Consider the following 57199-nt stretch of genomic DNA (forward strand, 5'->3'; position numbering starts at 1 on the left):
CTTTTCCGGCCTCGTCACTGTGCGTTTCTTCATTTTCACGCCCTTCGTGATCGCCTGCATTCTCGCGGTGCGCCGCTGGCCGAATACCGCGCTTTACGACGTGCTTTCGGTCGCCATCGCCGTGCTCGGCGTCACGCTGCCGATGGCCGTCGCCGTTGAGAGCGAAAGCCCCTATCTCTTCGTCTACCAGAACGGTAATTCCGCCGCCTTCCTGTTCTTCGTCATCGCGCTTCGCCCGCGGTTTCCCGCCATAGTCATCGGCCTCGTGCTGATGTGCGCCTCGCATTTCACCACGACGTCGCTCACCGGCGCCTTCGATGCGGTCACCTATTCCGGCATCGTCACCTTCTATGTGACGCTCTCGATTTTCCTCGCTGTCAGCGCCTATTTCCTCGAGCAGAAGGATCGGCAGAGCTTTCTCAACCAGCTGCGCGGCAGCCTGCTTTACCAGCAGCTGGAGCACAATGCCGACCGTGACGAGCTGAGCGGCCTCCTGAACCGCCGTTCGCTCGCCCGTGTGCGCGATGCGCTCTGGAGCCACGCTTCGCACAGCGTCGCCGCCATCCTGCTCGACATCGACCACTTCAAGCGTTTCAACGATGTGCATGGCCATATCGAGGGCGATGCGTGCATCCGCGCGGTCTCGCAATGCATCCTCGGGAATGCGGAAGAAGGGGCGCATGTGTTCCGCTTCGGCGGTGAGGAAATCCTGGTGCTTTCGGTCGGTCACACGTCGCTGCAGGCGCTGGCACAGGCAGAGCGCATCCGCACCGCCGTCGAAGCGCTCGCCATCCCGCATCGCGGCCTTGAGGATGGCTGCGTGACGGTCAGCCTGGGCGTCGCGCTGGCATTCCCTCCCGTGACGGCGTTGGAACGTCTTTTGCAGGATGTAGACGCCGCGCTTTATGAGGCCAAGCACCGCGGACGCAACACCGTCGCACTGGCGGATGATCTCATCCCATCCAGCCGCGGGGACAGCGCCGCAGCCTGACAATCGGCCACAACCTGCGCATTGCCCGCCGATTTCCGTAAATTCCGTCAAACGGCAGGCGCTTCCGGCGAGGAAGGTCTGATTTCCCGGAAAAATTTTATTACTTTTTAAGTTAAATACCGCAGCGTCAGCACCATTCTACTGCAACCATCGCCGGTATATTGGCGAAACAGGACCGACCTCATGGCTTCAACCTCCGCTGCGCGTCCGAAATCCTCCCGCTCCCTGGCGGTCAAGCTGCTCTCCGTGAGCGCTGTCGCCATTGCCTGCGTTCTGGCGCTGACTTTCCTCATTGTCATCCTTCAAGTGCGAGAGCGCACCGTCGCCATCACGTTGAAGCAGGCGGAAGCCGAGGCCGAGGCGACCGCGCAGGCGATGAGCGGCAAGATCGATGCGCTCTCGGGTGCCACGCGCAGCCTGGCGGGCCTGATCGAGCGGGGCATTGCCGCCGGAAAGCTGGACCGCGCGATGATCACGACCATGCTGCCGGCGCAGGTGGAAAAGTTCGATCTCGTCTTCGGCGCCTGGATCGTCGATACCGAGCAGGGCCTCGACGGCACGCTCGGGCCGAAGGACGATGCAGTACAGGGCACGAATGCCGATGGCGTTTTCACGCCTTACTGGGTTCGCGGCGCGAGCGGTCTGGAACTGATGCGCCCCGCCGTCGATCGCAACGCGGAATATTATCGCCTTGCCGCGACGAGCAAGAAGGGCGCCGCGACCGAGCCGTATGAAGAGCCGTCGGCCAACAATCTCCTGATGATGACCGTCACGCAGCCCGTCATCATCGACGGTCGTCTCGCCGCAGTGACCGGTCTCGATATCGCGCTCGGCTCCCTTGCCGACTCGCTGAAGTCGGAGCGTCCGTTCGGCGAAGGCCGCGTCTATCTGCTGTCGGGCACCGGCAAATGGCTGGCCGCACCGGATGCTTCGCAGGTGATGAAGGAATACGCCGCCGAAGGCAGCGATCAGGTCAAGGCGGCGCTTGGCGACGGCAAGACCGTGACGCTGCACGATGTCGTGGGCAGCGATGGCGGCTCGGTCTATCGTGTCGTCTATCCCTTCGATCTGCCGGGCCTCAATGCCCGCTGGGCCGTGGCGGTCGACGTGCCGGTGGCAGCCGTCTCCTCCGTCGTCAACGAGCAGACGAAGATCCTTGTCATCGGCGGCATGTTCATTCTCGCAGCCGTGATCGGCGCGCTGCTCCTGGCCGTGCGCACCTTCGTGCAGCGGCCGATGGCCTCGCTGCTCGGTGATGTCGGCCGCATGTCACAGGGCCAGCTGGAACAGCCGGTTGCCGGTCAGGAGCGCAGTGACGAGATCGGCAAAGTCGCCGTCGCACTCGAAGCCTTCCGTCATCGTCTTGCCGATGGTCACCGTCTGGAAGCTGCCAGTGCCGAGCAGCGTCAGCAGAGCGAAAACGAGCGTCGGCAGACCGAGACGGAGCGCGCCCGTGCTGCCGAAGAGCAGCGCAAGGTCGTGGAAGCGCTCGGTCGCGGGCTTGCCAACCTTTCGCGCGGCGATCTGACGAGCCGCATCACCGAAAACTTCCCGCCGTCCTATGTGGAACTGCGTGACAATTTCAACGACACGATGGACAGCCTCGAGCGCACCATCCTGCAGCTGAACCAGACCGTGCATTCTCTGAATGCCGGCATCGGCGAGATCAGCCGCAGCTCGGACAACCTCTCGCGCCGTACGGAACAGCAGGCCGCAAGCCTCGAGGAAACCGCCGCGGCGATGAACGAGATCGCCGAGCAGATGCATACCAGCACCCGCAATGCCGGCGATGCCGCCGCCAAGGTCAACGAGGCCTGCTCGGATGCCGACCGTTCCAACGCGGTCGTGCGCAAGGCGATCACCGCCATGGAGGGCATCGAGGATTCTTCGAAGAAGGTCAGCCAGATTATCGGCGTCATCGACGAGATCGCCTTCCAGACCAACCTGCTGGCGCTGAATGCCGGTGTGGAAGCGGCACGCGCTGGCGAGGCCGGCAAGGGCTTTGCGGTCGTCGCGCAGGAAGTGCGGGAGCTTGCCCAGCGTTCGGCTCAGGCGGCCAAGGAAATCAAGGCCTTGATCTCCGCCTCCAGCGCGCAGGTCCAGGAGGGCGTTTCGCTGGTCGGCGAGACCGGCAGTGCGCTGACGCGCATCGGCGAGCAGATCCTCTCGGTCAACAAGCTGATCCAGGACATTTCTGCCTCGGCGCGCGAACAGTCCTCCGGCCTTCAGGAAATCAACGTCGCCGTCAACAACATGGACCAGGTGACACAGCAGAATGCCGCGATGGTGGAAGAAACCACCGCCGCCGCAAACCTGCTGAACGATGAGGCGCATACCCTGCGCGACATGGTGATGCGCTTCTCCGTCAGCAACGCTGGCGAAGCCCCACGCCGCCGCGCCGCCTGAGGCACGACAAGGAACGCCCGCGGTGTCCTCTGATGGGGATCCGCGGGCGATCGTGTTTTTGCGATCCCCGAAACCTTGCTGAAACAGACCCGGCTTACGGCTGAAACCGTTCCCTGGCAGGATAACCTCAGATCAAGGAGAGGATCATCCGATGTTTGCAGCCATTCGCCCTATCTTTGCCAAGGCCCTCGTCATGGGCCTCGTTGCCGGCTTCGCCGTGCCCGCCTTTGCGGCGGAAGGCACAAAACTGTTCAGCTTCGTCAACGAGAACGAGGAAATCGTCGCGGCCCTGACGCCCGAAGATGCGGCACTCGGCGAGGATGCCGGCGCCATCGGCAAGGCGCTGCACGAGCGCGGGACCTTGACGGTCTGGCGCTATGCCGTGCGCAAGGCCAAGGACGGCGAGCTGGAAGGCGCCGCTGAAGCAGATCAGCGTGCAGGCCGAGGGGACTTTGCGCGTCGAGCCCTATGCGACGCCGCTCAGGATCGTGCCGCTGCAATAGAACCTGCCGGTGCCGCTTGTCGGCGTCTCGTGACCTCCAGCACGGCGCTGAAACACAAGCGAAACACTTGGCCGCTAGTCTTCCGCAGCTTACGCCCATTTCGGGCAATTCCGGTCCGGCCGGGATTGCCCGGCTTCCCGGAAGGATCGCGCATGAATACACCGTCGGAGTTTCGCGAACTCGAAGCCTATCACGCGGCGGTGGTTCGAACGGCACTCGACGGCATCGTCGTCATCGACGGCGACGGACTCGTGGTTGATTTCAACCCGGCGGCGGAGGCGATCTTCGGCTATGCGAGGGACGCGGTCATCGGCGAACCCATCGCCGAACTGATCATTCCTCCGGAACACCGGGCCGCGCATGAGCACGGTCTTTCCCGCTATCTCGCGACAGGTGCAGGCCATGTGCTCGGCAAACGGCTCGAACTGCCGGCCATGCTGTCGACGGGCGAATTGATCCCCATCGAACTCACCATCACGGATGTCACGCTCGGCGGACGGGGGCTTTTCGCGGCCCATATTGACCAGCGGGCGCACCGACCGCAGGATCACCGTCGGCATCGAGGCCGACCGGGTGGCGGGTACGGTTTCGCTCACCAGCCGGTGTGCCGGAGGCGATCCGCAGCCGCATCTTCGATCCGTTCTTCACGACCAAACCGCAAGGGGCGGGCACCGGCATCGGCCTGGTCGTGTCCAAGGGGCTGGTGGAAGCACATGGCGGCAGTCTGACGCTCGGTGATGCGCCTGATGGCTGTGCGCGTTTCATCATCCGGCTCACCAATGAAACGGTGCAGGCGAGCGGAGCGGAGGCTGTACGGCCCGCGGCAAAGACGGATCAGCCCGCACCGAACCGGCATTTGCTGGTGGTCGATGACGACGTGGCGGTCGCCGAACTGGTGGCGGAGATCGCTGACCGCCTCGGTTATGCTGTTACCGTCACGCATGGCGGCAACGAGGCGCGGGGCAAGATTACCGCGCGTGACGGCAAGTTTGATGCGATCCTCTGCGATATCCGCATGCCCGCCGGCGATGGCCCCGGCCTCTACGATTGGCTGTGCGAACATCATCCGGCGATACGCTCGGGCTGTCCGATGATCGAAAAACTGTTCACGCTTGGCGATATCGCGGCTTTCCTCGACGATCTGACGCCGCCGCGCTGAAACAGTTGAAACATGAGCGTACGAGGCTGGAAATAGCGAGCGTCTAGGGTGGTTCATCGGACAACCGATGGAGCCACCGACTCGACCGGCTGGGTCGCCCCGCGGCGCAGCACGGCGCGGATGCGCGCCTTCAGCTCGCGCAGATCGAAGGGTTTGGTGACAGAGTCGTCCGCACCATTTCCAGGCCGGCGATGCAGTCCTCCACGTCGGAGGCGCCTATCAGCATGATGGTGGGAACGACGGAGCCGGCCCGGATGCGCCGGGCAATGGAGAAACCGTCCTCGGAAGGCAGGTTGAGATCGATGATCAATAGGTCGGCCGGCCGCTCGGAAAGCGCGGCATCAAGGGCCGCGCCGCTGGCGACGCCGCAGACGGAAAATCCCTGGCCGGCGAGATAGTCGGAGACCATCTCCCGCAGGTCCACGTCGTCATCGGTCACGATGACGTGGGGCAAAATCGCGTGTTCGTTCAAGGGTATGGCCCGACGCAGTCTGTTCTTCCTCTAGTTGAATACAGCGCGAGGAATCCCGTACGGTCCGCTGGACCATCATTCCCGTCCACGCACCGCAGCCCGTTCTTGCCTGCAGCACCTGCGCCGCACCGCAGCGGTTCCGGTCAAGCGACCGGCTCCGGCTCAACGCCAACGGCAAGAAGCTCGATGCTTGGCTCATCTACAAATGCACCCAATGCGACAAGACCTGGAGCCGCCCGCTTTTCGAGCGCCGGGCCATCCGCGAGATCGACCCGCGACCTTGCGGGCGCTGCAATCCAACGATGCGCAATGGGCGCGCCGGCACGCCTTCGATCTCAATGCCTTGCGACGCAAGACATCGCGCATCGAGGTTTTTCCCGAATGCGTGGTGGAGAAGACCATGCTCGGGGCGTGTGCGGGCGAAGGCAATCTGGAGATCGTTTTCTCGGTTCCGCTGCCAAGCCAGCTTCGGCTCGACCGGCTGCTGGCAAGCGAGCTGGCGATCTCCCGCTCCCGCCTTCAGACGCTGGATGTCGCAGGCGCGCTTCATGTCCAGCCCACGCGCAAGGATGCTCTGCGGCGGCCCGTTTCGCATGGCAGCGCGGTCCACATCGCAGTTGAGACATTGCCGGACCGCGACGCCTTGATGCTGGCGGCGTGCGGGGCGAATACTGGTTAGGGCCGCCGAACTCCCGCGGATGTGCCGGCCGGGTTTCTCAACCCGGCCGGCACACAGGAAGCTCAGCCGGTCATGCCTTTCATGCTGTCGGTATAATATTTTTCGTAAAGATCCCGATATTGCTCCGCACCGCCCGCATCGCTGTAGCGGCTGAGGGCTGCCATGTCGGTCTTGTTGAGGATGACACCGAGGGTTTTGCCCTCGATGCGGTGTTCGGCGGCGAGCAGGTCGCGGACGAAATTCGCCGACGTCCTGCCCCACTCCACGACGAACAGGAAACCATCGGCCAGCGGCTCGAAGGCCTTCGCATCGACAACCGGTCCAAGCGGCGTCAGATCGACCACGACATAGTCGAAATGCTGCCGCGCCTCGTCGATGAGCTGTTTCATCGCATTGGACGATATCAGCTCGTTTGTGTCGTGCCGGCGGGCTTCGCCAGGGGCTAGCGCGATTGGCAGGATGGCGAGCTGCGAGCGGCGGTCGGTCTTGACGGTCTGCGTCCAGGGAAGTTCGCCGCGCAACACCTCGACGAGGCCGATCTGCGGGGCAGGCTTCATCATGGCGCTGAGGCCCGGGCGGCGCACATCCGCGTCGATCAGCAGCGTTCGTTTGCCGCTGACGGCAAGCAGTGCTGCAAAATTTGTCGCAACGGTGGATTTGCCCTCGCCCGGCAGGGCCGAGGTGACGCCGATCACCCGGTTCTGCCGGCCGTGCAGCATGGTTTCTGCGGCGAGCTTGGCGTTGCGCAGGGTCTCGGTGAAGGCGGAGCGGGGCGCATCCAGCACGACACGGGTCATGCGCTCGAGCGGGATGACGTCATTGTCTTCCGCGCCGGATGGCGGCTCCGTCTTCACCGCCTTGGCGCCGATCGTCGCCGGCTTGCGTTTCCGCGAGGCGCCGCCGACCAGCGGCAGGTAGCCAAGCGGTTTCAGGCCCAGAATGCTGCGCACGTCGTTTTCGAGCCGGAAGGCGCGTTCGCGCATTTCCTGCACGAAGGTCAAGGCCCCGCCGGCCATCAGGCCCAACACCAAGGATAGGCCGAGCACCATGGTCTTGCTGGGGCTGGACGGCGAGACGGGCACGCCGGCATCGGAGATCACCCGCGCCTTGGCGATCGGGAAGGACTGCTTCTGCGAGGCCTGCTCGAAACGGCTTAAATAGCTCTCCGACAACGCCTTCAATGCCGTCGCTTTCTGTTCCAGTTCGCGCAGGCGCACCGAGGAACGGTTCGCATCGGCATTGTTGCCGGCGACCTTCTGGATGCTTTCGCGAAGCGACGTCTCGCGTGAGCGGGCGACGTCATATTCGTTGCGGTAGCTCGCCGTCAGCTGCTGGAGTTCACGGTAGATCTGACCGGCGAGGTCTTCCTTCTCTGTCCGCAGGGCGGCGGCTTGCGGATGATCCGCGCCGAAATTCCTGGTGATGTCCTGCGCGCGCTTGACCACGGAGTTGTAGCGGTTGCGTAGCTCCTGAAGTGCCGAGGCGTCCGCACCCTGGGTCGGGATGGTCGCGTTGTCGATCGCCTTGTCCGGCCCTTGCTCGACGATCGCCTTGAACTGGGCGTAGCGGGCCGACGCGCTGGCGGCATCGGCCTGCGCCAGGATGAGCTGGCTGTTGAGATCGGCAAGCTGTTGTTCCGACATCAGTTCGCCGCGGGCGGTGGTGAGGCCGTTTTCGGCGCGGTACTGCTCCACTTCGAGGGCGGCTTCCTGCGCGCGGGCCTGAATATCCGTCAGCCGCTCCTGAAGCCAGCTTGACGCCTGTTCCGTCGCCGTGAAGTTGGAGCTCAACTGATCCTCGAAAAAGGCTTCCGCGTAGCGTTTGGTGACGGCTGCCGCGAGCTGCGGATCGGTCGAACGGAAGGAGACGGCGAGCACGGCGCTACGCGCTACGCGCTCGACGGTCAGCGCCTGCTGCAGCACGGCGGCCGCCTTTTCGCGGCGACCGTTGGCAAGCGCCTCCTCCGATGCCTGCGGTCCGGCGGAACCGAAGGATGTCAGTGATTTGATCCATCCCTTGGCGATCGCGACAGGCGATTGCGGCGGGTTGGTGATCGTCTCGTTGTCGGCGAGCTTCAGGTCGTCGACGACGCGCAGCGCCAGGCGGCCGGATTTCAGGATCTCGGCGGCACTCGAAATGCGCATGTCGACTTGCTGGCTGCTCTGCGGCGCCGGTTCGGTTTCCTCCGCATAGCGCGACAGGTCCTCGTCGAGCAGGATCTGCGTCATCGACGTATAGACCGGCGTTGCGAACACCAGATAGGTCACGCCCAACGCGACGGCGAGCGCGACCGACAAGCCGATCAGCCGCGCCCGGCGAACGAGAATCGTCAAAAGGCGGTTGAGGTCGATGAAGCTATCGGAAGGATCCGGCTCCCGTCGCAGAATGCTGCGGTTCGGTACGGTGCGTTGGTGCATGGGGCTCCGTTCTGCCTTTCGGCGCGATGGAAACTCTGTCCTCCCGAAGGCGGCCCCGGATCCTCCCATCCGGGGCCTTTGGTCTTATGCCGCGCGAATCCGGCCCTCATGCGACGACATCATGTCGCGAAGGGATTGATAGACGGCGCCGCCGATATCCGGCCGCGCGAGCGCGAAGGCGACATTGGCCTCGATGAAGCCGTGCTTGGAGCCGCAGTCATAGGTCCGACCCTCATAGACATGGGCATGGAACGGCTGGCTTCCCGAAAGCTTCAGCATGCTGTCGGTCAGCTGGATCTCATTGCCCGCGCCGCGCTGCTGGCGGGCGAGATGGCCGAAGATTTCCGGCTGGAGAATGTAGCGGCCGTTGAGGAAAAGATTGGATGGTGCTTCACCCGCCCGCGGTTTCTCCACCATATGCGTGACGGCAAAGCCGTGCTGCACGGCCGCTCCCTTGCCGACGATGCCGTATTGCGAAACCTCGTCCGGCGCGCAGGGCTCGACGCCGACGACATTGCCGCCGACCTCGCCATAGAGGTCCATCAGGCCGGAAAGGCAGCCGCGCGGGCCGTAAGAGATCATGTCGGGAAGCAGCAGCGCGAAAGGCTCGTCGCCGATGACGTCACGGGCGCACCAGACGGCATGGCCAAGCCCGAGCGGCGCCTGCTGGCGGGTGAAGCTGACCGATCCGGCCTGCGGCAGGAGTTCGCCGAGTTCGCGGACCTTGTCGTCCTTGCCGGATTTTTCGAGCGAGGAGATCAGCTCCGGCGTGTCGTCGAAATGGTCCTCGATGACCTGCTTGTTGCGGCTGGTGACGAAGACGACATGCTCGATGCCGGCCTCGCGCGCCTCGTCGAGGGCATATTGCACGACGGGGCGGTCGACGATGGTCAGCATTTCCTTCGGCATGGCCTTGGTGGCCGGCAGGAAGCGGGTTCCGTTGCCGGCGACGGGAATGATGGCCTTGCGGACGGTTCTGGTTCGCTCCATGGCATTATCCTTTGTTCTCTAGCGCATAATCCTGCGCTGTCGCGGGGGAGGGGGCCGCGCGGGGCGCGGCCGTCGTGCGATGGGGTGGCGTCACGAGACGGCGCCACCGGGCTGCAACCGGCATCGCCAGATGCCGGAGTGCGACGGGATCGCCGAGCGCCGCCCTGAGTGCAGGCCCGAACGACCGGTTCTTGAGATGCTGGACCAGCGCGAGAAACGCGCGCGTTTCCTGCAGATTGCGCGTACGGCGACGCTGGGCGGCTGCGGCTTCGCCCGCCAGCGGAAAGCGGGCGAGGAAGCGCCGGTCGCCGGCCAGCATGGCCTCGACGTGATGGAGATGCAGCACGCGCGAAATCGAGCCTTCGCGGATGTGGTAGATATAGCCGGGCGCCGGCACGACCACGCAGCGGCCACCGGCGGCAAGCGCGGCGGCAAACAGCAGGTAGTCCTCGCCGATCCGCAGCGCCTCGTCATAGAGGAGGTCGTTGTCCTCCAGAAAGGCACGGCGTAAGATCGGCTTCATGTAGCCGAAATTATGCGTGCTGCGGAAAATCCGGTTGGAATCGATGAAATCGGCAAGCGCGATCCGCGGGGTGCGGGCAAGCAGCGCATCCGCGAACATGGTCTCGATCCGGCCATCGGCATGCAGGACGAAGAGGTTATCGACCACGAGCGCGGCGTCATCCCGGTCGGCGGCCGTGATCATGCGGCAAAGCCGGTCCGGCTGCATCGTGTCGTCGGCATCGAGCACGGCGATCCAGCGGCCGCGCGCTGCCGCGAAACCGGCATTGCGCGCGCCGCCGGGGCCGCGGTTGCGCTCGAGCGCGACGAGCCGGACGGCCGGATCGGCGAGCGCAGCGACGGTGGCACGCGTCGCATCCGTCGAACAATCGTCGGCGACGATCACCTCCACGGTGACGCCCTGCTGCGCAAGGGCGCTACGGATGGCGTGCTCGATCGTATCGGCCGCGTTATAGGCGGCGATGACAACGCTGACGTCGGGGCCGGTCATCGCACGGCCTCCAGCTTGCCATAGGGTTCGATGGCGCGGGTGCCGAAGAGGCCTCCGATCGCGCCGGCATGCAGCAGGCCGCGCAGCAGGAAGCGGTTGCGGCGGATGGGGAACAGCACGAAGGCAGCCGCACCCGTGAGGCAGGTCGCGCATTTCGCCCCGGCAAGGGCGGCAGCCTTGATACGCGCCAGACCATCCCGCCGTTCGGCCAGCAGCCGGCCATGGGTCTGGCCCATGCGCAGCCGGCGCTGCGCCAGCCATGCGAAGCGCGCGCGGGCGACCGGCACGGATTCCTCCACCCAGGCATCGGCGGCAAAGGTGATGCGGCCGCCGGCATCGTAGACCCCGCTGAAGAAGGCAGAATCCTCGCCGCCGCTGCGTCCGAGCGCAAGATCGAAGCGCCGGCCGGCGACGGAGGGCGCAGCCAACCGCATCAGCACATTGCAGGTATAGCCGGTGCGGATCTCGCCCTTCACCCAGACGGGGCGGGTGGCGTGGAAATCGCCGCGCCGCATCCAGTCGGGCGTTCCGGGCGCATAGAGCGCGCGGACGGGGCCGAGCACCACATCCGCGCCGTTGAGCTCCGCCGCATAGAGCAGACGGGCCAGCCATTGCGGTTCCACCGTCTCGTCGTCATCGACGAAAGCGAGGAAATCGGCATCGCTGTTGTCGAGGCAGGCATTGCGGGCAAGCGAGATGTTGCCGGCCGGGCAATGGACATAGGCGACCTCGACAGGCATCCAGTCCGCAGCTGCCGCGACACGCGGATAGGCGCTCGGCTCGACGTCATTGTCGGCGACGATGACGCGGAGGCGGACGCCCTGCGGCACCTTCAATGTTGCCAGCGAGGCGAGCGTTTCCGTCAGGATCTCGCGACGGAAGGTGCAGACGGCGATGTCGATTTTGATGGGTGCGCTCATGCCGGCATCCTCCGCTGGCGGATGTCGAGCAGTTCGCGCCAGAAGCCGGCCGACCAGGCGAAATGCATGATCATGGCCGAGATGGCGGCAAGCGGGCCATAGGGGTTGCGCTGGCCGAGCGCCATCCACGCGCCATAGCCAAGGCAGGCGGCGGCCCACAGGACAAAGGGTACGGCGGCAATCCAGGTCAAGGCCGCCAGAAAGGCGCCGGCGGCGACGGGCGCCACCATCAAGGGCAGCATCTGGCGCAGGCTTGGTCGCGCGCGGTGTTTCAGGAAATTGCGCGCGCGGCCACGGCCATAGCCGAAATACTGCTTGAAGAGCGGCAGGGCGCTGGCACGCGGATAGTAGATCATGCTGGTGCGCGCCGTCATCCAGATCCGGTAGCCCGCCTGATTGAGCCGGTAATCGCATTCGGCATCCTCGTTTGCGGTGAAACTCTCGTCGTAGCCGCCGACCGCGCGGAAGGCGGCGATGCGCATCAGCGCGTGGTGGCCGTGGTCGGCCCAGTGGCTTTCGGCGCCGACGCGATGCTTGGCTCCGCCATTGCCCAGCACGGAATTCTGCGCGACGGCGGTCGCCTTCTGGAACGTGCCGAAGCCGACGGTCTGCATGGCGACCACGACGGAATCCGCCCCCGTCTCCAGCGCGTCCTCCACCAGCACGCGGCAATAGTCCCTTGGATAGGTACCGTGCGCATCGATGCGGATCATATAGTCGTGCTCGACGCCGAAGGCCTCGATGGCGAGGTTGATGGCAGCACTCTGGATGCGCCTGGGATTGTCGAGCACGTGCATTTTCGGCAGGCGGGCGGCGAGGCTGCGGGCGATATCCCGGGTGCCGTCCGTGCTGCCGCCATCGACGACGACCAGCGTCGCGTTGAGGTCCGCAAGGGTCGGTTCGAGCTGGCTCACCAGCGATTCGAGATAGGGCGCCTCGTTGAGGCACGGGATCACGATCAGGCAGCGCACGGCTGCGGCTTCGTCAACGGTCATGGCAATTTACCTCGCTGGCCACTTTGCTGGCGATGAGGGAAGGAGCGGGATGCGGCGTCGCCGGCTGACGCAGCGCGGCGAGGCGCTGGACGAAGGCGGCGCAATCGGCGCGGTCGAGGATCCAGGGCCGGGGACCGCCTGCGACGAGATTGGCATGAAGCACCTGATAGGCGGCCTCATCGAAGCTGGTGAAACGCTCGATCAGGGTTTCGAGCCGCGCATCGGCAAGCGCGATACCGACGCCGTGCTGCGTGGCCAGCCGCGCCGTCTCGGTCCCGTCGAGAACGATCGGCAGGGCGCCGTGGCGGCAGCCCTCGTAGAGCCGGTTCGGCAGGAGCCAGAGCGAGTTCTGCCCCTCCTCGAAGAAATCCACAGCCCAGGTGAAATCGACATTCGCATAGAGGACGGAAAGGTCTTCCGGATTGCGATAGGGGCCTTCGAAACGCAGATAGGGTTCGCGGGCGACAAGGCCGTCGAAATCGTCGAATTCGCTGCGCACCGGCCGGCCGCGCAGGAGGACCTCGACGCGTCCCTCCATGTGCCGCGTAAAGGCGGCCAGCAGGTCGAGCGAGTTGCGGCAGCGGATCGCGCCGAACCAGCCGATGCGCCATGGCGCGCCGTCCGGCCGGGTGCGGGTTTGCATGGCCGGTTCGCTGTCGTCGAGCTCCAAAACCTGGTTTTCCAGAAGATGGACCGGCGCGCGGATGCCGGACAGCGGCTTGAAATAGTGTTCCACGAAGGCCGGGGAACTGGTGACGAGCAGACGGGCATCGCGGCCGAAATGGCGTTCCGCCGCACGCAGAGTCGTGCCGGCAAGCCCCTTGTCCAGCATCAGGCGATGCACGTCGAGGCACTCATAGGCGATCGGCACGCCGCCGAAATGTCCGGAGGCGCGATTGGCAAGCGCCAGCATTTCGAGGTTGCGCGCCAGAATGACATCCGGCCGGACAAGGCCGGCGAGCAAGTGCGGGAGCTTGGCCGCTGCCCCGGCTACCGCGAGGAGGCGTTGGGCAAAGCGGGCATCCGCGGTCGCGCCGAGTTCCAGCGGTGTGACACCTTCGATCTCGGCGAGGCGGTTCTCGCCGCGCCGGAAGCCGGCGAGCGTGACCGTCGCACCACCCGCGGTCAGCATCAGCACCCGCCGGCGGACGGCGGGATCGGAAAGGTCATGAACGAGGTAGAGAACCCTCAGCATAGGCGTCTCCGTCAATTCGTGAGGCAGGCGACGGAGCCGTCGAACTGGCATCGATCGCCCTCGGCGGTAAAGGCGATGCGCTCGACCTCGAGCGTCGCCTTGCCGGCAAAGGCGAAACGGCCCATCCAGTCGGACAACGTGTCGGTGCCCCAGAGCGAGAGGAAGATCTTCTGGGCGTTGGACGGCAGTTTTGCGGCGTCCGTCACCTCATGCACGAGCGCGCCGTTGATGTAGTAGCGCAGGCGATCCTTCTGCCAGACGAAGGCATAGTCGTTGAAACCGCTGTCCGCACCACCATCGACCGGCACCAGTTTTTCATGGCCGCCCTTGCCGGCGACATACTGGTTGAGCTGCACGCGGCTCGTGTCCTTGCCAAGGACCTCGAAGTCGATCTCGTCATGCGGCTTCTTGTCGGCGGGGCCGATATAGCTGAAGAAGGCGGAGTTCAGCCCGGAGCCCGTCGCGGCCTTCATGCGCACCTCGTAGGTGCCGTAGCCGTAGCGCTTGCGGGCCTGCACCTCCCCGCAGGAATAATCCCGTTCGCCCGCCGGCTTTGCATCGAAGGAGAGCGTCAGCTTGCCGCCGTCGACGGCCACCTGATCCTTCGACCAGGTGCAGTTCTGATGTTTTCCGTTGTTCCAGCCATCGGAAACGTACCATCTGCTGGTATCGAGCGTGTCGAATTCTTCGACGAAGGAGGTGCCGTTACCGCCTTCCTGCGCGGCGAGCGGAGCGGCGGAAAGCAGGAGGGCAGCGGCGCAGAGCGCCTTTTTCGGAAAAAGGGTCATGTTTACCTCCGTTGGGCGATGGAGCCGTCGGGCTTCATCTGCGGATGGCCGGCCACGGGCCGTTTCTGGCCGCCTGCGCGGCGGCCGGTGAGGATGGCGGCAAGGGCGGGGGCAAAGCGTCGTGCCGCGGCGTGGGTGGAAATGAGGATGGCAAGCGCCAGAACCGGGGACGTGGCATAGAACAGCGGGTAATCGGCAATGCCGAGCCGGTTCCAGACCATCCAGAACAGGATGAGCAGCGGATAGTGTCCGCAGAAAATCCAGAAGCTCAGGCCGCCGAGCCGCGACAGGGCCTGGCCGAGGTCGGTGCGGATCATCAGGGCCGAGAGCGCCCAGGCGCAGAAGATGCCGGCAATGGCGGAAAGGCTGCGCAGCATGTCGAGCCAGACCGGAAAATCCGGGCCGAAGGCATAAAGCGCGAAAGAGAGCAGAACAGCCATCGCCAGAACGGCGGCGACGATCAGGGCGGCACAGCGGTCCAGGCGGGTGATGTCGACGCGGTGCAGCGCCATGGCGACACCGAAGCTGAAGCCGAACAGGATGGATTTCTTCAGAAAGATGCCGTTCGGCAGCGGCAGCACCGCATAGGCCAGCATCAGCGCAAGCACGATGCGCGGATAGCGCAGGACGAGGACGGCGATGAGCGGCGACAGTAGCAGGCACAGCAGAAGGTCGCGCAGGAAATAGAGCGGGATGTTGATCGGCCAGCTTTCGATGGCCAACGCGAGGTTCATCCATTCGCGCGGGCCGGCATGCACGACGTCAGGCAGGTAGCCGAAGCCGATGCCGCGCGATTGCGCGCCGTAGACCAGCACGAGAAAGGCCGTATTCCACAACAGGAAAGGCAGGAAGATGGTCGAGGCCTTGCTGCTGAGCGTCTTGCGGTAATCGAAGCCTTCGAGCCCGCGATGGAAGAGCAGGTAGCCGGAGATGGCGCTGAGGCACGGCACGCCGATGCGGAACAGGCTGTCGGCGAGGAACACGCGCAGCCAGTCCAGCCCGCCGAACGTGCCGAGATAAGGGCTCGTTGCCGGGTCGTGGGGAACATGCACGAAGATGATCCCTGATATCAGCACGATGCGCATCAGGTTGATGCGCGCTGAAACGGTCGCGTCGATGGTCACGATGTCCGTCACCCCTCTGGTGAGCCGATCCCCCTGGACGGCGTTCAAACAAGAGCAGACTGGAGCCTACGAAGAGGAGTGTGGGCGACAGGGCGGCAAAAAATATGGCGATGCAGCAAATTTATCGGCAGGGAAGGTTGCATTGCAGCATATATCGCGGCGATAACGGCGCGGACGGGACGTCTGTTTCGCCGTCGCGGAGGAAGTTCGATCCCCGGTCCTGCAATACTTAGAGGTCCATTCAAATATACTGATTTAGGCGCAATTTGTGGGTGCAGGCGGCGCCGAAACTTTTTTGTGGTTCCTCCTGCCTTCTGTCGAGGATGGCTGTGATTGCGGCCGGGGGTTGTCGAATTGGGGCGGCCTCAAGGCACGCCGGCGGCAGCGGCGATCTTCGGCCGGCGAACGAGATCGAGGAGCTTTTTCAAGAGCGGCCGTTCGGTGAGAAGGGTGAGGGCCGCGTAGATCACGCCGCCGAGTGCAATGCCGAGGGCGACCTGCAGGACGGGATGAAAATGCGGGGCGAGACCGTGTTCGAGGGCTGCGCGCACGGCCAGCGCCATCAGCACGGCCGTCAGCATCGGGCGGACCGAGCGGTAGAAGCCGGAGAGGAAGGGCGTCTGGTCCGCTCGGAAGACGACCCAGGAATAGCCGACGAGAACGACGGCGTTGACGAGGCAGAGCGCCACCATCGCCTCGATGAGCGTGCCGTTATAGGCGCCGAAGACGACCGCGGCGGTCGTTGCGACGGCGCGGCCGATGGCCCACCAGAACAGCGCGCCGCCACGGCCGGCCCCCTTGAGATAGGGGATGAAGGTGCTGCAGGGGGTGAGCAGCCCCTTGGAGAGCGCGAGCAGTCCGAGCACCGGCCAGGCGGCGGCCCATTGCGGGCCGAATAAGAGCAGCATGGCGGGTTCGGCAAGTGCCCAGAGGCCGAACATCATGGGGGCGAGCAGCAGCGTCGTCACCTGTGTGCTCAGCATTAGCGCCTGCGAGCGGCGCTTCCTATCATGCATCATCGCGCTGAAGGCGGGAAACAGCACGCCCATGACGCCCGACAGCACGACCTGGTTGGGAATGCTGGAAAAGCGGTTGGCGGCGGAATAGGCGCCGGCATCGGCGAGGCCAAGGAAGCGCGATATCACCACCATGGGCGACTGGAAGGTCACGAAATTGGCGACCTCCGAGCCCATCAGGCCAAGGCTGAAACGCCCCAGGCGGACGACGCCTTCGGCGCGAAACTGGAAACGCGGCAGATAGCGCGACACGAAGAAGAGGCCGGCAAGCCGGATGATACCCGCGACGAAAAGTTGGGCGACGAGCGCCCAGACGCCGAAACCGGCCAGCGCCAGGATGACGGCGACGATGGCCGCTATCGATTCGGAGATCATGCTCCACAGCGCATCCCGGCTGAACTGCATGCGCCGGGCGACCAGTGCATAGGCCACGTCGCCGGCAAGCTGGAGCGGAATGAGCAGGCACATGAGGCGCAGCAGGTAGGCCGCATCGGCCGCGCCGAACCAGCCGGCGAGCGGCTCGGCCCAGATGTAGAGCCCCGCCGCCATCAGGCAGGCGAAGGCGAGATTGGCCCAGAAAACCGAGTGGATCGTCTCCTCGTCTTCATCGGGTTCGAGGATCAAGGCGGAGGCGAGACCCGCCCCGCCGATCATCGCGAGAAACTGCACGACGGCCAGTGCGACGGCGACGCCGCCGAACTCTTCTGGCGTCAGCAGACGGGCCAAAATCGGCACGGTGACAAATTTAAGCCCGAATGTGCTTGTCTTGGATAGGAGACTCCAGCCGACATTTCGGGTGACCGATTTGGCATTCACGGGCGGGGACATAGCGGGATCCTGTATCGCAAGAGGAGCTTTGACGACGACGACAAGCCTGCGCCGGAAACGGCCGCGCCCCGGTGGGAGGAGACCAGACGAACGTCTTTCTAGAGAGAACACAGGGACGAAAACATGGCGAAGCTGACAGTTATTATTCCGTTCTACCAGAAGGAACCGGGCATTCTAAGGCGTGCGCTGACGTCTGTTTTTTCCCAAAAATTCAAAGACTTCAATGTCATTGTCGTCGATGATGAATCGCCCTATCCCGCCGATGGCGACATCATCGGATTTTCCGATGAAGAGCGTGCCCGCCTGCGTATCGTGCGTCAGGAAAATGCCGGTCCGGGCGGTGCACGCAACACCGGGCTCGACCATGTGCCCCCGGAATCCGACCTCGTCGCCTTCCTTGATTCGGACGATAGCTGGACGCCCGATCACCTCGAAAATGCCGTCGGCGCGATGTCGCAATTTGACGCGAACTGCTACTTCGCCTCGATCACCGGCAGCGACGCCTTCTACTACCATTTCGGTGTCGCCGACCTCGAAAAGACCGAGGCCGTGGTGCGCCTTTCGGACGATCCGCTTCTCCTCGAAATCCCCGGCCTGACGCAGGTCATGCTGAAGAACTGGAGCTTCCTTCACCTCTCCGCGATGGTCATCGGCCGGCCGCTGATCGAGCGCGTGCGTTTCGACGCGGCACTCCGGCTTGCGGCGGAAGACGTGCTGTTTTTCTGCGATTGCGTGCTGGCCGCCCGGCGGGTCGTGTTGAGTGCGGCGGCCGGCGCGGTGCGCGGCGAGGGGCTCAATATCTTCCACGGTGTCGATAACGATTCACCGCAGTTCCTGCGCCAGCAGTTCAACACCTGGGTGGCGCTCGACCGGCTGGAGCAGCGTTTTGCCGAACGCCCGGCGGAGATCGCCTCTCTGCGCGCCTACAAGCAGACGGCGCGGCGCCAGGCGCTGTGGAGCCAGGCGCGGCGCGTGCGCCACCGCAAACTGCCGCAGTTCGACATGCTCGCCCGCTGGGCGGTGCGCGATCCGCGCCTCTTCACCAGCGTTTTCGCGCTTGCCGTCGGCAAGTTTTCCCGCTGACCCACCGTTTTCCAAGGAGAGGACATGAAGCCCTATTACTGGGAATCGCAGCACGGCAATTTCGGTGACGACCTCAATCTCTGGCTTTGGGATTTCCTGTTGCCGGGGTTTCGCGAGGTGCACCCGGACGTGCTGCTCGTCGGCGTCGGCACGGTGCTGACCAAGACCCTCCTGCCCGAGGAAGGGCGGAAGCTCGTGCTCGGCAGCGGCTTCGGCTATGGTGTTCTGCCGGATATGCGCGACAAGGATCTCTGGGACATCCGCTGCGTGCGCGGGCCGCTGACGGCCGGGAAAGTCGGCGTGCCGGAACATCTCGGTATCGTCGACCCGGCGGTGCTGGTCGCCGACATGCCGGAATTCGCAAACCGGCCGAAGCGTTATCCTTGCGCCTTCGTGCCCCATTGGGAATCGGCGGTGGCTGGGCTCTGGCCGGTCGTCTGCGCGACCGCGGGCATGCACTATATCGATCCGCGCGGCGAGGCGAAGGATGTGATCCGCGAGATCGCGCAATCCGAGCTTGTCATCGCCGAATCCATGCATGGCGCGATCCTGGCCGATGCCTTCCGCGTGCCGTGGGTCGCCGTCAGCACCTCGGCCAATATCAACAGCTTCAAATGGCAGGATTGGGCGGCGACGCTCGGTGTCGAGCATCGGCCGCGCCGCATTCCCATCTCCACCCGCGCCGAAGCGATCATCAAAGGCGCCCGCTTCTGGGGCGTCGATTATGACGGCGCGACGTTTGCCGGGAGAGGGCAGGCCGCCGTTGCCGTCGCACAGGCCACGCCGCGCGGTGGCTTGCGCCTTGCGGCTAAGCAGATGCTCGCCGCCCCCTCGACCCTGGCGCTCTGGCAGGCAAGCCGCGCCGAACCGCAACTCAGCACCGATGCGCGCCTGTCCGAGCGCAAGGAGCGGCTCTATGCGGTGCTGGAGGATGTGCGGCGCGACTATTTTTAGTCGGTCGTCAGCAGATAGCGCAGCCCGGCCTGGGGGACGGGCTGCCGGGGGCGAACGCGGCGGTGGGCGGCCTCCAGCTTGTCGCGGAAAATGCCGCCGGTAATGGCGGGCAGGTTGGCCGGGTTTTCCAGGGCATAAGCAAGGGCCGCGCCCGGGCCGCCCTCGCGCTTGCGATCCAGGAAATGGCGTAGCGCATGGCGCCGACCGATTTGCCGGCAGTGGCGGCGCAGCGCATCCGCGGCATGAGGAGGCACATTGCCGGCCGAGAGGATAGTGCGTTCGGCCTCAAACAGGGTTTCGAGATCCTTGGTGCGATGCTGGCCGCTCAGTGAATTGGCCCGCACGATCGCGCCATAGCCGCAGCTTTCGATGACCGTGTAGCGCGCGCCGGCGATCAGCGCGCGGACATAGAGTTCATAGTCCTCGCCAAGCCGCATGTCCTCGCGGTAGCGCAGATCATGCGCATCGAGAAAGGCGCGGCGCATGACCGGTTTCAGGAAGCCTAGCTCCCCGCGCGGCGCGCCACGGCGCGAGATATTGCCGAGCACGAAGGCTTCGAGATCCAGCCGGCGCGGGTTCGGGGCGAAATCGGCCGGCGGATGCGCTGGGTCGGCTTTTTCCATGAAGGCGATATTGTCGGCGATGAAGTCCCAGTCCTTGCAGGCGAGCATGCGGCGGAAGCGGCCGGGAAAGAAGAAATCGTCCGCATCAAGAATGGCGATCAGCGGTGCGCGGGAAATGGCGATCGCGTGATTGCGCGCGGCCGATGGCCCGCGATTGACCTTGAAGCGGATGACATCGAGCCGCTTGCTGCCATCGTCGGCTTCGGCGGCGGCGGCCATGGTGCGGTCGTCCGAGCTGTCATCGACCACGATCACCTCGGCGACTTCAGGCTCGGCAAGCGCCGAGCGCACGGCCCGGCCGATCGTGTCCTGCGCATTCCTCGCGGCAATGATGACGCAGACCTTGTCTTCCTGGGTCACGACGATCCCCTTTCACGCGTTGAACCATGCGCGGAGCGAGCCGCGCTGCAATGCAGCATGAAAGGCGAAGTGGGCACAAAAACGGCTTGGCGAAAGCGGTTGCGCAATCAGGACTGCGAGTGGCCCGGCTCGTTCATCGACACGGGCACCGACGGCTTGGTGCCTTCCAGCCCGGTTTTGCCGCGGGCGGCACCCTCTAGTTCGGCCTTGCGGGCCTTCGCGGTGCGCCAGGTTATGAACAGCAGCGCGAGGAAATAACCGATCTGGATCAGCACGGCGCAGATCACCGTCTGGATCGCGGTCGTCGCAAGCGAGCCGGTGGAGAGGTAGGTGACGATCGCGAAAGCCACGAGCGCGAAACACATGCTCAGGAAGAAACGCGGCCCAAAGGCCGGGCTGTCCCGCCATTTCGTTTCCGGCGCACGTTTCATCGGTGGATCTGCCTTCTCCTCTGAGGCTCACGGGAGACTATACGGGGCCGCTGTCTGCCGTGCAATCTTTGGTATTAACCAGTCGCATGCGGCCCTGGTTCCTGCTTTTCGCCCAATTGTGTTGTGCTTCCGTTACCGCGCAGTGCCATCCGGCAGAATCATCTGCCCCGTTCCTGCCCCTATTCCGACACGGTTGGACAAAGTCGGGACCACCGCCTCCCTGATGGCGGGAAATCGTGATTTTGGGCTGCATCCGATGGGTTGCGCACGCGACGGGCCGCGATCAACTTTTGTTACAATTTGAGTGGATTCTAATGGAAAATTTTGCAATGCAAAATAATATTGCGATGCAAAAAATCCTTTGTGATGAACGTCTATCTGCCAGTCACGGTGCATGTTGTCGCGCCATTTCAGGTAGAAGCGTGTAAAAGATGAGAGGCCGGTCACGTCAAAAGAAGTGATGAAAGAAAAGCTCCGCGAATTTCATGTGTGAAAAAGACGCAAGATGCTTCGGCCTGCCGACCAGGGATACTGTCGGGTAGAGAACAAAATCACAAAATTAGGAGATGGTAATCTTCTGAAATTCCCACCCCGGTTTCTTTGTCCACCGATCACGCTTCAAAAAACAAACTGTGACCATACACTCCCCGTTGGATGCAGGAACGCGTCCCAAGGACCCGACCAAATCGCAAATCCAATGGAGCCATCTCTATGAAGTCCGCGACCCGATCGGCCAGTTCGCCGTTTTTCAGTTCGTCAATATCCGGCGCTCCGCCGGTAGGGGGAATATCGAAACGGAGCTTTGACATTCTGGTGGCACTGGCCGCCCTCATCGTGCTCAGCCCGATCTTCGTGCTGATCATGACCCTCGTGAAACTGTCCGACGGCGGCAAGGTCTTCTATGGCCACCGCCGCATCGGCTATAACGGATCGAGTTTCCGTTGCCTGAAATTCCGCACCATGGCGGAAAATGGCGATGCGCTTCTCCAGGCCTATCTGGAGGATAACCCGGCCGCCGGCGAGGAATGGCGCACCACGCGCAAGTTGCAGCACGATCCCCGCGTCACCGTGGTCGGAACCGTGCTGCGCAAGCTGAGCCTGGATGAACTGCCGCAGCTCATCAACATTGTCAGGGGCGAGATGAGCCTTGTCGGCCCGCGCCCGGTGGTGGAAGATGAGCTGCAGCTCTATGAAGGCTCCGCCGTCTACTATCTCCAGACCCGTCCCGGCCTGACCGGCCTGTGGCAGGTCAGCGGGCGCAACGACGTGTCCTACGAAACGCGCGTCGCCTTCGACACCCATTATGTGCGCAACTGGTCGCTGACCAGCGATCTCATGATCGTCGCGCGCACCATCCCGGCCGTCTGCCTTTCCCGCGGCAGCTACTGATCCGAAGTGTTCCCGCGCCCGTCCGGCAAGCCGGATGGGCGAAAACGCTCGAAGAGAGGGATTTTCATGAAGACGAATTCGACCGCGGCATCCGCCGCGACCGCCTTTTCTGTCAAAGTCCTCGGCGGGCTTTGCCTCGCCTTCGCCTTTGCCGCGCCTGCCGCAGCCTCCGCGGAGGAATACCGGCTCGGCGTGATGGACAAGCTGCGTATACGCGTCGCCGAATGGCAGACCGCCGAAGGCGCCATCCGCGACTGGAGCGCGGTGAGCGGCGACTATGCCATCGGCGCTGATGGCGCGCTCTCGCTGCCCTTTATCGGCCAACTGCCGGCGGACGGGCGCACCTCCGCCGAACTTGCCGAGGATATCGGCAGGAAGATGCAGGTCCTCTTCGGCCTGAAGGATCTTCCCTCCGCCTCGGTGGAAATCGCCGAATACCGGCCGGTCTATCTCTCCGGCGAGGTGCAGACACCCGGCGCCTATCCCTTCGCGCCGGGCCTGACCGTGCTCAAGGCCGTCAGCCTCAGCGGCGGCCTCAAGCGCGGCGATCCCGGCCAGCGTTTCGCGCGCGATTTCCTGCGCTCCGAAGGCGAGGCGGCCGTGCGGGTCGCGGAGCGCAACCGCCTCCTCATCCGCCGCGCCCGAATTGCCGCCGAGATGAGCGGGGCAAACGAGATCGTCACGCCCAAGGAGCTCGGCAACTCGGACGAGGCGCGTGCGATCCTCGAAAGCGAAAAGGCGTTGATGACCTCGCGCGAAAAGCGGCTGCGGCTGCAATTGACCGCGCTCGCCGACCTGAAATCGCTGCTCACCAACGAGATCGATGCGCTCGGCAAGAAATCGGAAACCCAGACGCGCCAGCTGGAACTCGTGCAAGGCGACCTTTCCAAGGTGGATTCGCTCGCCGAGAAGGGGCTCGCGATCAGTTCCCGGCGGCTCGCGCTCGAACAGCGCACCGCCGATCTGCAAGCGGCACTGCTTGACATCGACACGGCCTCTCTCAAGGCCAAGCAAGACATCAACAAGGCGACGCAGGACGAAACCAATCTGCAGAACGACTGGGACGCCACCCTGGCGCAGGAATTGCAGAACACCGAGCAGGAGCTGGACACGCTGACGCTGAAGCTTGGCACGAGCCGCGACCTGATGTCGGAGGCACTGATGCAGTCGGCCGATGCCGCCTCGCTGAAGGGTGGGATGAGCGCCGACAATATCGGCTATTCGATCCTGCGCACGGTCAAGGGCAAGGCCGAGCAGATCCGCGCCACCGAAACGACGCCGGTCCTGCCGGGGGACGTCGTGAAGGTGGAACTCGATCTGGCGACGCAGTGAGGCTTCGGCGATGCGGATTGCGAAGACGCGCCTGATCGGACCCGATGGCAACGAGGCCTATGCTGCGTTCGCCATCGCCCTGTCCTTCTTCGTCTTCGCCTATTCCTTCCGCTTCGGGCAGGCCTCCATCCTGGCCTATTACGCGCTGTGGATGCCGCTCGTCGCCGTGGATTACCGGCGCGTGCTCGGCAATTATGCACGATATGCATGGATCTTCGCCTTCGCGCTTTTCGCCTGCCTTTCCGTCTTCTGGTCGCAGGCGCCGGGCACCACGGCGCGGGCCGGCGTGCAATATCTCTCGCATGTCGTCTGCGCGCTGATCGCTATGCGCGTCGTCGATACACGCACACTGGTGCGCGGTGGTCTGATCGGTACGGCATTGGTGCTGCTCTACTCGATGGTCTTCGGCGTCTATCACCTCGATCCGCTCGACGGCACCTACAGTTTCGTCGGGGCCTTCGCCTCGAAGAACCAGCTTGGATTCTATGCCTCGCTGGCGGTGCTCTTCGCCTTCGCCGCGCTCTTTCTCGGCGTCGAGCGCGGCCTGTGGAAGCTTGCCGCCATCGGCTGTGTGCTGGTCGCGCTCTATTGCCTCAAGGCGTCGCAATCGGCCACTTCGGTGCTGACGACCGTTGCCATTGCCGGCCTTTGTCTCGCGCTCAGGGCGCTGGAAAGACTGGCACCCCGCCATCGCAAAATGCTGTTCCTGGCGCTCGCCGTTCTGGCCGTGTTCATCGTCATCGCCGGTGCCTATGGCGGCGGTTATGAAATGGTGCTCGGCGCCTTCGGCAAGGATGCGACGCTGACCGGCCGCACCTATCTCTGGCAGCAGGGCATCGAGACGGCGGGCGAAGCGCCCGTTGCCGGCATCGGCTATCAGGCGTTCTGGGTGCAGGGCTTTGCGCTTGCGGAAAAGCTCTGGGCGGATTTCTTCATCTCCGGGCGCAGCGGGTTCCATTTTCACAACACCTTCATCGCCGCCACCGTCGAAACGGGCCTCGTCGGTTGCCTGCTTCTGACGATGGTGCTCGTCGTCACCCTTGCCGGGCATCTCGGCCGGCTGCTTTCGGCGGCACGTGACGCGGAGGCGCTGGTGCTCTTCACCGTCGCGGCGCTGCTCGCCGTGCGCACCTTCGTGGAGATCGATATCCTCAATCCCTACCATGTCGGCTCGTTCCTGCTCTATTTCGCCGCCGGCAAACTGGCCGACGGTCGCCGCCGCCCTGTCCAGAGGTCTGCTCCCTACAGGACGGCCTTCGCATGACGGCAAGGCCTTCGTCCGGCACCCTCTATGGCGTGCAATATCTGCGCGCCTTCGCAGCACTGGCCGTCGTCTTCTTCCATGCGGCGGAGCGCACCGGTCACGCCTTCGCCATCGGTGCGGCCGGCGTCGATGTCTTCTTCGTCATCAGCGGCTTCATCATGTGGGTGATCGTCGAGCGGCGCCCGGTCTCGCCCGGGCGCTTTCTCCTCGATCGCATCAGCCGCATCGTGCCGGTCTATTGGTTGGCGACGGGCGTCATGGTGGCGGGCGCTCTGGTGGGGCTTTTTCCCAGTCTCGTGCTGACGGCCGGCCACGTCGCCGCCTCGCTTTTCTTCGTGCCGCTCCGTTCTCCGAGCAGCGGCGAGATCTGGCCGGTGCTCGTGCAGGGCTGGACACTGAATTACGAGATGTTCTTCTACCTCGTCTTCGCCGCCTGCCTTGCCCTGCCGCTACGGTTGCGGCTTTGGAGCATGGCCGGGATATTCGGCCTGCTGGTCGCCCTCGGCCTCGTAGTCGAGAGCGATGCCTCGCTCTTCCTCGCCTACACCCGCCCGATCATCCTCGAATTCGTCGCCGGCATGCTGATCGCTCGTTTGTGGCTCGACGGCCGGGTTCCGGGCCGCCCGCTGGCCTTCGCGCTCATCGGCCTCGGCCTTGCCGGCTTTACTGCCATCGGCGTGCTGCGGCTGCCCTTCGACGAATGGATCTGTGGACCGCTTGCCTGCGCGCTGGTCTATGGCACCGTCGCCCTGGAAAAACAGGGCGGCATTCCGCGTCTTGCGATTCCCGTCATGCTTGGTGACGCGTCCTACTCCATCTATCTTTGGCACACATTCGCGATTTCCATCGTCGCCAAGGCCGGCATACTGCTCGGCATTCCATCGGCTACTGCCTTCATCCTCTCGGTCTGCGCCGGCCTTACCGTGGGCCTTGCCGCCTATTACCTCATCGAACGTCCGCTGTTGCGCAGCGGCAAGGATAGCTGGTTCATCCGGCGGCGCGCCAAGACGGTGGGCTGAATTCAGGTCGGAACGCTCAGGCCCACCTTGATGCGATCCATCGCCACGAAGGTGCGGAAGCGCTTGACGTTGTTATTGCCGAAGAACAGGCGGCGGGTGAGGGCTTCGTAATCCGCCATGGCGGGCACGACGATGACCAGCACGAAATCGGCCTCGCCGGTCACGTAATAGCATTGCTGGATCTGCGGTTCGGCGGCGAATTCGCGCTTGGCCTGCTCGATCTGCTCTGCCGTCTCGCTGATGACCTCGACCTCCACGAAAATGGTGATCGACTGGCCGACGGCCGCGGGATCGACGACCGCGACATTGGCGCGGATGACGCCCTCCTCGGTCATGCGCTTTATGCGTCGTTGCACCGCCGGTGCGGAGAGATTGATGGCCTCGCCGATCGTTCTTTGCGGGGTCGTGTTGTCCCGTTGCAGGATATCCAGGATCTTGCGGTCGAAGGCGTCGAGCGATGGGACTGGTGGCAAAAGAGGGGCTCCACGAAACAAACTTGCAAAAACACTGCCAAATATCAGCGCCGTTTTCGCCCGTGCTGCAATATGTTTCTGCGCGACAGCAAAAGAGGCCCGCATGTTTCTTCTCAACACCCATTCCGACCACCGCAGCCCGCTTGCCGGCCCCGACGCAGACATGCTCGGTCTCGAGGCCGCCGCTGCCGTCGAGCGTCACCTGCAATTCCGCGACAAGAATGCCGAAACGCCGCTCGTTTCCCTGCCGGGCCTGGCGGCGGCGAGCGGGGTCAGCACGATCCATGTGAAGGATGAAGGGCAGCGGCTGGGGCTCGGCAGCTTCAAGGCACTTGGCGGCGCCTATGCCGTCATTCGCCTCGTGCTCGAAGCGGCGGAGGTGCGGCTGGGGCGGGTCGTCGATATGGCAGCGCTGCATTCGCCCGAGATCCGGCAGATCGCGGAGGGCATGACTTTCGCCTGCGCGACGGATGGCAACCATGGCCGCTCGGTGGCGCAGGGCGCGCAGCTCGTCGGCGCGCGCTCGGCGATCTTCGTGCATTCCGGCGTCAGCGATGAGCGGGTGGCGGCGATCGCCCGCTTCGGTGCCGAGATGATCCGCGTGGCCGGCAGCTACGACGATTCCGTAAAGGAGGCCGCGCGTGTCGCGGAGCAGCGCGGCTGGACGATTGTTTCCGATACCTCCTGGCCCGGCTATGAGCGCATTCAGGGGCTGGTGATGCAGGGCTATACGGCGCTGGTGCGCGAAGCTCTGCGGCAGATTCCGGCGCCGCCGACCCATGTCTTCGTCCAGGCCGGCGTCGGCGGCATCGCGGCGGCCGTTGCGGGGCATCTGGCAATCGCCCTTGGCGAGAAACGGCCGGTCTTCACCGTCGTCGATCCCGCCCGCGCGGCCTGCCTGTTCGAGACGGCGCGCGCCGGCCATCCGGTGACGGTGCCACATGGCGAGCCGACCGTCATGGCGATGCTCGAATGCTACGAGCCCTCGCGGATCGCCTGGCGCATCCTGTCGCGCGCCGCCGATGCCTTCATGACGGTGGACGAGCAGGATGCCGTTTCCGTGATGCGTCGCCTTGCCAATCCTGTTGCGGATGATCCAGTGATCGTCTCCGGCGAAAGCGGCGGCGTCGGTCTTGCCGGCTTCCTGAAGGCCGTGGCCGATCCGGACATGAAGGCTGCCCTTTCCATCGGCCCGTATGCCCGCATCCTCGTCGTCAACACGGAGGGCGCGACCGATCCCGGCCGCTACCGGGAGATCGTCGGAGCGTCGCCCGCCGACGTTCAGTCGCGCGGTGTCGCATGACGACGTCTTCCACTGATGCCGCCAGGCTGCGAGAACCCGGCGGCAAGGGAATTCACCGAAGACGATGCGCTCGTAGCGGGCGGCCACATCCACTGGATGTCACCAGCACGCTGACGAAAGGGAAGTAGCGATGGATATCGAACAGTTGGTTTCCGACATGCGCTCCTGGCGCCGTCATCTCCATGCCCATCCGGAATTCGGCTTCGAGGAGAAGCAGACTTCGGCCTTCGTGGCGGCGAAGCTGCGAGAATTCGGGCTCGACGAGGTCGTCGAGGGCGTCGGCGGCACGGGGGTGGTCGGCACGCTGAGGCGCGGCAGCGGCAATCGTTCGATCGCGCTCCGGGCGGATATGGATGCGCTGCGCATCCCCGAGCAGGGCGACCTCGCCTATGCCTCGAAAAAACCCGGCGTCATGCATGCCTGCGGCCATGACGGCCATACGGCGATGTTGCTCGGCGCGGCGAAAATGCTCGTCGAAGAGGGCGGTTTCGACGGCACGGTGCGCTTCGTCTTCCAGCCGGCGGAAGAGTGGGGCCGGGGCGCGCTGGCGATGATCGAGGACGGCATTCTGCAGCGCTTTCCGTTCGACGAGATCTACGGAATGCACAATCTCCCCGGTCTTCCCGTCGGGCATTTCGAGACCCGCCCGGGCGCCATCATGTCGGCGGAGGATAATTTCGAGATCGTGCTCAAAGGTGTCGGCGGCCATGCTGCCCGGCCGCATGGCACGAATGAGGTGCTGGTGGCGGCCTGCGCGCTGGTCACCAATCTCCAGACGATCGTCTCGCGCCGGCTGAACCCGACGGATATCGGCGTCGTCTCGGTGACCGAGCTGATCACCGACGGAACGCGCAACGCGCTGCCGGGGCTGGCGCGCATTCTGGGTGACGCCCGTAGCTTCCGGCCGGAGGTGAGTGCGGAAATCGAAAAGCAGATGCGGGTGATCACGGAGGGCACGGCGCTGACCTACAACGTCTCGGCCGAGGTGACCTATACCAGGGAATTCGTGCCGCTGCTGAACGATGCGGCGCTGACGGACGAGGCTTTCGCCGCGGCGGCCGATGTCTTTTCCCCTGATACCATTGCCGTGCGTCGCGAGCCGATGACGGGCTCGGAGGATTTTGCCCGCTTCCTCGATTTCGTGCCCGGCTGCTTCGTCTTCCTCGGCAACGGCAAACAATCCGCGCCGCTGCACAACCCTACCTACGATTTCAACGACGACGGTCTCGTCCACGGCATGCGATTCCATGCGGCCATCGTCCGTCGGCGTCTTCCGCCGGCCTGAGCGTCACAGCTCTTCGAGCGTATCGCCGAAGCGCTCGATGCCGCGCAGGCGGGTGCGGCCGGCGGGGCCGGCGCGTTCGATCGTGCGCGTCGTGATGAGGTGGCAGACGGCCATGACCGAGACGTGGTTGAACAGTGCGCCGGGCGCGAGCGTCTGACAGCGGAAGTGCCAGGCGGCGCTGGCGCGATGGGCGACGCCTTCATCGGTGATGTAGAGCAGCTTTGCGCCGCTCTTCTCGATGGCCGTCAGGATGGTTTCCATATGTGCGACGCGGCGGCGCAGGCCGAAGACGATGGCGACATCCTCGCCGGTGACGCTGACGAGATGTTCGCCGAGCGTCTGGCCGGCGCCGGGAATGGCGACGATGTTTTCCACCACCTGCGTCATCTGCCATTGCAGGTAATCGGCAAAGGCGTGGCTGCTGCGAAAGCCGAGGACCCAGGTCTTGCGCGCCTTGAGGATCGCGTCGGCGACCGCATCGACCTGCGCGTCGGTGATCGTGGCGAAGGTGCCTTCGAGATTGGCGATGCCCTGCGCGGCATGGGCGGCGACGGATTGCTCGGCGGCCGCATCGGTGGAGGCGGCGAGGAACAGGCGGGAGCCGGTCTGCCGCTCGTCGCGCGCATGGCGGCGGGCCTCTTCATAGGTCTCGTAGCCGAGCCGGCGCACGAAACGCGTCACCGTGGCGTTGGAGACCTGTGCCAGCTTGGCAAGCTCGGAGGCGGAATAGCTGGCAAGCTCGCCCGGAAAGTCGCAGACGAAATCGCCCAGCCGCCGCTCGGCCGGATGCAGGTCGTCGAGCGCGTCGCGCACGCGAAACAGAAACGACCGATCCGTGGAACCCATCTTGCTCACCGTCTTCTCCCGATAAATCAAGGTTGTAGTCGACCGGGCGGACTTCGCAAGGCGTGCTGTGAAAAGCGCTAACAAAGTTTATTGAAAAATAGATTTCACGTGTGTATTATGTGAAAATTGATTTTCATACTGATGCCAAAGAGGAGGAGACTATGGCAGCAGAAGGCATGGTGCAGTCCGGCAAATCATCGCCGGCTATCCGTCAACTGGAGGGCGCACTGACCCGCATCGGGGTCACACGTGCGCACAAGCAGATTATCGCACTGGTCTTGATCGGTTGCCTGTTCGACGCGTTCGAGCAGAACACGATCGGCGTGTCCGGCCCGCTCCTGAAGGAGCACTGGGGCCTGACCGGCACGGATATCGGCTTCCTGAACACGATCACCTTCGGCAGCGCGGCCATCGGTCGCCTGCTTTCGGGCATTCTCGGCGACCGCTACGGCCGCCGCGTCATGCTGACCATCAATCTGCTTCTGTTCTCGCTCGGCTCGGCGGCCTGCGCGCTCGCGCCGGACTTCATGTTCCTGTGCATTGCCCGTGCGATCGTCGGCTTCGGCGTCGGCGGTGAAATCTCGACCGCGGTCACCATGCTGTCGGAATTCTGCTCGCCGAAATTCCGCGGAACGGCGGCCGGCCTCGTCAATGTCGGCGCGGGCGGCTTCGGCAACTTCCTGGCGCCCGTCTATGGCCTGATGATCTTCAGCATCTTTCCCGGCGAGGACAGCTGGCGCTGGCTTTTCGCCTCGCTCGCGCTGCCGGCTCTGCTCGTCGTGTTCTATCGCCGCTTCGTGCCGGAAACGCCGCGTTTCCTCGCCTCGCAAGGGCGCATCGACGAGGCGAACCAGGTGCTCTCGGTGCTGGAATCCGGATCGCTCCGGCCGAAAAAACTTGTGGTCCGCGAATACCTGTCCAAGGACAACGAGCAGGACGCGCCGCGCGCCAAGGGCGGCTGGAAGGAACTTTTCCGTGCGCCATTCCTCGGCCGCATCGTGCCGGTGTCCATCGCCATCCTGATGAGTTACGGCGCGCAGCTGTCCGTTCTGACGCTGATGCCGGTCATCTTCGTCTCGATGGGCTACACGCTGCAGGGCAGCCTGTTCTACAGCATGGTCATCCAGTCGGGCAGCGTGCTCGGCGCCATCGCGGCCTCGATGTTCGGCTACTACTTCCCCCGCAAGCGGGTGCTGACGGTCGGTGCGGTCTGCGCCTGCCTGGCCGCACTCTCCATCCTGCAGTTCGGCACGACCATCTATCTGGTGCTGTTCTTCGGGGCGCTCTTCCAGTTCTTCGTGCTTCTTCTGAACACCTCGATCTGGATCTATGCGCCGGAACTCTTCCCGACCCGCATCCGCGCCTTTGGCGTCGCCTTCATCCTGGCGACGGGCTCGGCGGCCGGTTCCTTCGTGCCGACCATCTCGGGCGCCCTGTTCGACTATTACGGCATGGGCGGCGTGTTCGGGCTTGCCGCGGCCATGTACGCGGTCTTCGCGATCTGCATTCAGCTCGGCCCGGAAACCTATGGCATGTCGATGGAAGACATCACCCAGCGCGCAGATACGGCAGGGACGGACGAAAGCATCCCCTCTGTCGAACCCCTGAAGGCAGGAGCATAACGGAAATGGCCCCGCATATACTGTTGATCAATCCCAACAGTTCCCTTGCCACGAGCGACATGATGCAGGCGATCGCCCTCAGGGCAGCCGGCGGCAGGCTCGATGTCAAGGCCGAGACAGCGGACCGCAGTCCACCGATGATCACGACGCCCGAGCAGCTGACAGCTTCAGCCGCCCAGGTGGTCGAGCTCGGCACGGCGCATGAACGCGATTGTGCGGGCATCATCGTCAGCGCCTTCGGCGACCCCGGCCTTGCCGAGCTTCGCCGCAAGGTCAACGTGCCGGTCGTCGGCATCTGCGAAGCTTCGATGATCGAGGCTTCACAAGGCGGGCGCCGGTTCGCCGTCGCCACCTCGACGCCTGAACTCGTCGAGGCCATCGATCAGCGTGCGTTCGATCTCGGCCTCGGTCATCTCTATGCGGGCGTCCGCTGCACGGCGGGCGATCCGCTCGCGCTTGCGGCCGATGCTGGGCTTCTGGCCGAGGCACTGGCCGGTGCGGTGCGCGATTGCATCGATCTGGACAGTGCCGAAGCCGTGATTATCGGCGGCGGCCCGCTCGGTCAGGCCGCCGAACAGCTACGCACGCGTTTTGGCAAGCCGGTGCTTGGGCCCATTCCCTGTGCGGTGGAACGGGTCTTTGCACTGATCGAACGCGACGGGGTCATGCCTCAGGCCATCTGAGGTCCTTTGTTGCGCATCGTGCGATCGGCGGGCCAGTTCCGCCGATCGGCATTTTCACGGAATTGTGTATTCGCCTTGCAAAGCGCAAATCCAAAAGGGTACTGATCGGAATCAGACGGGCAGGGGACGGCCCGTTTCGGCCTCGCGTATCGGAAGGTGGGACGCATGGAAATTCTGACAGCTGCCGGTCTGACGGCGCTCTTGCAGGTCATCGCAATCGACCTGGTTCTTGCCGGCGACAATGCCGTCGTCATCGGCCTTGCCGCCGCCGGTCTCGACCCGGCGCAGCGCAAGAAGGCGATCCTCGTCGGCATCATCGCGGCAACGGTGCTGCGCATCCTTTTCGCGACGGTTGCGGTGCATCTGCTCGCCATCATCGGCCTGCTGCTCGCCGGCGGTCTGCTTCTGCTCTGGGTCTGCTGGAAGATGTGGCGCGAACTGCGCGGCGGCCATGGCAGCGCGGAAGAGGCGAGCCTCGAAAACGCGCCGAAGAAGACCTTCTTCCAGGCCGCGACCCAGATCGTCGTCGCCGACGTCTCCATGTCGCTCGACAACGTTCTGGCTGTGGCCGGTGCCGCCCGCGAGCATCCGAGCGTGCTGGTCATCGGCCTTGCGCTCTCCATCGCGCTGATGGGCATCGCGGCGAACTTCATTGCCAACCTGCTCAACAAGCATCGCTGGATCGCCTATGTCGGCCTCGCGATCATTCTCTATGTCTCGCTCGACATGATCTATCGCGGCGTGCTCGAGGTCATGCCCTACGTCAGCGCCGGCTGAACGTCTTTCGCTTCAGCTAGGGCCGAATTTCCCGGCGCGCGATGACAATCGCGCGCCTTTTGCGTTTTCGTCACTCGAACAGGTCCGGATTGGACGCCTCGATCTGCGGCAGGTCGGTGAGGATGCCGTTGAGGTGGCTGCGCATGGCGGCCTCGGCGGTATCGGCATTGCGGGTGTCGATGGCGTCGATGATCGCCTCATGCTCGGCGATCAGCCGGCTCATAGAATCGGGATGGCGGAGCTGCAGGTTGCAGACCCGGTCCATATGCGCCTTGATGTCGGAGATGGCGTTCCAGGCGAGGCCACAGCCAGCGCCCTCGGCGATGGCGATGTGAAACTGCTCGTCCTCGCGGCGGAAGGCGTTGTGGTCGTCGCCGTCGCGGGCAGCCTTCTGGCGGGCGAGGATGGTGTCGATCTTGCGTCGCGTCCAGCTGTCAAAACTCTCGCTGGCGCGGCGGGCGACGGCGGTCTCGATCGCCTCGCGCACGAAGCGCGCCTCCATCATCTGCCGCGCCGAGATGCGCACCACGACGGTGCCTCTATTGGGCCTGATATCGACGAGCTTCGATTTGCCGAGCGCAATCAGCGCCTCGCGCACCGGCTGGCGCGACACGCCCATGCGGGTGGCGATTTCCTGTTCCGATAGCCGCATGCCGGGGGCGAGCTCAAGGCGGATGATGGATTCGCGCAGGTCCCGTTCCACCTGCGCTGCCGCGGTTTCGCCCGTGTCGATCTTCAGGGATTCAAGGTTCACGTCTTTTCCCGCCATCATGCGTTGACAACCAATTTGAGCCACCATACAGTACCATACAATTCATGTGCAACAGAAATCCGGTGGCCTGAAAACCGGATCAACAGGGAGGGGCTGGCGCGCTATTGCCGGCCGGAAGACGATATTGCTGTCCAATTTCATTGCACCCGATTCCCGTGATCCGCGGCTGAATATTAAAGCCCGCTATCAGATGCTTGTCGATGGCAAGTCCGTCGATGCGGCATCCGGCCGGACGATCGATCGGGTAAGCCCCGGCCATGCCGGCGCGGTTGTCGGCACTTGGCCGGAAGCTTCTGCGGATGACGTGCGCCTGGCGATAGCCGCCGCACGCCGTGCCTTCGATACCGGCCCGTGGCCGCGCATGTCCGGCGCCGAGCGCTCACGCCTGATGTTCAAGGTGGCGGACCTTATCCTTGTGCATCAGGAAGAGCTGGCGCTGGCCGAAAGCCTGGAGGTCGGCAAGCCGATCGCCCAGGCGCGTGGCGAGATCGGCTTCTGCGCCGACCTCTGGTCCTATGCCGCCGGCCAGGCCCGCGCGCTGGAAGGCCAGAGCCACAACAATATCGGCGACGACCGCCTCGGCCTCGTGCTGCGCGAACCGGTCGGCGTCGTCGGCATCATCACGCCGTGGAATTTTCCCTTCATCATCGCCTCCGAGCGCGTGCCGTGGGCCATCGGCGCCGGCTGCACTGTTGTGTTGAAGCCGTCGGAATTCACCTCCGGCACCTCGATCCGCATGGCGGAGCTGGCGCGCGAGGCCGGCATTCCCGATGGCGTCTTCAACGTCGTCACCGGCTATGGCGATCCGGCCGGCCAGGTGCTGGCAGAGGATCCGGGCATCGACATGGTTGCCTTCACCGGCTCCGTTCGCGTCGGCACCAAGCTCGGCGAGATCGCGGCGCGCAGCGTCAAGCGCGTCGGGCTGGAACTCGGCGGCAAGGGGCCACAGATCGTCTTTGCCGATGCGGATCTGGAAGCTGCGGCGGACGGCATCGCTTATGGCGTCTACCACAATGCCGGCCAGTGCTGCATTTCCGGCAGCCGCCTGCTGGTCGAGGAGAGCATCCGCGATGCGCTGATGGAGCGCCTGCTCGATATCTCGCGCAAGGTCACCTTCGGCGATCCGCTGAACGAGCGCACCAAGATCGGTGCGATGATCTCCGAGGCGCATGCGGAAAAGGTGCATTCCTATGTCGAGGCCGGTGTGGCTTCCGGCGCGAAGCTTCTGCTCGGTGGCGAAAGGGTCGGCAGGGAGGCCGGTCTCTACTACGCACCGACGGTGTTTGCCGGTGTCACGCCCGATATGTCGATTGCCCGCGAGGAGATTTTCGGGCCGGTGCTGTCGACGCTGACCTTCAAGACCGCGGACGAGGCGGTGGCGATGGCCAATGCCACGGAATTCGGCCTGTCGGCCTCCGTCTGGTCCATCAATCTCGAAAACGCGCTGCAGAGCATCCGTCGCATCCGCGCTGGCCGCTGCTGGATCAACAGCGTGATCGACGGCACGCCGGAACTGCCGATCGGCGGCTACAAGAAGAGCGGGCTTGGCCGCGAACTCGGCCGCTACGGCTTCGATGAGTATTCCCAGTTCAAGGGCGTGCACGTCACGTTCGGGCGTCCTGCGCCCTGGTTCGGGTAACGGGCTGCCCATAAGGGCGGTCATGAGGAGGAAAACCTCGGCTGGCGAAATCTTTGGTCGGAGCCCGCCAGCCGAGACTTGGGTCTTTTGGACCCGCATTGCACATCCAAAGGGAGGATACGCAAATGAAAATGACCAGGTTGAAAGCCGCGGCAATGGCCGCGGGTCTTGCCACCATGATGGCATCTACGGCGCTTGCCGCAGACGTCAAGGCCACGATGATCATCTACCTCGATCCGAGTGTCCAGTTCTTTAATCCCGTGGTGAAGGGCGCGCAAGACGCAGCCGCCCAGTTCGGCGTCGATCTCGACGTGCAATATGCCAACAACGATCCGGTGCGCCAGAACGACCTGATCGAAAGCGCGACGGCGAGCGGCGTGGACGGCATTGCGGTCGCGATCTCTTCGTCGGATGCCTTCGATGAAAGCATCTGCGCGGCCACCAAGGCCGGCATCATCGTCATCGGCTTCAACAATGACGACCTCGACGGTGCCAAGGGCAATTGCCGCCAGGCCTATGTCGGCATGAACGAGTTCGCCTCCGGTGTCGAGCTCGGCGAACGCATGATCAAGGAATTCGGCCTGAAGTCCGGCGACGTCGTCTTCAACCCGCGCGAAATCCCCGAGGCGAGCTTCGCGGTCGCCCGTGGCGGCGGCATCGAGAAGGCGATGACGGAAGCCGGCATCAAGGTCGAGACGGTGCGCGCCGGCCTCGACCCGGCCGAAGCGCAGAACATCATCGCCCAATTCCTGATCGCCAATCCGAATGTGAAGGCGCTGTTCGGCACGGGCTCGGTCACCTCGACAGTCGGTGCGGGCGCCATCAAGGATGCCGGCGTCAACATCCCGTTCGGCGGCTTCGATCTTGCTGTCGAGATCGTCAATGCGGTGGAATCGGGGGCGATGTTCGCCACCATGGACCAGCAGCCCTATTTGCAGGGCTACTATCCGATCGCCCAGATCGCGCTTGCCAAGAAATACGGCCTGACCCCGACGGACGTCGACACGGGACAGGGCGCCTTCCTCGACAAGTCGCGCATCAGCTCGGTCAAGCCGCTAATCGGCAGCTACCGCTAACCGGACTGCGCGGGAACCTGCCGGCGTGCCCCGGCGGGTTCCTTCCCCCGAAAAAAGATCGAGTGCCAGACCGTGACCCCTATCGTTGCCGACAGCGTCGCGCCCCGTTCGCGCACGCAAAGACAATCCATCCTCAAGCAGATCATGGGCATGCCCGCCGGGGCGATCTTCCTCGTCTTCATGGCGTTGCAGATCGTCTGCATCGCCGGCGCGCTGCTCTATCCCAATGAGTTCCGCTATCTCTCGCCGCAGAACCTGACGATCCTGATGAAGGCTGTTCCGGTGCTCGGCTGCCTGGCGCTCGGCGCCGGCGTGTTGATGATCGCAGGCGAATTCGACCTCTCCATCGGCTCCGTCTACACCTTCACCGCCGTCTTGATGGCGAGCCTCGTCGGCGCTGGCGTCAGCGCCTTCGTCGCGGCCCCGCTCGGCATTCTGGCCGGTGTCCTGATCGGCCTGCTCAACGGCCAGATCACGATCCGCTTCGGCCTGCCGTCCTTCATCGTGACGCTCGGCGGTCTGCTGTTCTGGCGTGGTGCCGTGCTGCTCTATAATGGCGCCGTGCAGGTGCGCTTCGATCCCAAGCCGGTCTTCACCAGCCTGTTTTCCGGCACGTTTTTAGGCATCAACGCTGCCTTCATCTGGATCGTGCTCTTCGTCGTCGGCTTCCATTTCCTGCTGCACCGTCACCGCTTCGGCAACCATGTCTTTGCTACGGGCGGCAATCGTGGTGCAGCCGAGGCGATCGGCATCAACACCAACCGCGTCAAGCTCATCGCCTTCGCCATTGCCGGCGGCATGGCAGCTGTGGCCGGCATTCTCGCCACCGCCCGTGTCGGCAGTGTGCAGCCCGGCCAGGGCGCGGGTCTCGAACTTCAGGCGATCGCCGCCTGCGTCATCGGCGGCCTGTCGCTGCGCGGCGGCCGTGGGTCGATCATCGGTATCTTCCTCGGCGTGCTGCTCATCCACACCATCACCGACGTGCTGCTTCTCCTGCGTGCGCCCGGCTTCTATCTCGACATGTTCATCGCGACGCTGATCGTGCTGGCCGCCATCTTCAACCATCTCATCGAGCGGCGGGGTGTTGCGTGATGTCCAATCTTCTCGAACTGCACAATATTTCCAAAAGTTTTGGTGCCCTGACGGCGCTGCGCAATCTGAGCTTCCATATCGGCGAAGGCGAAGTGGTCGGTCTGCTCGGCGATAACGGTGCGGGTAAGTCGACGACGGTCAACCTGATCTCCGGAATTCACAAGCCGACGGATGGTTATCTCAGCGTCGATGGAAAGAAGACTCTCTTTACCTGCCGCTCGGACTCTGCCGATGCCGGCATCGAGACGATCTACCAGCACACTGCCCTGGTCGACAGCCTCTCGATCACCCGCAACATCTTCATGGGGCGCGAGCTGACGGATCGCTTCGGCTTCCTGCGGCAGGCCGAGATGCGCGAGATCGCCATGGAAGTCCTTCAGAACGCCGTGCATATTTCGGGCATCGACAGCCCGGATACGCTGGTCGGCAATCTCTCGGGCGGACAGAAACAGGCTGTCGCCATTGCGCGTGCCGTCTATTTCAAGAAGCGCGTGCTGCTGCTCGACGAGCCGACCTCCGCACTTTCCGTGCGCGAGACGGAAGCGCTTTTGAACCAGGTGCTGAAGCTGAAGGCGGAGAACGTCTCCAGCGTGCTGGTGACGCACAATATCTACCACGCCTACCAGGTCTGCGACCGCTTCGTGATCATGAGCCACGGCACCAAGGTCTTCGATGTCGCCAAGGCCGACACGACGATCAACCAGCTCACCGACTATGTCGTGCTCACCTGATCCCATTTTTGAAAGGCATATGCCGTGACACTTTCCGTATCCGTACGTCAGGTCGTTGGACCTGAAGACGCCGCAAGGCGCAACACGCAGGGCCTTCGCGACGGCTTCGTCATCGAGACGCTGTTCCAGCCGGGGGAGGTCAATCTCACCTACAGCCATCTCGACCGCATGATCGTCGGCGGCGTCGTGCCGACCGGCGGAAGGCTCGAGATCGACCGTGTCGCCGAAACCGGCACGGACCAGTTCCTCGAGCGTCGCGAGGTGGCGATCATCAATATCGGTGGCGGCGGCTCGGTCAGCGTCGGTGGCAAGGATTATGCGCTCGGCTTTCAGGAGGGCGTCTATATCGGCATGGGCGAGGGCGCGCTCGGCTTTGCCAGCAATGATCCCGCCGAGCCGGCGCTGTTTTATGTCCTGAGTGCGCCCGCGCATCGAAAGTGCCCGACGGTGCACATCACCCGCGACATGGCGAAGAAGGTGCATCTGGGCTCGGCGGAGGAATCCAATCACCGCACCATCAACCAGTATGTGCATCCCGATGTCTGCGAGAGCTGCCAGCTCCTCGTCGGCCTCACCATGTTCGAGCCGGGCTCCGTCTGGAATACCATGCCGGCCCATGTGCATGACCGGCGCATGGAGGTCTATCTCTATTTCGGCATGCAGGAGGCGACGCGGGTCTTCCACTTCATGGGTGAGCCAAGCGAGACGCGCCATGTCGTGCTGAAGAACCATGAGGCGGTCTTGTCGCCCGGCTGGTCGATCCACTCGGGCGCCGGCACGGGCCGCTATGCCTTCATCTGGGCCATGGCGGGTGACAACATGAGCTTCACCGACATGGACAAGGTGCCGATGGAAGCGCTGCGATGACCGCCTTCGATCTTTCCGGCCGTTGGGCGATCGTCACCGGTGCCAATACCGGCATCGGCCAGGCCATCGCTGTGGGATTGGCGAAAGCGGGCGCCGATATCGTCGGCGTCGGCCGCTCCGCCATGGCGGAGACCGAAGCGGAGGTGAAGGCGTCCGGCCGAAGGTTCATCAGCGTCATGGCCGATCTCTCCAGATCGGGCAGTGCTGCCACCGTCCTCTCCGAGGCCCTGGCGGTCGGCGCGACGCCGGATATCCTCGTCAACAATGCCGGTATCATCCGCCGGGCGGATTCGCTCGATTTCACGGAGGAGGATTGGGATGCGGTGCTCGACACCAACCTGAAATCCGTCTTCTTCCTCTGCCAGGCCTTCGCCAGGGCGGCGCTTGCGGCGGGCCTGCCGGCGAAGATCATCAACATCGCTTCGATGCTTTCCTTCCAGGGCGGCATCCGTGTGCCGTCCTATACCGCAGCGAAAAGCGGCCTTGCCGGCATCACCAAGCTTCTGGCAAACGAATGGGCGGCGCGCGGCATCAATGTGAATGCCATCGCACCCGGCTATGTCGAGACCAACAACACGACGGCGCTGCGGGCCGATGCCGAGCGCAATGCCGATATCCTGAAGCGCATTCCCGCCGGCCGCTGGGCGCGGCCGGAAGACATGGCCGGCGCCGCGATCTTCCTTGCGAGCCCGGCTTCCGATTACGTCCATGGCGCCATCCTGCCCGTCGATGGCGGCTGGCTTGCCCGATGAGAGGACCCATGCAGCCCTATACGCTCCCCGAAGATACCGTCTGGACCGAAATCGCTCCCGGAAACCGCCGCGCGGTGCTGAGCCATCGGCCGGAACTCATGCTCGTCGCCTTCCGGTTCGAGGAGGGCGCCATCGGCGCGCTGCATTCCCATCCGCACACGCAGGTGAGCTATGTGGCCGAAGGTGCTTTCGACGTCACGGTGGATGGCGTCACCACACGGCTTGCCGCCGGCAGCAGCTTCATCGTTGCGCCGAATCTTATGCACGGCGTGGTTGCGCTGATGCCCGGCCTGCTGATCGATACCTTCACGCCGTGCCGTGACGATTTCCTGTGATCACTCCGAAGATACTGCGGTCGTCGGGCCCAGGCGCCGGTCGGGCGGGATTTCGATGCTGATCTGGTCGCGTCCGCGCATCTTCGCGGCATAGAGCGCGAGATCGGCCCGACGATAGACGGCGGCGGGATCGTCGCCGCGGGCGATCCAGGCGAGCCCGGCCGAGAAGGTGTAGCGGAAGCTCGCCTGTTCGGGCACCGGGCGGGAATGGCGCACCGCGACCAGCATGCGTTGGACGATGTCCTCGGCGTCCTCCATCGTGGTGTTCGGCAGGATGAGCAGAAATTCCTCCCCGCCGACACGGCCGAGAATATCCGTCTTGCGCACATGGCGCTGCAGCGTCACGCCGAAGTCCCTGAGCACGGCATCGCCGATGCCATGGCCGAACCGGTCGTTGATATATTTGAAATTGTCGATGTCGAGCACGGCCAGGCAGCCGACATCCTGTTCGCCGCCACCGGCCGTGCAGACGAGTTCGCCGAGTTTGCCCATCACATAGCGCCGGCTGGGGAGCCCGGTCAGTTCGTCGGTCTGCGAGGCCTTGATCGCGATGTCGCGGTCCTGCCGCAACGACCGCTCGTCCGGCCTGATGGAGCTGATGTCGCTGGCAATGCAGAGCATCCAGCCGTCGGGCTGCATCGTCTCGGCCATCCAGAGCCATCGGCCGTCATGAAGATCGGTCTCGAAGGCGCGGAAACCGCTTTTGCCCCGCCGCGCCTGCGTGGAATGCAGCCAGGTTTCGAAATTCGCGGTCTCGATGACCGTACCGCGCCGCGTGTGGTAGTTGCGGCGCATGAGTTCGGACCAGAGAGGTTCTTCGTCATCCCCGATGAACCAGGCGGCGCGGAATGCCCGGTTGGCGAATCGCAGGCGATCCTCCGGGTCGAAGACCGCGATGAGATTGCCGGCGTGTTCCATCAGCTGCGCCAGGTGCAGCATCATTTGCATAGCGGCCAAGGGCGTCATGTCCTCAGGATGATTCTCGCCTGAAATCTAGAGGTGCCGGATAAACAAAGTCTTAGATGACATTCCCCCGACGGTGCCGTTTCGGGCGCGGATTGCGCCAGAACGGAACAGGCCGGCGGCCTTTGCCCCTCAATAGTCGACCAGTTGCATGTCCGCCCCCGGATCGCCGAAGCGTGGTTGCACGCCGAGCAGCGGCGCGACGCGGCGGATGATCGCCTTGATCATCGGGGCTGCGGTGGAGGCGGCAGTGCGGCCGCCATTCTCGCCGGTCCGGGGCGCGTCGATAATCGACAACACAATGTAGCGCGGCTTGTCCATCGGGAAGGCCGCCACGAAGGCATTGAAATTCATGTCACGCGCATAGCGCCCGTTGATCACCTTGTCGGCCGTGCCGGTCTTGCCGCCGACATGGAAACCCTCGACCTGCGCGTGGCGGCCGGAACCCTTGATGCCGTTCCAGTCGTAGAGCGTTCGCATGTCGGCGCTCGTCTTGTCCTTGATGACGCGGGTGGCGAGCGCCTGCGCCTCTTCCTTCGTGCGGGGCAGGAAGGTCGGCGGCACGAGATAGCCGCCGTTCATCAGGGCGGCGGCGGCAACCGCCGTCTGCAGGGGCGTCGTCGCCACGCCATGGCCGAAGGAGATCGTCACGGAATTGATCTTCTTCCAGGTTCGCGGCTGGGTGGGTGTCGCGACACCGGGCATTTCCGTCTCCATCTTCGAGAGCAGGCCGAGCCGGGTCAGGAACTGCTGGTGACCTTCGATGCCGACCATGTCGGCCACGGCGGCGGTACCGATATTTGAGGAATACTGAAAGACTTCGGGGATGGAGAGCGGGCGGTTCTTGCCCTTGAAATCGCGGATGGTGAAACCACCCATGCGGATGGGGCGGGACGCGTCGACGACGGAATTGAGGTTGATCTTGCCTTCGTCCAGGCCCATGGCGAGCGTGAAGCTCTTGAAGGTCGAGCCCATCTCGAAGGTCGCGTTGCTGATGCGGTTGAACCAGCCCTTCTCGTATTCCTTGTCGATGCTGCCATCGGCCAGCCGTCGCGAGGGCTCGTTCGGGTCGTAATCCGGAACCGAGGCCATGGCGAGCACTTCGCCGGTCTCGACATCGATGATGACGGCACCCGCTGCTTCCGCCTTGTAATCGACCATCGCCTTTGCGGCGACCTCGCGCACGATGTTTTGGACGCGCAGGTCGATGGAGAGCTTGACCGGCTCGAGCCGCGTGTCGTTGGTGAGGCCCGCCGCGCGCAGGTCCGCAAGGCCTTGGCTGTCGAGATAGCGCTCCATGCCGGCGAGGCCCTGGTTATCGACATTGACATGGCCGACGATATGCGAAGCCGTGGCGCCGCCCGGATAGATGCGCCGTTTTTCCGGCCGGAAGCCGATGCCGGGCAGGCCGAGCGCCAGAATATCGGACTGCTGCTTGGGCGTCAGCTGCCGCCGCAGCCATTGGAAGGCGCTCTGCGAGCGCAGCTTTTTGTGCGTCTCGCTCCAGTCGAGGTTGGGCACGACCAAAGCGAGTTTTTCCACCACCTCGTCGGCATCGATGATCCGCCGGGGTTCGGCGTAGAGCGAGACCATGTTGAGATCGGTCGCGAGCAGCAGGCCGTTGCGGTCGACGATGTTCGGGCGCGAGGCGACGGCGTGGCCCGCGCCGATCGAGGCGGACTGGATGGGTTCCGAAATACCATATTGGATGAGCCGCGCACCGAGAATGACATAAGCAAGCGTGAACAGGCCGATCATGATGGCGAGACGCTGGCGCGCCTGCTTGCGTCGGCGGGCATTGGTGCCCAGAAGGTGCGCGCCCCGTTGCGGTGCGACGACGAAATGCGCGCGGCTTTTCAGCCGTATGATGAAAGCGATCATTTCCCACCTGCACGAGAACGCGTACCTGCCTGATGGCGTGTCACGTCATCAAGCAGGGGCAAGCCTGCGGGCAAAAATGGCGGAAAACCAAGGAAAATGTCCGTGAACGGCGGCAGATCATTAAACTTGCATTAATATACATTTAAAGTTGCTCTATGCCGGTTAACGCCTGATTTGCGATTTTCGGCCTGTGCCCGCGATCAGCGGGAGGTGACCCGCGCGACGTGATCGTTATAGTCGGCGGATGATTCTCCGCATCGATCTCTAGGCCCATGGAAACGTCGCTCTACCTGCCCGTCAAAGGCTTCCTCGAAAAGGCGGGCTATGTCGTCAAGGGCGAAATCGGCGGCTGCGATCTGGTCGGTCTCGGTGAAGGCGATCCGCCCGTCGTGGTGATCTGCGAACTCAAGCTCAGCTTCAATCTGGAACTTATCCTGCAGGCCGTCGACCGGGCGGCCGTTTCCGACGAGGTCTGGATTGCCGCGAAGGTTTCGGCAAAAGGGCGCGGCCGAGAGGCCGACAAGCGCTACCGCGACCTCTGCCGCCGGCTCGGCATCGGCATGCTCGGCATTTCCGATGCGGGCGAGGTCAGTGTCATCGTCGGCTCCGTAACACCCATGCCGCGGACCAATCCGAAACGCCGGTCGCGGCTGATGCGCGAGCACCAGAAGCGGCGTGGCGATCCTGCGCTGGGCGGCAGCACGCGCACACCGCTGATGACCGCCTATCGCCAGCAGGCGCTTGGTTGCGCGGTGGCGCTGGTCGAGGGGCCGTTGCGTGTCCGCGACATTCGCGTCGGCGTGCCCGAGGCGGGCAAGATTCTGCAATCGAATGTCTATGGCTGGTTCGAGCGGCTCGACCGGGGCATCTATGGTCTGACGGACGCCGGCCGCGAGGCCTTGGTGCGATGGCCGCAACCGTCGCCGGAGGCGCGTGGCTAGCCGGTCCAGCATTTTGAATAGGCGCCCGATTTTCGACCGACTGCCGCCGGAAGCAATGTTATCAGGATGTCATGCTGTTTACCCTTCCAGATCACGACACCCTCTACCAGGCGCTTGTCGCTCGCGACGAGCGCTATGACGGCCAGGCCTATGTCTGCGTCGCCTCCACCGGCATCTTCTGCCGCCTGACCTGCCCGGCCCGCAAGCCGCTGCCGGGCAATTGCACCTTCCGCGCGACGATCGGCGAATGCATCGAGGCGGGATTTCGCGCCTGCAAGCGTTGCCATCCGCTACAGGCAGCCGCAAGTGCCGATCCGGCGATCGGCGCCTTGCTGGCGGCGCTCGACGAACGGCCGGACATCCGCTGGTCGGAGGAGCATGTCGAGCGGCTGGGCTACGACCTTTCGACGGTGCGGCGCAGCTTTAAACGACAGTTCGGCATGACCTTCCTGGAAATGGCCCGGCAAAGGCGTCTTCGCGAGGGTTTCGAGGCCTTGTCGGACGGAAGCAGCGTCATTGCCGCCCAGCAGGAGGCGCGGTTCGAAAGCGCCAGCGCGTTCCGCACCGCCTTCGCGAAAATCCTCGGCTGCGCGCCGGCCAGCCTCAAGCAGGATGGCCTGCTCAGGGCAAGCTGGATCGCCACGCCGCTCGGCGACATGGTTGCCGTCGCCAGCGAAACCCATCTGCATCTCTTGGAATTCATCGGTCGTAAGGCGCTTCCGATGGAATTGCGCAAGCTGCGGGCGGCGACGAAGGACGGCATCGGTATTGGCCGGACGCGGGTGACGGAGCAGGCGAGCGCCGAGCTGGACGCCTTCTTCGCCGGCCGCTCCGCCGTCTTCGAAACGCCGCTGCATCAGGCGGGCAGCCCGTTCAGCCAGGAGGTCTGGGCCGAGCTTCGCCGCATTCCGGCCGGCACGACGCGCAGCTATGCCGAACTCGCCCGGCAGATCGGCCGTCCCGCCGCCACACGCGCCGTGGCGCGTGCGAACGGGGCCAACCAGATTGCGCTGATGGTGCCGTGCCATCGCGTGCTCGGCACGGATGGCGCGCTCACCGGCTATGGTGGCGGCCTTTGGCGCAAGCAGCGTCTGCTGGAGATCGAGCGCGAATACCGTTCCGCGTAAAGCGCCCGGCTACTCGATGATGGCCGCGATCTCGCTTTCCGCGCGGCCACGCAACGGCTTTTCCGGCATCAGATAGAAGAGCACAAGCGACAGGGCGGTCGCGGCGGCGCAGGCGATGAAGATATAGGTGAAGGGCAGGGCCTCCTTGACGCCGCTGCCGACTGCTTGAACATGTTCTCCGCCAAGCGGCAGACCGTTGCTGAGTGCGATGGCGCCGAGCATGGCGACGCCGAGCGCGCCGCCAAGCGAGCGCAGGAAGGTCAAGACGCCGGTCGCGACCCCGAGATGGGCCTGATCGACGGCATTCTGCACGGATATGGTGGCGACCGGGAAGGTCATGCCGGAGCCGAAGCCGACACCGAAGGTCAGCAGTTCCAGCGTGAAGAGCGTCGTGCGCCCTGACAGGAACGCCAGCGCGACGAGGCAGAGGACGCTGAAGGCGCCGCCGCCGATCGCGAGCCGCTTGTAATGGGTGAAGCGCGGAATGGTCCGCCCGCTGGTCGTCGCGCCGAAGACGGTGCCGAGCAGCAGGCCGAGCATCACGATGCCGGAGCTGCTGGCCGAAAGCCCGTGGAAGGACTGCCCGTAAACCGGAATGTAGACGGCCAGGCCGACATTGGCGGTCTGGCCGAGGAACATGGCGAGCGTGCCGTAGCGCACGATCGGATTGGCAAGAACCTCCAGCGAGATCAGCGGCTCGGCGGCGCGCCGCAGCCTGAGCGCGAAGAGCACCCAGAAGACCGCCGAGCAGCCGAGCAGGCCGAGGATCTCAGGCGAAAGCCAGGTATAGCGGCTGCCACCCCAGTTGAGCGCGAGGAGAAGAAGGGCCGTGGCGGTGATGAGCAAGGCGGCGCCCGCGCCGTCGATGCTGTGCGCGCGGCCGACGACGGGCAGCTTCTTCAGGGGATTGTTGATGATGAGGAGTGCCGCGATGCCGAGCGGAATATTGACCCAGAAGATCACGGACCAGTGCAGGTGCTCGGCGAAGGTGCCGCCCATCAGGGGGCCGGCGATGCAGGCGACGGCCCAGGTGCCGGAAATCCAGGCGGCGTAGCGCGCGCGTTCGCGCGGCGGCACGAGGTCGCCGATCACGATCTGTGCGAGCGCAAACAGGCCGCCGCCGCCCAGGCCTTGCACAGCGCGGCCAAGGATCAGCACCAGCATGTTGGGCGCGAGGGCGCTGATCAGCGAGCCCAGGAGGAAGATGATGATGGCGCCGAAGATCGTCGGGCGGCGACCATAGACATCCGAAATCTTACCGTAGAGCGGCGCCATTGCGGTGGCGGTGAGAAGATAGCCGGTCACGATCCAGGGCAGGTAGTCGGCATGCCCGAGCGCCTTGCCGATCGTCGGCATCGCGGGTGCCACGATGGTCTGGTCGAGGGCTGCGAGAAGCATCGACAGGAGAACGCCCGCAATGATGACATTCTTCTCCGGCTCCGACAGGGTGATGGCCGTCGCCTGGGTTTCGTTCACGCGGGTGGTCTCGTTCATTCCGGCAGTCCGATCATAGTCCATGGCCGCAGCGGCCAGTGCATAGTCAAAGATGGGCAGGAAACGGGATAGTCAACCCTTGCGGCATTCGGCGGCCGCGAAAGGCTAAATTTCGCCACCGCGAAACCCGGTCAGGTAACAGCACGGTTCCGGGCGGCGATTTCTCCGCGGCGTTCCCAGAGGACGAGCACCATGCTGGAGGCAACGATGAGGATGGCGCCGATGAAGACGTTCAAGGCGGGGATCTCCGCCCAGATCGTGTAGCCATAGACGAAAGCCCAGATGAGGCCGGTATATTCGACGGGTGCCAGCGCCGAAGCCGGCGCGTAGCGAAACCCTTCATAAAGCAGGAACTGGCCGAGCGTTGCGACGAGGCCGAGGCCGATCATCAGCATCCAGCCTTCCGCGTCCGGTGTCTTCCAGATCCAGGGAAAGGAGGCCGCGCAGGCAAGGCCGAAGAGCAGGCTGGTCGCAAACATCTGCGTCAGCGTGCTTTCGCTGCGGCTGACGAGCCGGATCAGGATGGTGCTCCACGCCCAGCAGAAGCCGGCGACGAGGCACATGGCGGCGGGAATGAGGTTCGGCGAATGCGACGGGTTGGCGGCAATCACCACGCCGACGAAACCGCCCACGCAGGCAATCCACCGCCCGGCGCCGACGGCTTCCTTGAGGACGAGGATCGATAGGAAGACGGTGATGATCGGGGCGGAAAAATAGAGCGTCGTCAGTTCCGCAAGGCCGAGATAACGCGCCGCGTTGTAATAGAGCAGCCAGGCGATCAGCATCAGCGCAGCGCGAAGCACGACCGTGCCGCGATAGGGGCTCTTCAGAATGGACGGATGCCGGTAGAACCGCAGCAGGACGCCCGAGACCAGCACGATGACGAGGCTGCGCATGAACAGGATCTGCGGCACCTCATAGGTGGCGACCATCCACTTCACCAGGGCATCCTGCAGGGCGAAGCAGGCATAGCCGGCGGAGGCGAGCGCAATTCCAGCCAGCGGTTTCGTGTCGATCAGTCCCGAACTCATGATGGCCTCGAATGCAATCTGTTTTGTCCGCCGGGCGGACTAGAGCAGGTCTGGTTCAGTCTGAACCAGACCTGCTTTAGATTCTTTTGTTTTCGTTTGTCTTTTCGGGAAAACCGGTTCCCACTTTTCCCTGACAAACTCTAGAGGGCAGGCCCCAGCCGAAGGGCGCTTCCGTCGCTGAAGCGCGAGAGGCGGAAGCGGTGCAGATTGTGACCGGTGTCGTTGCCCTGGATGAGATCGGCGACGACGCGGCCGATGCCCGGCCCGATGCCGAAACCATGGCCGCTCATGCCCGTCGCCACGAACAGGCCGCCGATCGCCTGCGCGCGGTCGACGATCGGCACGACGTCGGGCATGGCGTCGATCATGCCGGCCCAGGCCGTCTTGATGGGAACGGTTTCGAACTGCGGGAAAAGCGCTTTGAAATTGCGCTCGATCGATTGCAGGCCCGATTGTTCGGGCGCAGGGTTGAGAACGCGCCTCCTCTCGAAGGGGCTCACCGCATCCGGTTGCCAGTCCCGCGCTGTCGACCAGCTGTCCGGATAGGATGCCGGCGCGGCCGGGAGGTAACGGGTGCCAAGTGGATTGGCCATCAAGGCTGGAAGATATTTCGTGGCGTGCCGGAAGGCATCCGGCCCGAGATAAAGCAGGCTGCTGCCGCCGGGGGCGAGCGTATAGCCGCCATCCTGCCGGCGGCGGAAGGCCACATGCGCATCGGCCGCCGCACCGGAATGAATGTCCGGCAGTGGCCCCGTAGCCGCGACTGTCGCCCGCACGCTGAGCTGCGGAATGGAAATGCCGTGCTTTCGCAGAAAGAGGGAGGACCAGGCGCCGCCGGCCACCAGCACGGTGGAGGTGGCGATGCGGCCCGCTTCCGTCCACACGCCGGTGATCCGGCCGGCCGATACGTCCAGCGTACGGGCAGCGCAGTTCTCCACGATCGTCACGCCGCTGCGGGCGGCTAGGCGGGCAAGGGCAGGCACCGCAACCCAGGGCTCCGCGCGCATATCGGAGGGCGTAACCATCGCCCCGACATAGCGCTGCGCGATGCCGTTGAAGAGCTTTGCGGTTTCGCCGGAATCCAGCAGGCGGGTGTCGAGTGCATGATCGGCGGCGATCTTCATGAAGCCGTCGAATTTCGCCAGATCCTTTTCGGTCCGGGCGAGATAGGTCACCCCGGTCTGCGTGAGGCCGATGTCCTCGCCGCACTCCTCGGCGAGCTGCTGCCAGAGCCGGCAGGCCTCGATGACGATGGGCAATTCATCCGCATCGCGCCCCTGCTTGCGGATCCAGCCCCAGTTTCGCGACGATTGTTCCGCAGCGATCCGCCCCTTCTCAAGAACCGTGACGGACATATTGCGCTTCGCCAGGAAGAGGGCTGTCGTGACGCCGATGACGCCGCCGCCGATGATCACCACGTCCGATGTCTGGGGCGGCGGACCGGGATGGCGAAGGGGGTCGGTTTGGGAGAGCGGGAAGCTGAACACGGGGCGCATTCTGTAACGCAGGCGGAATTGATGCTTGTGTTCCGGGCGTACCAGAGAAAGCCAATCCAGACCACTGGAATCCGCCAAAGTGTGCACAATCCTCCCAGCAATCTCCGGCGTGCGGTTCTTGCTGTCCGATCAGCTCGGCTCCGGAGCCCGGCGAACCAGTTTGCCCTCTTCGGCCTTGTAGAAATATTGGCTGGCGATGAGCCATCCCTTCAAGGGCCTGAGCGGCGGAATGCAGGTCAAAAGCATGAAGGGGCCGGTCACCAGGAACTGCGTGAGCAGCGAGGCGCTGAAGACGACCTCCAGCCATACCGCCAGTGCCACGCTCGGCACGCAGGCGAAGCAGATGACGAAGAAGGCTGGGCCGTCGGCCGGATCGGCGAAGGAATAGTCGAGCCCGCAGGCCTCGCATTTCGGCGCGAGCGTCAGGAAGCCGTTGAACAGATGACCCTGGCCGCAGCGCGGGCAGCGGCCCCGGACGCCGGTCTGCATGGGGGGCAGTGCAGGATAGTCCTTGTCCATGATGTGCACCTTTCTTGATGCCATTCAATACGTTCATTTATTGCAGGTATATTGATGTATCAATCCATTCAATATGTCCAGCAGACATACTGACGCAGCCCCGCGCAAGGCCGTGCGCTTGATTTTCGAAGAGGAAGGACGATCAGGCGATCAGAAGAAGGAGCCGGCCATTTCGGGCGGGCCTTCCAGCGCATGCGCCATGAATTCGAGCGCGCTCTGGAGTTGCGGGCGGGCAATCGGCCCGCCGATACAGACGCGGACCGCCTCGGGCGGTGTGCCATCGACGGCGAAGGCATCGCTTGCGACGGTGCCGAGGCCGGAGGTGCGCATATGGGCGCTGAATGTCGAGCGCGTCCAGCCATGCGGCAGGGGCAGCCAGATGTTGAAGCTGAGCGGGTCCGCACGGTAACTGCCCGGCGGAAGCAGGCTCGCGACCATCGCCTGCCGGGTGGTGGCTTCCTCGCGCAGGAAGTCGAGGATGGCATCCGCCGTGCCGTCACCGATCCAGCGGGTGGCGAGCGCCGCGGTCAGCGGCGAGGCCATGACATTGCCGGACCGCATCGCGCCGGCAAAGGACCAGAGGGCGCGGCCGTCCTCGGGCGCGACAACATAGGCGAGACGCAGGCCCGCGCCGATGCATTTCGAAAGTCCGCCGATATGCCAGGTAAGATCGGGCGCATGGCTAGTGAGCGGCGCCGGTCTGTTCAGGGGGAGAAAGCCATAGGCATCATCCTCGATGATGGGGACGCGGTATTTTTGCGCGACGGCGGCGATTTCCGCCCGCCGCGCTGCCGGCATGGTGAAAGTCAGTGGATTTTGCAACGTCGGATTAAGGTATAGCGCCCTAGGGGTTTCCCGTTCACACGCCTCGGCGAACGCCTCCGGCAGGATGCCGTCATCGTCCATGGCAAGGCCGGTTAGCCGCAGCCGCAACTGCGCGGCAATCGAGCGTATGCCGGGATAGGTGATGGTTTCGGACAGCACCGTTTCGCCCGGTTTTGCCAAGATGCCGAGGATGGCGAGCAGTGCAGGATGGGCGCCGGGCGCGATGAAGATGCGCTCCTGAGCTGGCACGAGACCGCGTCGGCCTAGCCACAGGGCGGCGGCCTCCTTGTCCATGGGCGCGCCACCGAACGTCTGGTAGCGCAGGAGCGGCACCAGATCGGCCGCAAGCGCTGAAAAACCCGCGCGCATCCGGGCGACGAGGGCGGGATCGTCCGGCTCCGGCGGCATGTTCATGGAAGGGTCGACGATCGCCGCGCGACGGGCATCCGGCTGGACCGTTTCGGAGGCGGTGCGTGGAGCGCCCGTCACGAAGGTGCCACGGCCGACATGCGCCTGTACGAGGCCACGCTTCTGTGCCTCGACATAGCCGCGGGCGACCGTGGTGACATCGATCGCAAGGCGCCCGGCGAGATCGCGATGGGTCGGCAGCTTGTCACCGGCCGAAAGCGTGCCGCCGCGCAGGTCGCGCTCGATCGCCTCGGCAAGCGCCATATAGAGCGGGCTATCGCTCACACTGAGATCGGGATGCCATGTCTTCATGCGAGGGGATTCCAGGCTGCGCGAATATTGACTGTATATTGCCTGTATTCGCGCTTGTCATCCGCAGAAGGTGGGCAAAGCGTCGCGGGGCGCAGAAACGCTGTCCGAAGGAACTATGGCCGGTCACCCTCTCAAGGCGCGCGCCGGGCTTAAGCGAAGTGTCGATAGCGCTGGGAGGATGGATACCACAACGGCGAGCACGATGAACCATAAGGCCAGCGACAGGTCTTCCCTTGCGAATTCCACCGGCATGCGGAGGGCGGTCGTGGCGGTGAGGGTGGCCGATATGAGGTGGGCGGCGCCGTAGCCGATCAGCAGGCCGGCGGCGAAACCCGCCAGGAAAAGCGCAAAGAGTTCGCCCCAAACGATGGCGACGACCGCACGGCGCGGCGCGCCGAAAGCCCGGAGCGCCCCGATCTGCCGCTGGCGCGCACCGACATGCATGATGGTGACCAGCAGTACAGCGGCGATCACGATGACCTGCGTGCCGATGGCGATGGCAAGCAGCAGGCCGCGCGCATCGCCGAGCGTCGCATAGAGGCGGGTCAGAACCTCGGCCGGGAAGACGGCCAGCGTCGTCTCGCCACGGTATTCCTGGCGCAGGCGATAGGCGTCGGCGATGGTTTTGGGCTTGACGAGAACGGCGGGAATGCCGGGTGTCTCGGTATCGAAATGTTCATCTATCGCGGCATCGGCCTCGATATGCGCTTCATGATCGTGGTCCTCCTGCTCGGCGCTCCCATGCGTTTCGTCGGCATGGTTGCGCGTGTCGTCCGCGGCCATGCCGTGCAACTGCCAGACGGCGCGGATCGGTACGAGGATCGCGCGGTCCCAGGCGGTGCCCGTCGGCGCCATTCGGCCGGTCACCGTGTAGACAATCTCGGTGTGGGTATGGCCGCCCTCGTCGGCGCCACCATGCATCGGCTTGATCTCGGCGCCGATGCGCCTGGGCACATCAGCGCCGATAACGGCATCGCCGAGACGAGAGAAGGTGGTGCCCTCGGCAAGCACTGGTGAGAGGGTAGCGATCAGCCTGCTCGTCGTACCGACGACGGGATGGCCATCCGCGGAATCGCCGAAGCCGACGGGCGCGGCAAAATCGACGCGCGGATCGGCGGACAGTTTTGCCAGAACGCGGCCCGACATCAGCGGTAGCGGTGAGGGCTGGAGGAATACGGCGGAAAGGGCAAGCTGCGTCTCGCTGCCAGCCGCGCCGACCAGAAGGTCGAATTTTTCCGCCGCCCGCGCGCTGCCGAGGCGCACCGCACGCTCCTGCAAGGTGACGGTGACGCTGAGGGCGACGGAGAGCGCAATCAGCATGACGACGGCCAGCGCGCCGGCTTTGAAGCGGTTGAGATCGGCAAGGATGAAACGCATCATGCCGCGCGCACCTCCGCGCTGTCTTCGACGATGCGGCCGCCATCGAGGACAATGCGCCGCTCGAGCCGCTCCATGAGGACGGGATCGTGGGTGACGACGACGAGCGTTGCGCCCTCCTGCCGGGCGAGGCGGACGATCAGTTCGGAGACCTCCTCGCCGGTGCGGCGGTCGAGGCTGGCGGTCGGTTCATCCGCGACGATCACGCCGGGTTTCGACAGCAGCGCCCGCGCCACCGCGACACGCTGCATCTCGCCGCGCGACAGGGTTTCGATAGGCTGGTTGGGCCGGGCGATGCCCGTCGTTTTCAGAAGGTGCAGTGCGCGCTCGCGAGCGGCCGGTGTGAGCCGGCGGGAGAGACGCGCCGGCAGCACGACGTTTTCGAACGCCGAGAGGCCGGGAAAGAGGTGGAAATCCTGCATGACCAGTCCGATATGGGCGGCGCGGAACGCATCGCGTCGGCCGGCGGAGAGCGCAGAAATGTTCGTCTCGCCCCAGGAGACGGAGCCGCTTGTCGCGGTTTCGAGCCCGGTGATGGCATTGACCAGCGTGCTCTTGCCGGAGCCGGAGGCGCCGGTGACGGCAAGCTGCCCGCTGGCGGGAAGATGAAGCCGGGGAATGGAAAGCACCGACGTATCGAGGCCGGGAAAGCGCATTTCCAAGCCGGAAATATCGAGCGCCAGCATGGTCAGACCGTGTTGAAGGCGGCTTCGCGCAGCCGCAGCTGGCTGCGGAAGCCGGTTTCCGGATCGGTCCAGGCGCCGTATTCGAGCACGCCATGTGCCTCGATCGGTGCATTGTACTGCACGAAGGTCTGTTTTTCCGAGAGATAGACGACGAGGATATTGTCCGGCCAGTCCGCATCGGAGGAGCAGAAGGGGCAGAGCGACATCGGAATTTCCGTCAGCACGAAGAAGTTCGCCTCTGCCTTCAGTGGCGGCGCCATGAAACCCTTGACGGTGACGTCCTCACCGTTCAGCCGCTTCACCTTGTCGGAAAATTCAAGGCCCAGCACGCCGAAGCTTTTATAGAGTTCGCCGAAGCCGAGCGTTTCGGCGGCAAATGCCTGGCGGGCCAGCGAAAGCACGGGCAGGGTCGCAAGCGCCGAGAGCATCCGCCGCCGGGTGAGAAACGTGCGGGGAGTATCCGTCATGCGCCTGCTTCCTTGTTCATTCACGATGGCATGGACAGGCGGTGCGAGACCGCCTGTCCATTTTGGGGCAAGACGCCCTTAGTTCTTGGCCGTGCCGAGCGCGAAGGTATCGGCGAGCACGCGATAGACGTCGCTCTGTTCCATATAGCCACGGAAGCCCTCCGAGCCAGGGCCGGCGGCCTGAAGCACGACATCGTCCACCGCATGAACGCCGCTATCCTCGTCCTTCGGAATGTTGCCCTGCACGAAGACCGCGCCGGGAACATCCTTGTAGGCTTCGTTTGCGATATACTCCTTCGCCTCGTTCTGGACGGCGGGAACGAAGGGGCCGTCGAGCTTCGGACGGAAGGTCTCGTAATGGTCGGGGCCATTGTTGGCGGCCACGAACAGGCGGCGCGAGACATCGACGCGATCCGGATAGCCGTCGCCGTCCTTGTCCTCGTAGTTCGGGAAGCCGGCATTGTCGTAGGTGCCGACCTTCTCGCGCATTTCCGTGCCGGGCTTTTCGTCATCGACCGTACCGATGATGGAGACGCCGTGCGTGTGATCGCCCGTGACGACGATCAGCGTATCGGGGTTCTTGTCGGCGAATTCGCGGGCAACGGCGACGGCCTTGTCGAATTCGATGGTTTCGACGAGCGCGCGATCCCAATCGAGCGGGTGGCTCATCTTGTCGACCGAGGCGCCCTCGACCATCAGGAAGAAGCCGTCCGGGTTCTTGGAGAGCTTGTCTAGCGCGGCCTTGGTCATGTCGACGAGGCCCGGCTGGTTCGGGAACTTGTCGACCGTGCCCTTCTTGAGGAATTCGCGATCGAGCGTCACGTCCATGTTGCCGGTGTGGAAGAGGCCGAGCAGCTTCTCCTGGTTCGAGCCGGCAGTCGCGGCCAGTTCCGTCTTGTCTATGGCGAGCGCATAGCCGGCATTCTTAAACTCGGCGATATAGTCCTTGTCGTCCTTGCGCTTGGAGCCGGGGACATCCTTGCCGAGGAAATAGGCCGAGCCGCCGCCGAACAGCACGTCCGGCTTGACGTCGAGCATCATGCCGACGATCTCGGCCTTGTCTGCGCGCTTGCGGGTGTGAGAGACGAGGGCGGCCGGGGTGGCGTCTTCGACTTCGGCCGTCGTCACGATGCCGACGGACTTCTTCGTCGTGCGGCGCAGCGCTTCGGCAATGGTCTCGACCTTCGGGTCGTCGAGGCTGTCGGGCGTGCGGTCGGCATAAACACCGAGCGCGTTGACCCGCGACTTGTGGCCGGTCATGTATGCCGAGGCCGTGTTGGCGCTGTCGGTGGCGATCGAATGCGTCGAGGAGGTGCCGATGAAGGCGACCGGCGGGATGTCGTCCATGGCAAGGCGGCCGTTTGCCTTGCCCTCGGCCATGCCCTTGGACATGATGCGCGCACCCGTGCGGTGGGCAACCGACAGGCCGTCGGCGATCATGAAGATGATGTTCTTGGCCTTCGGTTGGGCGACCGTCTCGTAGACGTCCCAGGCGATGGACTTGGCTTCGCTGCCGGCGGAGACTTCAATCTTGTATGCGCCGGCGGCGCCGATCGTCAGATCGCGCAGGATGAGCGCGGAACCCAGAACCTTGTCTTCCCCGCCTTTTTCTTCCGCAACGAATTCGGCCTTTTTGCCGAAGACGGCTTCGTAGTCCTGGCCGTTGACCGTGACCTTCACGTCCTCAGGCTTCACGACGGCATCGAACTCGACTTTGAAGTCGAAGGGGGAGCCGACGAGGATCGTGGCACGGTCGAGCGGGTAGACGGTGGCGGCTTGGGCGGCGCCGGCTAGCATCGTGGCCGATGCGAAGGCGAGGAGGAGTTGACGCATGGGAGTGCCTCTCTAAAGCGGTGCGTTGCCCTCCTGCGATAAGAAGCCTGCGTGACAAGCGTATTACAAGAGGGGTGGTCTTCGGTCAGGCTTTTCGGATCGTCACGAGCCACGAGAAGCCGCGATGCAGGCGCTGCACCCCTACGGTGCCGCCATGGGTTGCGGCGAGCTCAGACGACACCTCGAACAGCTCGGCGCGTGGGGTGACGTGGTGCCAGCCGAGCCAGGTGTCAACGGCGCTCTTGAACCAGCGGGGAAGGCGCTGCATGTCGCCGAAATCGGCGATATGCAATTCACCGTCCGGCGACAGGCCGGCGACGGCGGCTTCCATGACGCGTTGCCACTGCGGGATCATCGATACGACATAGGAAATGAAAATGCGGTCGTATTCGTGCTGCCCGAACAGCGATTGCGGGTCGAAATTCGCTGCATCGGCACGGGCAAGGCGCACCCGATCCCGCAGTCCGGCAGTCTCTATGGCCGCTTGTGCCGCTGTCAGCATTTCCCGGGATATATCGATGCCGTTGAAGCGGGCTTGTGGATAGAGCCGTGCGGCCTTCACGAGGTTGCGCCCCGTGCCGCAGCCGATCTCCAGCACGCAACCGCCGGGGGGCGGGGCAAGGCCCGAAAGCAGCGGGTCGCGGCCCAGCAGATAATATTTGCGGGTCGCATCATAGATGCCGAACCGCCGCTGCCAGCGGTAGATGCGGTCCATGAGCAGGGCGTGATCGGAGACGGTGTTCATGGCGCTCACCCCTTGAAGGTGTAGAGGTGGAAGCCGCCGTAGATCGACGACCGGTCCTTCTCGTGTAGGGCACGCGATTCCGTCTCCTGATAGGCCCAGCGATCGAGGATGGTCTGCGCGACACGGCCCGGCAGCAGGCTTTCGGCCGGTGCGGTGCGGAAGATGACGCGGGCATCCGGCGCGGCGGTGCGGGTGATTTCGCTCCAAAGCGCATTGAGCTGCGCATCCGTCATCCAGTCCTGCGCATCGAGCAGAATGAACCGATCGACCGTCTGCGACGCCTTGGCCGCCAGGAATTCCGTCAGCGACGTGTTGGTGATGGAAATGCGTTCGGCGCGGCTGCGGACTGTTTCGAAATTCTGCCGCAGGAGATAGGGTGGCAGCGGTGCCTGTTCGTCCTTGCCATAGCTGCGGCCGAAAGCCTGCCAGGCGAAATAGTTTTCCGAAAGCGGAAAGCCACAGGCGAGTTTTTCAACGCGGGCACGCAGGATTTCCGCCATGCCATTGCCGGCGCCCGATAGGGCTTCATACTGCTGCGGCGGAATGCCGAGGCCGAACAGCGAGCTCTTGCGCCCCGTCGCCCAGCGGATCAGCCGCTTGTCGAACAGTGGCGAAAGCGTCTCGTCGAAGAAGCGCTTCTGGTCCTCAAGCGTGCGGGCCTCCAGCAGGCCGCGCGGATCCGCACCATAGAGACGGGCCATCGTATGGCCGAGGCCGATGAAGCCGCCGAGCAGGCCGTGGCGATAGAGCCGGCGATGGAAGATGGAGATACGGCGGCGGCCGGTCAGCGTGCGGCTTTCCCAATAGTCGCGCGTCTCGTCGTCAAGATGCGGGCGCAGATGGAGCTTGTAGGCATCGAGGTTCCGCCGGTCGTCGCCCTTGCCGTAAAAG

At 64.2% G+C, this 57199-nt stretch carries 52 protein-coding genes and 1 pseudogene (2 of these 53 running past the window's edge); 25 read left to right on the top strand and 28 right to left on the bottom strand.

Going from position 1 to position 57199, the window contains the following annotated elements; all coding sequences use genetic code 11:
* From AC27VQ_RS02350 to AC27VQ_RS02365, 4 genes are all read left to right on the top strand, one after another.
* Nucleotides 1-991 carry the 3' portion of a GGDEF domain-containing protein gene (locus AC27VQ_RS02350; protein WP_488715046.1) on the top strand. 200 nt of this gene lie to the left of the window's left edge, so 991 of the gene's 1191 nt are visible here — the last part of the coding sequence; its start codon lies off the left edge, out of view; it ends in the stop codon at nt 989-991.
* Nucleotides 992-1174: 183 nt separating this feature from the next.
* Nucleotides 1175-3397: a methyl-accepting chemotaxis protein gene (locus AC27VQ_RS02355; protein ID WP_488715047.1), complete on the top strand. Its 2223-nt coding sequence runs from the start codon at nt 1175-1177 to the stop codon at nt 3395-3397.
* 193 nt (nt 3398-3590) lie between these two features.
* Nucleotides 3591-4628 carry a PAS domain S-box protein gene (locus AC27VQ_RS02360; protein ID WP_488715048.1) on the top strand — a complete coding sequence of 346 codons (1038 nt, stop codon included), beginning with the start codon at nt 3591-3593 and terminating at the stop codon, nt 4626-4628.
* Nucleotides 4529-5059, top strand: coding sequence for a response regulator (locus tag AC27VQ_RS02365; protein WP_488715241.1), 531 nt, complete (start codon nt 4529-4531; stop codon nt 5057-5059). Before AC27VQ_RS02360 ends, AC27VQ_RS02365 begins: the two co-directional genes overlap by 100 nt.
* A 130-nt stretch (nt 5060-5189) precedes the next feature.
* Here AC27VQ_RS02365 and AC27VQ_RS02370 read toward each other — a convergent pair whose 3' ends face one another.
* Nucleotides 5190-5531 (bottom strand): response regulator transcription factor, encoded by a 342-nt coding sequence (locus AC27VQ_RS02370; protein WP_488715049.1) that lies wholly within the window; start codon nt 5529-5531, stop codon nt 5190-5192.
* 197 nt (nt 5532-5728) lie between these two features.
* Here AC27VQ_RS02370 and AC27VQ_RS02375 point away from each other — a divergent pair.
* Nucleotides 5729-6210, top strand: a pseudogene (locus AC27VQ_RS02375) (DUF1062 domain-containing protein).
* A 62-nt stretch (nt 6211-6272) separates the two neighbouring features.
* Here the strand turns inward: AC27VQ_RS02375 and AC27VQ_RS02380 are convergent.
* The 9 genes from AC27VQ_RS02380 to AC27VQ_RS02420 all read right to left on the bottom strand — a co-directional run bounded on the left by AC27VQ_RS02380 (nt 6273) and on the right by AC27VQ_RS02420 (nt 17495).
* A complete protein-coding gene (locus AC27VQ_RS02380; protein WP_488715050.1) occupies nt 6273-8627 on the bottom strand; it encodes a polysaccharide biosynthesis tyrosine autokinase in 2355 nt (784 codons plus the stop codon).
* Nucleotides 8628-8711: 84 nt separating this feature from the next.
* Nucleotides 8712-9617, bottom strand: coding sequence for a UTP--glucose-1-phosphate uridylyltransferase (locus AC27VQ_RS02385; protein ID WP_421592720.1), 906 nt, complete (start codon nt 9615-9617; stop codon nt 8712-8714).
* Between the two features lie 4 nt (nt 9618-9621).
* On the bottom strand, nt 9622-10629 hold the full coding sequence (locus AC27VQ_RS02390; protein ID WP_488715051.1) for a glycosyltransferase family 2 protein: 1008 nt from the start codon (nt 10627-10629) through the stop codon (nt 9622-9624).
* Nucleotides 10626-11549, bottom strand: a complete 924-nt coding sequence (locus AC27VQ_RS02395) for a glycosyltransferase (RefSeq protein WP_488715052.1) — start codon at nt 11547-11549, stop codon at nt 10626-10628. The genes AC27VQ_RS02390 and AC27VQ_RS02395 overlap by 4 nt, the downstream gene beginning before the upstream one ends.
* Nucleotides 11546-12544 (bottom strand): glycosyltransferase family 2 protein, encoded by a 999-nt coding sequence (locus AC27VQ_RS02400; protein WP_488715053.1) that lies wholly within the window; start codon nt 12542-12544, stop codon nt 11546-11548. Before AC27VQ_RS02400 ends, AC27VQ_RS02395 begins: the two co-directional genes overlap by 4 nt.
* Nucleotides 12534-13739, bottom strand: a complete 1206-nt coding sequence (locus tag AC27VQ_RS02405) for a glycosyltransferase family protein (protein WP_488715054.1) — start codon at nt 13737-13739, stop codon at nt 12534-12536. The genes AC27VQ_RS02400 and AC27VQ_RS02405 overlap by 11 nt, the downstream gene beginning before the upstream one ends.
* An 11-nt stretch (nt 13740-13750) precedes the next feature.
* Entirely contained in the window at nt 13751-14527 is a 777-nt protein-coding gene (exoK, locus tag AC27VQ_RS02410; RefSeq protein ID WP_488715055.1) for an endo-1,3-1,4-beta-glycanase ExoK, read from the bottom strand.
* 2 nt (nt 14528-14529) lie between these two features.
* Nucleotides 14530-15645 carry an acyltransferase family protein gene (locus AC27VQ_RS02415; RefSeq protein WP_488715242.1) on the bottom strand — a complete coding sequence of 372 codons (1116 nt, stop codon included), beginning with the start codon at nt 15643-15645 and terminating at the stop codon, nt 14530-14532.
* 371 nt (nt 15646-16016) lie between these two features.
* Nucleotides 16017-17495: a lipopolysaccharide biosynthesis protein gene (locus AC27VQ_RS02420; RefSeq protein ID WP_488715056.1), complete on the bottom strand. Its 1479-nt coding sequence runs from the start codon at nt 17493-17495 to the stop codon at nt 16017-16019.
* A 123-nt stretch (nt 17496-17618) separates the two neighbouring features.
* On the opposite strand from AC27VQ_RS02420, the gene AC27VQ_RS02425 reads away from it, so the two are divergent.
* Nucleotides 17619-18578: a glycosyltransferase family 2 protein gene (locus AC27VQ_RS02425; protein WP_488715057.1), complete on the top strand. Its 960-nt coding sequence runs from the start codon at nt 17619-17621 to the stop codon at nt 18576-18578.
* A gap of 24 nt (nt 18579-18602) precedes the next feature.
* Nucleotides 18603-19532: a polysaccharide pyruvyl transferase family protein gene (locus AC27VQ_RS02430; protein WP_488715058.1), complete on the top strand. Its 930-nt coding sequence runs from the start codon at nt 18603-18605 to the stop codon at nt 19530-19532.
* Here AC27VQ_RS02430 and AC27VQ_RS02435 read toward each other — a convergent pair.
* Both AC27VQ_RS02435 and AC27VQ_RS02440 read right to left on the bottom strand, forming a co-directional pair.
* Nucleotides 19529-20521 (bottom strand): glycosyltransferase family 2 protein, encoded by a 993-nt coding sequence (locus AC27VQ_RS02435; RefSeq protein WP_488715243.1) that lies wholly within the window; start codon nt 20519-20521, stop codon nt 19529-19531. The genes AC27VQ_RS02430 and AC27VQ_RS02435 overlap by 4 nt on opposite strands.
* A 101-nt stretch (nt 20522-20622) precedes the next feature.
* Nucleotides 20623-20946 (bottom strand): exopolysaccharide production repressor protein, encoded by a 324-nt coding sequence (locus AC27VQ_RS02440; protein WP_488715059.1) that lies wholly within the window; start codon nt 20944-20946, stop codon nt 20623-20625.
* A 711-nt stretch (nt 20947-21657) separates the two neighbouring features.
* On the opposite strand from AC27VQ_RS02440, the gene AC27VQ_RS02445 reads away from it, so the two are divergent.
* From AC27VQ_RS02445 to AC27VQ_RS02460, 4 genes are all read left to right on the top strand, one after another.
* Nucleotides 21658-22335 (top strand): sugar transferase, encoded by a 678-nt coding sequence (locus tag AC27VQ_RS02445; protein WP_488715060.1) that lies wholly within the window; start codon nt 21658-21660, stop codon nt 22333-22335.
* Nucleotides 22336-22401: 66 nt separating this feature from the next.
* Nucleotides 22402-23667, top strand: coding sequence for a polysaccharide biosynthesis/export family protein (locus tag AC27VQ_RS02450; protein ID WP_488715061.1), 1266 nt, complete (start codon nt 22402-22404; stop codon nt 23665-23667).
* 10 nt (nt 23668-23677) lie between these two features.
* A complete protein-coding gene (locus AC27VQ_RS02455) occupies nt 23678-24931 on the top strand; it encodes an O-antigen ligase family protein (protein WP_488715062.1) in 1254 nt (417 codons plus the stop codon).
* Nucleotides 24928-25950, top strand: a complete 1023-nt coding sequence (locus AC27VQ_RS02460; protein WP_488715063.1) for an acyltransferase family protein — start codon at nt 24928-24930, stop codon at nt 25948-25950. The genes AC27VQ_RS02455 and AC27VQ_RS02460 overlap by 4 nt, the downstream gene beginning before the upstream one ends.
* A 2-nt stretch (nt 25951-25952) precedes the next feature.
* Here the strand turns inward: AC27VQ_RS02460 and AC27VQ_RS02465 are convergent, their stop codons facing one another.
* Nucleotides 25953-26423 carry an Lrp/AsnC family transcriptional regulator gene (locus AC27VQ_RS02465; RefSeq protein WP_488715064.1) on the bottom strand — a complete coding sequence of 157 codons (471 nt, stop codon included), beginning with the start codon at nt 26421-26423 and terminating at the stop codon, nt 25953-25955.
* Nucleotides 26424-26526: 103 nt separating this feature from the next.
* Between AC27VQ_RS02465 and AC27VQ_RS02470 the strand changes: the two genes are divergently transcribed.
* Together AC27VQ_RS02470 and AC27VQ_RS02475 are read left to right on the top strand one after the other, a co-directional pair.
* Nucleotides 26527-27726: a diaminopropionate ammonia-lyase gene (locus AC27VQ_RS02470; protein ID WP_488715065.1), complete on the top strand. Its 1200-nt coding sequence runs from the start codon at nt 26527-26529 to the stop codon at nt 27724-27726.
* Nucleotides 27727-27856: 130 nt separating this feature from the next.
* Nucleotides 27857-29011, top strand: coding sequence for a M20 aminoacylase family protein (locus AC27VQ_RS02475; RefSeq protein WP_488715066.1), 1155 nt, complete (start codon nt 27857-27859; stop codon nt 29009-29011).
* Between the two features lie 3 nt (nt 29012-29014).
* Here AC27VQ_RS02475 and AC27VQ_RS02480 read toward each other — a convergent pair whose 3' ends face one another.
* The gene (locus AC27VQ_RS02480) at nt 29015-29857 is read right to left on the bottom strand and encodes a MurR/RpiR family transcriptional regulator (protein WP_488715244.1); all 843 of its coding nucleotides are present in this window, start codon (nt 29855-29857) and stop codon (nt 29015-29017) included.
* Nucleotides 29858-30018: 161 nt separating this feature from the next.
* Between AC27VQ_RS02480 and AC27VQ_RS02485 the strand changes: the two genes are divergently transcribed.
* The 3 genes from AC27VQ_RS02485 to AC27VQ_RS02495 all read left to right on the top strand — a co-directional run bounded on the left by AC27VQ_RS02485 (nt 30019) and on the right by AC27VQ_RS02495 (nt 32939).
* Nucleotides 30019-31479, top strand: a complete 1461-nt coding sequence (locus tag AC27VQ_RS02485; RefSeq protein ID WP_488715067.1) for an MFS transporter — start codon at nt 30019-30021, stop codon at nt 31477-31479.
* A gap of 5 nt (nt 31480-31484) precedes the next feature.
* Entirely contained in the window at nt 31485-32162 is a 678-nt protein-coding gene (locus tag AC27VQ_RS02490) for an aspartate/glutamate racemase family protein (RefSeq protein WP_488715068.1), read from the top strand.
* A 165-nt stretch (nt 32163-32327) separates the two neighbouring features.
* A complete protein-coding gene (locus AC27VQ_RS02495) occupies nt 32328-32939 on the top strand; it encodes a TerC family protein (protein ID WP_488715069.1) in 612 nt (203 codons plus the stop codon).
* A 70-nt stretch (nt 32940-33009) separates the two neighbouring features.
* Here AC27VQ_RS02495 and AC27VQ_RS02500 read toward each other — a convergent pair whose 3' ends face one another.
* Nucleotides 33010-33711, bottom strand: coding sequence for a GntR family transcriptional regulator (locus tag AC27VQ_RS02500; RefSeq protein WP_488715070.1), 702 nt, complete (start codon nt 33709-33711; stop codon nt 33010-33012).
* Nucleotides 33712-33835: 124 nt separating this feature from the next.
* On the opposite strand from AC27VQ_RS02500, the gene AC27VQ_RS02505 reads away from it, so the two are divergent.
* The 7 genes from AC27VQ_RS02505 to AC27VQ_RS02535 all read left to right on the top strand — a co-directional run bounded on the left by AC27VQ_RS02505 (nt 33836) and on the right by AC27VQ_RS02535 (nt 40203).
* Nucleotides 33836-35350, top strand: a complete 1515-nt coding sequence (locus AC27VQ_RS02505; RefSeq protein WP_488715071.1) for an aldehyde dehydrogenase family protein — start codon at nt 33836-33838, stop codon at nt 35348-35350.
* Nucleotides 35351-35475: 125 nt separating this feature from the next.
* Complete coding sequence (locus tag AC27VQ_RS02510; RefSeq protein ID WP_313528467.1) at nt 35476-36426, top strand: sugar ABC transporter substrate-binding protein; 951 nt, start codon at nt 35476-35478, stop codon at nt 36424-36426.
* Nucleotides 36427-36498: 72 nt separating this feature from the next.
* Nucleotides 36499-37518 (top strand): ABC transporter permease, encoded by a 1020-nt coding sequence (locus tag AC27VQ_RS02515; RefSeq protein ID WP_488715072.1) that lies wholly within the window; start codon nt 36499-36501, stop codon nt 37516-37518.
* Nucleotides 37518-38249, top strand: coding sequence for an ATP-binding cassette domain-containing protein (locus tag AC27VQ_RS02520; RefSeq protein ID WP_257947058.1), 732 nt, complete (start codon nt 37518-37520; stop codon nt 38247-38249). Before AC27VQ_RS02515 ends, AC27VQ_RS02520 begins: the two co-directional genes overlap by 1 nt.
* A 24-nt stretch (nt 38250-38273) precedes the next feature.
* Nucleotides 38274-39116 (top strand): 5-dehydro-4-deoxy-D-glucuronate isomerase, encoded by an 843-nt coding sequence (gene kduI / locus AC27VQ_RS02525; RefSeq protein ID WP_488715073.1) that lies wholly within the window; start codon nt 38274-38276, stop codon nt 39114-39116.
* Complete coding sequence (gene kduD, locus AC27VQ_RS02530) at nt 39113-39868, top strand: 2-dehydro-3-deoxy-D-gluconate 5-dehydrogenase KduD (protein WP_488715074.1); 756 nt, start codon at nt 39113-39115, stop codon at nt 39866-39868. Before kduI ends, kduD begins: the two co-directional genes overlap by 4 nt.
* 8 nt (nt 39869-39876) lie before the next feature.
* Entirely contained in the window at nt 39877-40203 is a 327-nt protein-coding gene (locus AC27VQ_RS02535; protein WP_488715075.1) for a cupin domain-containing protein, read from the top strand.
* On the opposite strand, the gene AC27VQ_RS02540 is transcribed toward AC27VQ_RS02535, so the two are convergent.
* Together AC27VQ_RS02540 and AC27VQ_RS02545 are read right to left on the bottom strand one after the other, a co-directional pair.
* Nucleotides 40204-41151 (bottom strand): GGDEF domain-containing protein, encoded by a 948-nt coding sequence (locus tag AC27VQ_RS02540; protein ID WP_488715245.1) that lies wholly within the window; start codon nt 41149-41151, stop codon nt 40204-40206.
* 147 nt (nt 41152-41298) lie between these two features.
* Nucleotides 41299-43047 (bottom strand): peptidoglycan D,D-transpeptidase FtsI family protein, encoded by a 1749-nt coding sequence (locus AC27VQ_RS02545; RefSeq protein WP_488715076.1) that lies wholly within the window; start codon nt 43045-43047, stop codon nt 41299-41301.
* Between the two features lie 272 nt (nt 43048-43319).
* Between AC27VQ_RS02545 and AC27VQ_RS02550 the strand changes: the two genes are divergently transcribed.
* Nucleotides 43320-43988 (top strand): DUF2161 domain-containing phosphodiesterase, encoded by a 669-nt coding sequence (locus AC27VQ_RS02550; RefSeq protein ID WP_488715077.1) that lies wholly within the window; start codon nt 43320-43322, stop codon nt 43986-43988.
* Nucleotides 43989-44059: 71 nt separating this feature from the next.
* Nucleotides 44060-45115: a bifunctional transcriptional activator/DNA repair enzyme AdaA gene (locus tag AC27VQ_RS02555; RefSeq protein ID WP_488715078.1), complete on the top strand. Its 1056-nt coding sequence runs from the start codon at nt 44060-44062 to the stop codon at nt 45113-45115.
* Between the two features lie 9 nt (nt 45116-45124).
* On the opposite strand, the gene AC27VQ_RS02560 is transcribed toward AC27VQ_RS02555, so the two are convergent.
* The 11 genes from AC27VQ_RS02560 to AC27VQ_RS02610 all read right to left on the bottom strand — a co-directional run.
* Nucleotides 45125-46609: an MDR family MFS transporter gene (locus AC27VQ_RS02560; protein WP_488715079.1), complete on the bottom strand. Its 1485-nt coding sequence runs from the start codon at nt 46607-46609 to the stop codon at nt 45125-45127.
* Between the two features lie 131 nt (nt 46610-46740).
* Nucleotides 46741-47640: a DMT family transporter gene (locus AC27VQ_RS02565; protein WP_488715080.1), complete on the bottom strand. Its 900-nt coding sequence runs from the start codon at nt 47638-47640 to the stop codon at nt 46741-46743.
* Between the two features lie 140 nt (nt 47641-47780).
* Nucleotides 47781-49127: an NAD(P)/FAD-dependent oxidoreductase gene (locus tag AC27VQ_RS02570; RefSeq protein ID WP_488715081.1), complete on the bottom strand. Its 1347-nt coding sequence runs from the start codon at nt 49125-49127 to the stop codon at nt 47781-47783.
* Nucleotides 49128-49265: 138 nt separating this feature from the next.
* The gene (locus AC27VQ_RS02575; protein WP_488715246.1) at nt 49266-49655 is read right to left on the bottom strand and encodes a DUF983 domain-containing protein; all 390 of its coding nucleotides are present in this window, start codon (nt 49653-49655) and stop codon (nt 49266-49268) included.
* A gap of 150 nt (nt 49656-49805) precedes the next feature.
* Nucleotides 49806-51200, bottom strand: coding sequence for an aminotransferase-like domain-containing protein (locus AC27VQ_RS02580; protein WP_488715082.1), 1395 nt, complete (start codon nt 51198-51200; stop codon nt 49806-49808).
* A gap of 123 nt (nt 51201-51323) precedes the next feature.
* On the bottom strand, nt 51324-52580 hold the full coding sequence (locus AC27VQ_RS02585; protein ID WP_488715083.1) for an ABC transporter permease: 1257 nt from the start codon (nt 52578-52580) through the stop codon (nt 51324-51326).
* Nucleotides 52577-53263, bottom strand: a complete 687-nt coding sequence (locus AC27VQ_RS02590; RefSeq protein WP_488715084.1) for an ABC transporter ATP-binding protein — start codon at nt 53261-53263, stop codon at nt 52577-52579. The genes AC27VQ_RS02585 and AC27VQ_RS02590 overlap by 4 nt, the downstream gene beginning before the upstream one ends.
* A 2-nt stretch (nt 53264-53265) precedes the next feature.
* A complete protein-coding gene (locus AC27VQ_RS02595) occupies nt 53266-53730 on the bottom strand; it encodes a hypothetical protein (RefSeq protein WP_488715085.1) in 465 nt (154 codons plus the stop codon).
* Nucleotides 53731-53808: 78 nt separating this feature from the next.
* Nucleotides 53809-55563: an alkaline phosphatase gene (locus tag AC27VQ_RS02600; RefSeq protein WP_488715086.1), complete on the bottom strand. Its 1755-nt coding sequence runs from the start codon at nt 55561-55563 to the stop codon at nt 53809-53811.
* A gap of 85 nt (nt 55564-55648) precedes the next feature.
* Nucleotides 55649-56308, bottom strand: a complete 660-nt coding sequence (locus AC27VQ_RS02605; protein WP_488715087.1) for a class I SAM-dependent methyltransferase — start codon at nt 56306-56308, stop codon at nt 55649-55651.
* A 5-nt stretch (nt 56309-56313) separates the two neighbouring features.
* On the bottom strand, nt 56314-57199 hold the 3' portion of the coding sequence (locus AC27VQ_RS02610) for a BtaA family protein (RefSeq protein ID WP_488715088.1). 380 nt of this gene lie beyond the right edge of the window; the window shows 886 of its 1266 coding nt (coding positions 381-1266); its start codon lies off the right edge, out of view — the gene reads right to left on this strand; the stop codon is at nt 56314-56316.

It is taken from the genome of Shinella sp. 20P9.1.1 (genome assembly GCF_057798995.1).

Coding starts and splice junctions, on each gene's coding strand:
- AC27VQ_RS02355 (WP_488715047.1), top strand. CDS start 1,175: ATGGCTTCAACCTCCGCTGCGCGTCCGAAATCCTCCCGCTCCCTGGCG.
- AC27VQ_RS02360 (WP_488715048.1), top strand. CDS start 3,591: ATGGGCCTCGTTGCCGGCTTCGCCGTGCCCGCCTTTGCGGCGGAAGGC.
- AC27VQ_RS02380 (WP_488715050.1), bottom strand. CDS start 8,627: ATGCACCAACGCACCGTACCGAACCGCAGCATTCTGCGACGGGAGCCG.
- AC27VQ_RS02385 (WP_421592720.1), bottom strand. CDS start 9,617: ATGGAGCGAACCAGAACCGTCCGCAAGGCCATCATTCCCGTCGCCGGC.
- AC27VQ_RS02390 (WP_488715051.1), bottom strand. CDS start 10,629: ATGACCGGCCCCGACGTCAGCGTTGTCATCGCCGCCTATAACGCGGCC.
- AC27VQ_RS02395 (WP_488715052.1), bottom strand. CDS start 11,549: ATGAGCGCACCCATCAAAATCGACATCGCCGTCTGCACCTTCCGTCGC.
- AC27VQ_RS02400 (WP_488715053.1), bottom strand. CDS start 12,544: ATGACCGTTGACGAAGCCGCAGCCGTGCGCTGCCTGATCGTGATCCCG.
- AC27VQ_RS02405 (WP_488715054.1), bottom strand. CDS start 13,739: ATGCTGAGGGTTCTCTACCTCGTTCATGACCTTTCCGATCCCGCCGTC.
- exoK (WP_488715055.1), bottom strand. CDS start 14,527: ATGACCCTTTTTCCGAAAAAGGCGCTCTGCGCCGCTGCCCTCCTGCTT.
- AC27VQ_RS02420 (WP_488715056.1), bottom strand. CDS start 17,495: ATGTCCCCGCCCGTGAATGCCAAATCGGTCACCCGAAATGTCGGCTGG.
- AC27VQ_RS02425 (WP_488715057.1), top strand. CDS start 17,619: ATGGCGAAGCTGACAGTTATTATTCCGTTCTACCAGAAGGAACCGGGC.
- AC27VQ_RS02430 (WP_488715058.1), top strand. CDS start 18,603: ATGAAGCCCTATTACTGGGAATCGCAGCACGGCAATTTCGGTGACGAC.
- AC27VQ_RS02440 (WP_488715059.1), bottom strand. CDS start 20,946: ATGAAACGTGCGCCGGAAACGAAATGGCGGGACAGCCCGGCCTTTGGG.
- AC27VQ_RS02445 (WP_488715060.1), top strand. CDS start 21,658: ATGAAGTCCGCGACCCGATCGGCCAGTTCGCCGTTTTTCAGTTCGTCA.
- AC27VQ_RS02450 (WP_488715061.1), top strand. CDS start 22,402: ATGAAGACGAATTCGACCGCGGCATCCGCCGCGACCGCCTTTTCTGTC.
- AC27VQ_RS02455 (WP_488715062.1), top strand. CDS start 23,678: ATGCGGATTGCGAAGACGCGCCTGATCGGACCCGATGGCAACGAGGCC.
- AC27VQ_RS02460 (WP_488715063.1), top strand. CDS start 24,928: ATGACGGCAAGGCCTTCGTCCGGCACCCTCTATGGCGTGCAATATCTG.
- AC27VQ_RS02470 (WP_488715065.1), top strand. CDS start 26,527: ATGTTTCTTCTCAACACCCATTCCGACCACCGCAGCCCGCTTGCCGGC.
- AC27VQ_RS02475 (WP_488715066.1), top strand. CDS start 27,857: ATGGATATCGAACAGTTGGTTTCCGACATGCGCTCCTGGCGCCGTCAT.
- AC27VQ_RS02480 (WP_488715244.1), bottom strand. CDS start 29,857: ATGGGTTCCACGGATCGGTCGTTTCTGTTTCGCGTGCGCGACGCGCTC.
- AC27VQ_RS02485 (WP_488715067.1), top strand. CDS start 30,019: ATGGCAGCAGAAGGCATGGTGCAGTCCGGCAAATCATCGCCGGCTATC.
- AC27VQ_RS02490 (WP_488715068.1), top strand. CDS start 31,485: ATGGCCCCGCATATACTGTTGATCAATCCCAACAGTTCCCTTGCCACG.
- AC27VQ_RS02495 (WP_488715069.1), top strand. CDS start 32,328: ATGGAAATTCTGACAGCTGCCGGTCTGACGGCGCTCTTGCAGGTCATC.
- AC27VQ_RS02500 (WP_488715070.1), bottom strand. CDS start 33,711: ATGATGGCGGGAAAAGACGTGAACCTTGAATCCCTGAAGATCGACACG.
- AC27VQ_RS02510 (WP_313528467.1), top strand. CDS start 35,476: ATGAAAATGACCAGGTTGAAAGCCGCGGCAATGGCCGCGGGTCTTGCC.
- AC27VQ_RS02520 (WP_257947058.1), top strand. CDS start 37,518: ATGTCCAATCTTCTCGAACTGCACAATATTTCCAAAAGTTTTGGTGCC.
- kduD (WP_488715074.1), top strand. CDS start 39,113: ATGACCGCCTTCGATCTTTCCGGCCGTTGGGCGATCGTCACCGGTGCC.
- AC27VQ_RS02535 (WP_488715075.1), top strand. CDS start 39,877: ATGCAGCCCTATACGCTCCCCGAAGATACCGTCTGGACCGAAATCGCT.
- AC27VQ_RS02540 (WP_488715245.1), bottom strand. CDS start 41,151: ATGCAAATGATGCTGCACCTGGCGCAGCTGATGGAACACGCCGGCAAT.
- AC27VQ_RS02545 (WP_488715076.1), bottom strand. CDS start 43,047: ATGATCGCTTTCATCATACGGCTGAAAAGCCGCGCGCATTTCGTCGTC.
- AC27VQ_RS02550 (WP_488715077.1), top strand. CDS start 43,320: ATGGAAACGTCGCTCTACCTGCCCGTCAAAGGCTTCCTCGAAAAGGCG.
- AC27VQ_RS02555 (WP_488715078.1), top strand. CDS start 44,060: ATGCTGTTTACCCTTCCAGATCACGACACCCTCTACCAGGCGCTTGTC.
- AC27VQ_RS02560 (WP_488715079.1), bottom strand. CDS start 46,609: ATGAACGAGACCACCCGCGTGAACGAAACCCAGGCGACGGCCATCACC.
- AC27VQ_RS02565 (WP_488715080.1), bottom strand. CDS start 47,640: ATGAGTTCGGGACTGATCGACACGAAACCGCTGGCTGGAATTGCGCTC.
- AC27VQ_RS02575 (WP_488715246.1), bottom strand. CDS start 49,655: ATGGACAAGGACTATCCTGCACTGCCCCCCATGCAGACCGGCGTCCGG.
- AC27VQ_RS02580 (WP_488715082.1), bottom strand. CDS start 51,200: ATGAAGACATGGCATCCCGATCTCAGTGTGAGCGATAGCCCGCTCTAT.
- AC27VQ_RS02585 (WP_488715083.1), bottom strand. CDS start 52,580: ATGATGCGTTTCATCCTTGCCGATCTCAACCGCTTCAAAGCCGGCGCG.
- AC27VQ_RS02590 (WP_488715084.1), bottom strand. CDS start 53,263: ATGCTGGCGCTCGATATTTCCGGCTTGGAAATGCGCTTTCCCGGCCTC.
- AC27VQ_RS02595 (WP_488715085.1), bottom strand. CDS start 53,730: ATGACGGATACTCCCCGCACGTTTCTCACCCGGCGGCGGATGCTCTCG.
- AC27VQ_RS02600 (WP_488715086.1), bottom strand. CDS start 55,563: ATGCGTCAACTCCTCCTCGCCTTCGCATCGGCCACGATGCTAGCCGGC.
- AC27VQ_RS02605 (WP_488715087.1), bottom strand. CDS start 56,308: ATGAACACCGTCTCCGATCACGCCCTGCTCATGGACCGCATCTACCGC.